Below are 57,671 nucleotides of genomic sequence, written 5' to 3'. Positions count from 1 at the left end.
CGTGTAGGCGTCGCGTAGGTCGTCGCCGGTCAGTGTCGCCAGGTGTGTGCGGATCGTTTGGGCTTCGGGCTCGGCGGAGTTTCGCAGCCAGTCGGCGTAGGCGAGCTCCGCCTTCTGCAGCGCCGCTTGGCTGACGATCTGGACGATGAGGTCGCGCTTGAACACCCGGTAGGCAGTCATCAGGTCGGGAGGTAGGCGGACGTGGACGTCCTCCACGATGAGTGGCGGCAGCTTGATTGACGTGTTCTGGGCGCTCATCACGAGGTGTGCAATGGCCTGCTGGATTTCCTGCTCGGCGCCCGGCTTGGGCTTCCATTTCGGGGGCGCTTTGGAGTCCGGGATGACCGTCGGGGTGAACCAGCGTTGGCGGTACGCGTCGATGTCGGTCCCCAGAGCCCTGCCTTGGTCGAGGAGGTAGGCCTGGCTCCACAGGCCCTCGAGGCCGTTCGGCGCTGGCGTGGCGGTGAGCTCGATCAGCCGGGTGACTGCTGGGCGCACGGCCTTGAGTGCGTTGAATCGGTTTGAGGAGTGGGATCTGAATGCGTGGCTCTCGTCGATGATGATGGTCTGGAACGGCCAGATAAGGGTCTTTTGACCGTTGAGGTCTTGGATCGGCATCTGGTCGACCAGGCCGAACCTGCATTCGGGGCAGCCGGCTCCGGAGCAGGTGCGGCAAGCGCACGACGCCGATGTGACCAGGGAAGCGTTGCGTAGCTCCTGCACCCAGGTGTGAATCTTGGACTTGGCCGGGGTCGGGCGGCCGGGATCTGTGGCCGCCAGGTCGCGGTATTCGGTGACGAGTTCGTCGTAGTTGAGCATCCTTCGGGTTCGTACCAGCTGCAGGATCTGGGCCGCCTCCGCAGACATGACCGGGTCTTCCTTCTTGCTCGCTACCGGTGTGATCATTCTGGTCTGCTGGGACGGCTGGGTGAGCAGATCCGCATTGATGAAGTACATGGTCGGCGGGTCGGAGAACACCTGCTGGAACCGTTGGACGCGGCGCTCGCGCGAGAGCTTCCGGTCGCGTTCGTCGACGATCAGTGACCGGGTGCGGATGTTGAAGCCTCGGTCTTCGATCTCGTCGATCCAGGTGGAGCGGGCAACCGCGATGGGGGCAATCACGAGGATGTGGCCGATGGGTCGAATGCGTTGCAGAGCGCTGAGGACGGAGAGCGTCTTACCGCCGCCGACGTCTACCCAGATACCGGCGAACGGGTGGTCGACGATGAAGTCGACGGTGTGTTGCTGATGCGGCATGAGGACAGGTGCCGAGGGCGGGGTGGTGGCGAGAGTGGTCATCGTGGGCGAGCCGCCCTGGACTGGCCGGCTGCCTCCTTTCGTCGTTGGTCTATAGAGGACCAGCCTTGGTACTGGTCAGCGCAGGAGTGCCCAGGCGCCGGCGAGGCAGGCCAGGGACAGGAGCCAGATGCCGACGATTGCCGGAATCGCCGGTTGCTTCCGCCGGCTGTCCTTCGCGCCGGCCTCAGGCCCAGCGTTGCGCTGTCGTTTCCTTCCGATCCGGTGCATACCTGGTACTCCTGTTAGGCGTGATGAGGCTGCTGTGCTGGATTTGCTTCCTGGCTCAGACGCCGAGGGCATCCTTGACCAGTGCGATCCGCGCCTCGGCTTCGTCGGCTCTGGTGCGCTGACGCTCGAGTTCGGCACGCATGCTCTGGTTCTCGGCTTGCAGCTCAGCGATGGTGGTCGTCGTGCTGCGTGCCTCGCGGACGCGTTGCAGAACGAGGCTCGGGTGATCGTCTTCCTTCTCGTGCGGGCGGCTTGATGTCTTAGGGCTGGTCGTCATGGGGATTTTCGGTTTCCCTTCACACGCACGGCGGTCGTCGAATGCGACCGGTGCCGGGTGCGGTACCAGCCGGAACGTGGGTGCGCCGCTCTGGTCGAACCGGACGTCTATCTCGGCGTCCCCCGGCAGGCCGTCGGCCTGCTCGTCGAGCCACGAAGAGAACGCGCCCGCGTAGTCGTTGAATGCCTGGGCAATCGATATTGGTCTCGGTGTTTCCGATGGTCCGGCGAGCGTGTCTTGTTCGGGCTCTTCGTCCAGGCAGTGCGTAGCCAGCAGCCGGCGTATCTGAGCCTTGGCGTTGCGGGACGCCCTGTTCGGAGCGGTCATGTTGCGCGGTACCGAGGCGGTCTCCGCGGTGTTGTTGCGCAGGATGCAGTGGCCTTTGGCTGAGACTCTGCCGGTGCAGCCCTGCGCGATCGCGTTGAGTATCAGATCCCTGGCGGCTTGGTCGAAGCCCAGGAGGTCTTGGTTCGTGATGCGGCCGAAGGCAGTCGCGTTCTGGCGGTTCGATCGGGTGAGGCCGCGGCTCATCGATCAGCCTTGTGTTGGTGTCTTCGGGCGGTCGCGGACTTCATTCGTTTGTCCGCCCCTCGGTTTCGGGACCCGACTGATCGCCGCGCAGGTCGGCGACGAACGGGGCGGGGAGGCCTCTGTATAGAGGTGACAGGAGCTTCGGACAGAGGAAGCCTCGTGGGAGACGTTCCTTCGGCAGGTACGTCGACGTCACGCATGACGGTGCCCATCTAGGTGTTCATCCAGTTTTTGGTGAACGTCTCGGCGAGCATCTGGGTGTACACGTCGAGGTCGAGTGCCTCGATGATTGCCATGAGGGCGGGTGGTCCCAATGCTGTCAGGTCGTCGTTGCAAATGACCAGGGACCAGGTGGGGTCGATGCCATTGATCTTGCGCGTGGAGACGTCTCGGTCTTCGGGGACGAGGGTCAGACGGGGGTTCTGGGAGTTCATCCAGCGGGTCGCGGCCCAGCCGTGATGGGCGAGGATCGATGTGGCGATCTGGTCCGGTACCGGGCGCTGAGCACCCTGTCGGCGTTTCGCCTGGGTGGCTGGCGGGATCTTCCAGGCGCCGGCGCTGTGCAGGCTGACCGCACCTTCGGTGCCGTGACGCACGACGAACGCCCGGTTGACCATCTGCAAGGGCCTCGGGTCGACGATCCGTAGCTCCGTGTCGCCTGCAGTCGGATCCAGGGGGGTCGCGGCGAACGGATAGGTGATGGAGCCTCGCGACGCAGCAATGACATTCTGGAACAGCAGCGCCGTTCGCAGCGGGTCCTCGGGGTCGATCGCCTCGCCCATGAGCTTGCGCCCGAGGTCCGTGTCGAAGGTCTCCGACAGTGCGGACTCTCCCCTGGTGGCGACCGTCTGCAGGTACTGGGCCAGGGCGAAGTCGATCACGGCGGGGTGGGCCAGTGACTTGTCCGGACGGGGGCCCACATGGCAGGCCAGCGTGCCGCCGGAAGCAGCGAGGACCCGGCTTTCAGCGAGCGTGCTGCCTGCTCGGGGCGCGGTCAGCTCCAGCCGGTTGTTCGAGTCCTTGCTGATGAGGAACATCGGCTCGGGTTCGATGTCGACCCCGATCAGTGCTGCCTGCTCGGCGAGCACCTGGTCGTTGATCTCCCGGTCCAGTACGGAGTAGAGACCGTCGGTGTTCGTGGAGATGATCCGGGCACCGGCGAGCGTCTGCGCCTGGCCGATCCGCCAGCTGAAGAGCTGACCGATGATGCGCATCGAGATGATCCGGTTGTTCATCCGGATCGGGTTCTTGTGGGATGCATCGCCTGCGCCGGAAGCAGCGTTGAGGATGAGCTTCGTCCCGTTGCGCAAGGTGGTCAGGCGTTCCTTCTCAGCCGCGCGGAGGCCGGGCTGCTTGAGTTCGCGAGCGAGTCGTTCTTTGTCGAAGAAGATCGTTGCGTAGCGGTCTTCTCCCAGCTCGGGGTTGTAGAAGGCCCTCATGTTGCGCAGCAGGTTCGGGTAGTAGCTCGTGAAGTCCTCGTGGGTCACGTGGCCGATCGAGGTCCGGGCGTATTTCGGGTGAAGTTTGGTCGACGCGTCCTCCTTCACAACGAACAGCTCCGGTGCCTTCTTCGCCGCCTCCGTCCGGTACTCGGCGGACGTGGCCGCGGACTTTGCCAGCACTGTCTTGCCCTGGATGACGAACACGCCGCCGGGACTCATGCTGTCGGTGATCGCTACGTCCAGGGCTTCGTGGTCCGGGCGTTGTACCGCCAGGAGTACTGCGGGGTCAGGGACCTGCGTCTGGGCTCGCGTCAGTTGCTCTGCCTGGACCGGGTCGTCCTTCTTGGGTTTGCGATACTTGACCTTCGCCGGGTCCGATCCGAGCAGTACGAGACGCTTGTCGACCGACGTGCCGTCTGGCAGGGCGAGCATGTTGTGCTGGCGCTTCGCCTCGGCGACGAAGTCTTTCGCGTCGGGGTAGAAGTGGCGGGCGAGGCCGAGCATCATCGTGCCGGCGCGGTGCTCCGCGAGGTCTCGGTTGAACCCGGCGATATCGGCCTCGGCCCCGTGGATCCCGCCGGTGGAAAAGGTCGCGAAGCACGACGACGGGTTCCCGTCTGCTAGGAAGTAGGGCAGGTTGTTGGGCGACTTCGGGATCTCCTTCAGCGACCGGGCCGGGAGTCCGTACAGCTCGCTGTACTCCTCGGAGTCATTGAAGTTCTGCCCCTCGATCGACCGGTAGTACGCGACGACCTGCAGGAAGTCCGTGTGCGCCTTCGCCTGTGCAGGGTTGGCGGCGCGATCGGGGGTGACATGGTCCTCGAAGAAGCGCACGCACTCGTCGAGCACGTTGATCTGGGCGATTCCGCGCTCGCGAGCGATCTCTGCGGCGGGGTAGACAAACGAGACCTTCTCGATGTCGTTCAGGGGCGTGTACGGGGCGAGGATGCGGCCGACGAACTTCGCCGAGGACGAATCGATGGTCAGCCGGTCGCGGCGTACCGTCTCGTTGCGGTTGAAGACGGTCTCGCGGTATTGGGTCAGCAGGCCGGCCTTGAGGTCGAAGGCACTGGAGTACAGCGGGTGCTCGAACAGCTGGGCGAGGCCCAGACAGTCGGCGACGTTGTAGGCCAGCAGTTCGTAGAGCTCCTCGAGCGTCGTGATGATCGAGTCGTGGCCGAGCTTGCCGGATTCTTTGATCTGGTGCCCGAGCATGCCGAGCAGGCGCTTCAGCCCGACCTTGCGCTGCAGCTCGTTGAGCCGCGCGACGTCGAGGTGACGCCCGGACTGGAGCATCGCGCGGCGGATCTTGCCCTGAGGTGTGTCCCAGCCGAGGTAACCGGGCATGTACTCGATGTTCTTGGGATCGAACAGTTCGTCGTTGTGTGCGCGCAACGCGGCCGCGGTGATCGGCTTGAACTGCGGACGCTGTGCGAGGACGTCGACGAGAAGTTGTTCGGTCTCGGCGACGCGCTGCGGCGTGCTCGCACTGCGGCGTTGCTGCTGCGCGTGCGCCAGGCGGGCGCGGTGGTCGACGACGTCGGAGTACACCTCGGCCAGGTACAGCGCCAACATGGTCGTGTCGTAGTTCATGGAGTTGTAGCCGGCGAGGAACGGGTGGACCGCCGGGTCAAAGCTGGGGTCGGTATCACAGACGGGACGCAAGTCACCGGGATATGACGAGTCCTGCTCCGGATCGCACACCTGCTCTGCGTCGGAAAGCCCCATCAGTTGCGCCAGCCGCAGGTTACCTCGGATGGTGTGGAGGTCGTACAGCGAAACCTCGACCTGTGGCAGCCCGGGGTTGCCGGTGCGGATCACCTCGACCAGCGAGTGGGTCTGGACCGCTGCGGCCAGCGTGGCGTCGTCGACGAGGAAGAAGACCTCGAGTGCATCGCGGGCAGGGCCCGGGCGCGGCGTGTAGGCGACGAGGCTGAACACATTCGACAAGGACTCGATGTCATAGAACGTGAACAGCGATGACTCCGCTGTGACGGGTGGGAGTCGCCGTCGAGGTTGGGTCCTCTCTTGGGTAGCAGGCATCGTGTCTCTCATTTCGTTCTAGGGGTCTGCAGAACCGGGATTTCGTCCGGGCACGGCCTTATGCCGTTGAGCGGGGTCGGTAGTGTCAGGGCTCATCGGGGCTCGATCCCGGAGCCGGGAGGGACGCCGCGCCGGTCGCGGTCAGGGCATGGCGCAGTAGTCCGCGGTAGCTCGCCTGGAGCAGGGGTTTGCCGATCTTCAGCGGGTCGGTGCCCTTGTAGGCAGGGGCGTACCAGCTCTTCAGTTCGTACTCGGCGATCATCGGCTCGGGCTTGTTCAGCATCTGGCCGGGACGGATTTTGCGGTTCTTGTCCGGGCAGTGCCAGTCGGAGTCGCCGTCGATGATGGCGACGAGGCTGGAGACGAATCGTTGCCGGCTGATCAGAGACCCGGACGGGGACGCCCGGAGGAACCAGCTCTTGAACAGGTCGTAGAGGAACGGGAACGGCAACAGGTCCCAGACGAACAGCTCGCGGAGCTCCTCCCAGAAGGATCTGACCGGGTCGTTCACCTCTTTGTACTCGGCGAGTACGGCCTTCGTCGCCACAGGTTCCGAGAGCTGGTAGTAGTTTCCCGGATCTGCGGCCCCGGCACGATTGATCGCGTACCACAGCGCGTACTCGAGGACCTCTGTGCGCTGTAGGTAGTCGTCCTTGATGTACTTGCGTTCTGAGCCGCTGAAGCTCTTCGTGAAGGGTACGAAGAGCTGCCGGCGGTAGAAGCTCTCGGACTTGTCCTTGGCTTTCGGGAATTCGTTGAGGCACTGCACCATGAAGCCGAGGAACTGGAACGCGATCGGCATCCGGTACTTGCGGTTGATCTGGATGACGTCGCCGGTCACGATCGCCTTGAGGTTGGCGGCCTTGTCGATGAGTGTTCCTACGTCGTTCTCGTCGACGATGATCGCGTTGGCCCGTACGAGTGGCTCCAGCGCGAAGTCCTTGCCGAAGTCGGACAGCGGGATCGAGGTGTGGGTGCCGTCACCGACCAGGTTGCGCATGAGCGCACAGAGCGTGCCCTTGCCGTTGTTGCCGCGCTCGCTGTAGAACCACGCGGTCTTGCCCCAGCGAACATGGGGCCGGACGATCGCGCCGATGATCTCCCAGATCAGATCGGATAGTCCTTCCTGGCCAGGCTGGTCGAACATCTCCTCTAGCCAGGCGACGATCTCCCAGTCCCCGTCCTCGGGGTGGGTGATGACCTGCGGCGGCGCATCCTCGACGTAGTCGACGCGGCTCTTGGAGAGAAAGACGATGGCTGGGTCGAAGCGGTGGACCTTCTTGCCCTCGAAGTGGAACGTCCGGCCACCGATCTCGATGTCGCGGTCGGCTGCGCTGTACAAGACGATGCCGTTGTTGACGGCAAGGAGATCCCGGTGCGCGCACCGCTGGGTCCGAGGGCTGTCCTCACGCAGGATCGCGAGGACCTCTTTGAAGTCGTTCAGGGTGAGCTGTGTGTCGTAGCGTCTCGCAGTCGTGCGGAGGTCGTCTTCGCTCACGGTGTAGGTGCCGCGATTGGCTCCGGTGGCGTTGTACATCGCGAGTAGGTCGTACTCGCGGTCGGTGTCCTTCGCGTTGGGCGCAATCCGGATGACATGGTGCAGGCGCAGGAGTATCTGCGCGATCTGCCAGCAGGAGAGGCGTTTGGCCAGTGGCAACCGGCCGTCACCCTTGGGGATCTTGACGTTCTCGGCCTTGATGATCGCATTGCTGGCGGCAAGCAACTCCTGCTCCAGTAGCCGAGGGGTGGGCGCAGCGTCCAGGTCAAGGCGCGACAAGTAGGTGGTCGTGACGTGCGTAACGATGAGGTTCTGCGGTGCCGCGGCTTGCGAGCGGCCGTCGAAGAAGTCGAGCAACTCGGTCAGCAGGGTCGCGGTTCTGGTCACCGGCGGCGAGGATCCGGTGTCGCCGGGCGAGACGGACGAGCCGTTGCCCGTGCCGGGAGTGGTCATGCGTCGCCTCTTCGCATCGTGATGGAGACCCGTCGGCAGGGGGTGGGAAGCCGACACGGTTCGTCTCTGAATGGAACGTGTCCACCGACCCTATGCCATTCGAATGATCATCTGCAATCCATTCAATGATTATCTGAATGGCTATCTGCACCCATGGGTGAGCTGCGTGGGCCGGAGTGTGTAGTCCGTGCAGCGAGGGGTGCTCGACATCGAGCGGGCGCCTAGCAGCACCCGGGGGCGGCGTCAGCCGCCCGAGTTCGTCTCAGTGGGTCCGCTCGTCGGATGCGGCGGACGTGGGAGGCGGCAGGCCCGGGCAGATCCTGGGCGCCCTGGGGCAGCGAAGGCTGTACCACGTCAAGTGGTACAGGCGTTTCCGCAGGTCAGATCGTGTTTCTGCCGGGCTTCTGCCAGGGCTGTACCACTTCCCAAATTTGAAGTGGTACAGACAGAACGCCAGGTCAGGTGGGGTTTTAGTACCCCTGTACCAGAGGTACCAGAGATTTCAGACCTGACATGCGCATGCCTGCGGGTGCGCCTGCGACCAGTCCGGGGTTCTCAGCCGGGCCCCCACTCCCCTGCGACGCCACCGCGACGGCGGGACTCGGTGTCTCGGCCGTCCCACTGCTAGAGGAAGGTGCCAGATCGGTGGTACCTCTGGTACATCGGGCTGAAATCCGTGTCTGACCAGGGCAAACGGGCGTACCACGGGAATGTTCGCAGTGGTACGAGCGACTCGCGCTGTCGAATTCCAGGTCATGCGTTTCCCCAGGTCAGACCGCGGTTCGTGAGGTGTACCAGAGCAAGTGGTACATCTGGCAGCGATCTGCTCTGAACAAAGGTGCCCCGGACGAGACAGGAGGTCTCATCCGGGGCAGAAGAGCCGGCAGTAGCCGACTTCGGGATGGTAGGAGATGGCCGGCAGCAGATCTCATCTTGCCGGGCAACGGGGGTGGACGACTGCCACTGCGGTCGGCCACTCGCAAGGGAAGGGTCATGGATGACTATTCGGGCTCTATTGAGATCACATCTGCGTGATCTATCAATGGTTGTCGAATGATCTTTAATTCCGCTACGATGACGAGCAGACGGCAGGAGACCATCGCCGTCGCCGTCGCTCTTGGCGGATGGAAACGTGAAGAGAAGGACCGGAGGGTATTCCCCGTGGGAAGGGATCCCTTCGGTCCTTCTCCCATGTCCTGCCCGATGCACGATCCTGCGGTCGGTCACCGCCGGGTCAGTACAGCGGCTGTCTCCGGCGTGAACGTCAGCTTCTGAAGATCGTGCTGGTACTCCGGGTACGGGGCGTCGGGTCGTTGGGTGCGCGAACCGGTCCGCTCGATCACATAGACGATGTCGTAGGTGACCGAGTAGTTCTGGTTACTGGGCACATAGTCTTCACGCTTGTCGAGCGTGATGGTGCTGAAGCCTTCGACCTGGTTCAGCTTCCGGTAGAACCGGCCAACCTTGCGCTTGGCGCGGCGCTCGGCCTTGTCGCAGGACAGACCCCAGGCAGTGATGCGGTAGATGTGGGTGTAGCCGATGTCGAAGGTTGGAAAGTACTTCGCGCTGGCAAAGGCCAGACGGGATTTCGCCCTGAGCGTCGGCAGCAGCGCCGGAGCCATCAGCTCGCCGTCCACGTAGACGCAGCTCTCGATGACAGCCATGATGATCAGCTCCTTTCGCTGCACTGACCGGCCAGTAGGCCGGCCGAACTCGGCTTTCCACTATTCCCCGGTGACCGGTTTCACCCCGGTCACCCGGGCCTCGCCGCGCTAGCTCGCGGCCGGACTCGCACGATCAGGCAGGCGAGGCACACAAACCAGGCCGCGCCCATCACCGAGACGCCGACCGGTGTCGCCAGCGCCTGAACGGCGCCCGGTGGAACCAGAGCTGTGGCAAGGTTGTACACCGAGTGGAGAACGACGACCTGCCAGAGCCCACGGGTGCGCTCGGCAACCAGTGCGAGCACGAGCCCTAGTGGTGCCGTCGCGACCGCCTGGATGAGATTGCCGTGCATACAGGCGAAGAGCAGCGACGTGAGCACTGCCGACGTCACGACACCTACCTGCTTGCGCAGCAGGGGATAGGTGAGCCCCCGCAAGAGTGCCTCCTCGCTGAGCGGGGCAACCACGAGAGCCAGCGTGATCACCAGCACCTGAGCCGACGCCTGCTCGGCTTCGCGATGCCGGTCGAAGCCAGGAGACCCCACCAGCCCATAGAGCATGAGCGCGATCGTCTGACCAGCCAGAAATGTCACGGGCATTGCGAGCAGCACCCAGCGCCAGAACCGCGGGGATCGCTGCGTTCCGTCCATTGGCCCAGGTCCGGGATCGAAGGCGAAGAATCTGGGCCGCAGGTAGCGCGCGCAGCCAACCGTGACCGTGACGATCGCTCCGACGGCGATCGTGGCAACGACCGGGTTCCCGATCCACACCAGGACGAGCGCGGCAAGCAGGATGTACCCGCCGGGAACGACGAGCATCACGAGCACGCACCAGCCGATGCGGCGCGACGCCGCGAGAGGCGGCTCGGTCCGCGGTCTTCGGTCAGTCTCGGTGGTCATCACAGCGGCTCCGTGATGACCACCTGTAGACGGGTCTCGCCCATGAACGTGTTGAGCTGGAGTCTCCCGAGGAAGCGCAACGCCTCCAGATCGTGGCTGGTAGCGGTCTGAGCAAGCCGGTCATGGTGCTCCTCGGCCGCGTTCCACCACAGGCAGGCAAGACCGGTGCCGGTGACGAGTCGCAGGTGCTGCTTCTCGGTGCCGATCCGGTCCACCCTGAATCCGTCGAGCGCGACTTCGAAGACCGGCTCGACGAAGCCGTGGCCGAACGGGCGCAGTGTCTCGATGCGGCGCACCAGCTCGATCAGTGGTTCGACGTCGGTCAGTGGGGCGTCGCACTCGGGGCCTGGACCGAGCACGAGGTCACTCGCCGGCCCGATCGAGTCTGCGGCGGCGACCATTGCGACCCGGGTTGCGCTTTCGAGGATTGCCACGAGCTTGTCGAGCGCTGCGGCGGTGCTCAGCTTCACTCCACACGCCTGCTGGTGACCGATGGCCCAGAGGTCCTCATGACCCTCGAGGGCGGCGATGATCTCGAACCAGGCAGGGGCCCTGCCAGACCCGCTCACCGGCTCCGACGGCGTCGCCGGCCGGTTCAGCACGACGACCGGGTGACCGTGCTTCTCCATCATCTGGTTGGCCAGCAGCCCGTACATGCCCGCAGGGGCGGCCGAGAAGTAGACCCATGGCGCCAATGGCTGGTCGCCGTCAGCCAGCTCAGCCAGGTGCTCGACGACCAGTTCCTTGCGGCGCTCGTTGTTCGCGATCACCCGTTGGGCCGCGGCGAGCTTCTGGTTCGTGGTCGGGCTCGTGAACACCGCGAAGCAGTCGGACAACGGTGTGCCGATCCGCCGGGGGCTGTTCATCGCCGGGGCCACATAGAAGCCGTAGAACCCTTCGTCGATGTCGTCGACGCTCCGGACTTTGCCTGCCTGCGCGAAGGCCTTCAAGAGGACCGCGAAACCCTCGAACGCGGCGAGGTACGCCGCATCGTGCTCACCCGGCTCTGCGGCAAGCAGCTGCAGGAGCGTGGCTTTCTGGACATCAATGCCGTCGGGGTTCGGGTCCAAGCCGCCATAAGGGTTCGGAACCGTCCTCGGGGCGGCCGCGCTCAGCAGCCGGGCGATCGAGAGCGAGTCCCGCACCAGTTGCCTGTTCTCGTACAGCACGGGCATGACGTCGGACACGGTACCGAGGCCGGCGAACAGGCGTAGCAGGCGAATGGCCCACCGCTTTGATGGCTGGTGCGCCGCGGTATAGGCCTCCAGAACCTGGTAGAGAACATGCGCGCCGCAGATCCCGCGCAGAGCGTAGGTCTCATCGAGGCGGCACGGGTCGACGGTCACGTCGGCTGCGCTTCCCGGGGCGAGTTCCTGGTGATGGTCGGTCACCAGGACTTTCCACCCCAACGCCTGTGCGGCGCGCACACCGGCATGGGAGTTCACTCCCCCGTCACAGGTGAGCAGCGCGGTCGTCTCCGGGTAGTGCCGATGGATATCGGCGACGTCCTCGATGGTCAGGTCGTGCCCGCGGCGGTAGTCGGGGATGTAGAGGTTCACCTCGAACCCGAGCTCCTTGAGCCCCGCGAATCCGAGAACGCCAGAAGCAATGCCGTCCATGTCGAAATCGGGAGCCACGGTGATCGTGCCTCCCGAACGACGAACGTCCTCGAGCGCGGCCACCATCGTCTCGAGATCCTTCAGCGCGTCGTGCTCCTCGCAGTCGATGGCCTCGAGGTACTCGTCGGTCCAGCCCCTGCGCTGGCGCAGGAGCGCGAACAGGTCGGAGCTGGTTCCGGCACCCTGCCACTGGCGATCGGAGTCGACGAACGTGGGGGTTGTGGTCATCATCATGTCCTTGCTGATCGAATGATCATCTAATGCGATTTTAGCAGCGCGAGCCTCTTCTTGATGCTGTTATCACATCATCTTTGCTTAATCTATAGAGATCGTCATCCAATGGCTTTTCATAGATCAGCTAGTGGTTTATGGTCGACACCATGGCTAAGCGAAGCGTCGTCGAGTCGGACCTCAGTAAGCGTCCGAATGCCGCGACAGTCACCTTCGCGGTCGGTGACGAGTGGTATGAGATCGACCTCACCGCCAAGGAGCGGCGCGAGTTCGAGGCAGATCTGAAGAAGTACGTCCAGGCGGGCCGCCGAGCCGAGCCGAAGAAGCAGCGGCAAGTTCCAGAGATGACTCCCGAGGAGCGCGAGACGATCCGGGCCTGGGGTCGGGAAAACGGCTTCAATGTCCCAGGCATGGGCCGGATCAGCAAAGAGTTGCAGGCCGCCTACGACCAAGCACACGGGATCGACACGGCCAGCCGCAAAGCAGCTCCGAAGCCGCGTCGGAGCGCCGGTCCTGAGGTCCCCGCAATGACTCCCGAGGAGCGCGAGACGATCCGCGCCTGGGGCCGGGAAAACGGCTTCAATGCCCAAGGCAAGGGGCGGATCAGCAAAGAGTTGCAGGCCGCCTACGACGAAGCACACGGGATCGCCAGGGAGAGATAACCCCCGGCACGACCCGATGCGATCGTCGCCTTGAGCCCTGAGTTCGAGTCCGCAGTTGGCTTAGATCTATCGGTCCGGCTCCAGCATCACACCGGACGCAGCGAGGGATGCATCACGTCGAAGGTCTCGATGCCGGCCTGGATGGCTCGGGTCCGGCAGTCAACGGTGCCATGGGAGAAGTGCCCTGCCACCAGTGGCATGAGCTGTTGGTCGTGCGATTGCGGGCATCGCGGCCTGCGGCACAGGTCGAGGAAGGCCGTGCAACGCACGGCGCTGCCTTGCTTGAGCAGGGCCACTACGAGGTCGACCATCTGCTGGTTGCGGATGAAGCCGGCCCTCTTGCCGTAGGTCCTCCAGTCGGCGGGAACGGGCAGAACCTCGAACCCCTCTGCCCGCCACAACATCTCAGCCATGGCGTCCGCGCCGCGACCGTCACGATCTGCCGGACAGTGCCCGGACACCAGCAGCGGGCTGGTCACGCTCGACGGTCCCCAGCCCCGCCAGCCCTCGCGGTAGGCGGCACGCATGCCAATCTCGTCGTCCCAGCTGCGCGCACCGGTAACCAGGTCGACGTGTGAGTACATGGGGCGGCGCGGGTTATTCACGACTCGCGACGCTGCGGCATCGTCCGGCGTGACGTGGGGCATCGTAAATCCTCTCTTGCGATGAATCATCTGCGAGACGAGTCCGGCTCAGTTGCGACTGGCAGGCGGGTACAGAAGGACGTCGACGCCGGCCTCGGCGACCGGCGTCAGCGATTCGACGATGCGGCTAGACACGTCACTCCAGTCAAGTCCTCCCAGGCCGCAACCAAGAGGCGGGATGGCAATTGATCGGGCTTGGGATTCGAGGACTACCTGTCGAAGGGCGACGAGCCCCGCCTCGACCCACTGAAGCTTCGATGGGTCGCGCCAGTGTTCTTTCGTGGGGAAGTTCGCAACCATCACCCTGCGCGGCGAATGTGTTTCCACGATGTGTACGTCGAGGGACCCTATGGATACGAGACCGGACTGGCAGCGATCTCGGTAGGCGGCGAACATGCTCGGGTAGCGCTGCTTGAACTGCAGGGCGAGACCAGCGCCCATGACTCCTCGTGTGTTGACGGCATTGACGAGGATGTCTGCGCCACTGCCGAACAGGTTCGTCCCGGGGGGCTGCAAGATGATCGGCATGATGACTCCAGCATTCAATCGGCGGCGAGCTGACGGCGTGCCTGTCCGGCGGCGCATGCCCTAGTCGGCTGCCGACGCTGAGACCTCATAGGCCATCACGTGCGCAACCGTGTCGATGCATCCATGTCTCTCGACCAAGTGCTCATACACGACGTGCTCCAGGTTGCGGCTGCGCAAGATCGAGTCGCAGTCAGGTACAGGGCATTCGACGGCAATCGTGATCAGAGAGACGTCGGTGGTCACCCGGCACGCTCCCGAAGGCGAGCCTGTCGATAGGGGACGGCTCTCACCTGATGCGTCACGTGCGTGCGTTGGTGTGAGGCATGATTCACGGAACTCTCCTCAGGGGTACAGGAACTGGGCTTGGCCCGACTACTCCTGTTCCGTCCCGTGCCAGCTCCGCTGGCTCCGCAGACGATCGGCCGACAAGTCTCCGACGGACACCTCCGCACGGGGCCCATGCCCGGGACTGTCCGCGGACGTCAATGCACACGGACTTGTCGTCGCCCTGCTGCGAACTCGACTAACCTGCGGGGAAGTCGCGGCAAGGCAAGGGCAGATCACTCGCATCACGCACGAGCTGGAGCAAGCACCTCGGCAAGGTCGCGGTGGATCTGACTGCTCCAGCGGGTGCGGTGGGAGCGGCCTCGACGAATCTCGAGCTCTCGGACGCTTGCAGCGCCTGTGCGGGGGCTGATCTTGATCTCGATGGTCGCAATCAGCGTCTCGTCTTGGTCATAGACTCCCACGAGCGGTGTGTACGTCTGAGACACGTCCGCGGAGTACCCGGCGATGCAGTTGCGCATGGCCGTCGACCACTTTCGTAGCTGGTCCTGTGTCGCAGCGACGACGTAACGAAGCTGTCCTGTCTTGCTGACCGAAGCAAGGCGCTCGACGAGCCGGACGTAGCCCGAGTGCACGACAGCGGTCTCTCGCTTTAGTCTCGAGAGTCTGTCGGACTCGACTTTCTGCAGCTCGATCAGCTCGCGCTGCGCGCCGGCGTTATGCCGTTCCAGCCACCGCTGGCCGTCGGCTGTTTCGAGCCACACAGCCCTAGCTAGCCTCCTGCGCTGGCTGTCCTTCTCATGCAGACGGGCGAGTTCGCTTCGGGAGTGGCTGCATGCCTGGTTGACGGCGTACTCGAACTCTTTCCAGGTGCGCACGGGACCGAGTTCCTCGACCGTGACGCCGGGTATGCCGTCGGGCATCCGCATCTCGCCCAGCAGGGCTTCGTAGTTGCGCAGAGCATCCTTGACACGGTCCCAGTCACCGTCTCTGCCGTGCCGCCAGTCCCCTGCCTGAATGGTCCTTTTGAGGAGCCGGCCGCGGCTCTTCGAGTCGAGGCCCCGGATCAGCTTCCCAAACGGTGAGCCGAGCTCAAACCAGTGTGGCAGCAGCATTCCCTGCGCTTGGTGCTGACGTAAGTGTGCGACCACCCAGTCGACTGGCATCGACGGGTCCCAGAGCAACAGTGCCCATCGCAGCGCCTCAAGCTTGCCCACGGCCACTGCTTTGACCAAGTCGGCACGGACGTTGCCGGCTCCGAAGCAGTTCACGGCAACATCAGCGGCTGTTTTCGCGCCCACCAGGTAGGGCAGTAGATCGCGCTGGTGCTCCGAGCTCGGCTTCCCCCTGCCTCCAGGAAGTCTTTCGTTCCAGTGCTTCATCACGGGTGCGAGAGTGGCAGCCTCTCGGTCGGGTCCGAAGATCTCTCGCACCGCCGAACCGAGGGTGGAACGCGAGATGTCGTAGCGGCTGAGGTTGACGGCCTGTTGCATCGGGTCAGGCTCGTCGCCGAGTGAGGCATCGACGCGCAATGGGGTAACGAGAATTTGGCCCATGTCGTCTTTCTCGATGCGGCAGCGACTGGTCCAGACATCGGAGTGCACGATCGCATTGTCGGCGAGGATACCTATGTAGGTCTCAACGATGTCGTGATGCATCACTGTGCGGAGAGTGCCGTCGGATCGCTCTTCCTCGCCGACCGTAGCGATCTCGCGCGAGCCGATCTTGATCCTGTTCTTGTGCTCGTCCAGAGGGTTTGCACGATGCATCTTCGTGAGTTGCGCACGGTGGCTGATCAGCTGCTTCGTGCTTTCGATGTGCAGCACTGTGTCCATGGCGAGGACACCTCCGATCCTGAGAGGGGGCTGCTCGCGACGTACGAGCGGGTGTGTCGACATGGGTCCGGTGAGGTGCCTGCACCCGGTTATGGGGCTCGTCGCCCGCTGGACGGCGTCAGGCTTCTTGGCTGCGGAGCTAGCAACCAGGTCGGTTGTCGACTCGCACTCGTCCCCGTGCCAGCTCTGCTGGCTCTGAGAGGTCTTGGCTCCCTCAAGGTCGTCGTCTCGACGCCTCACTCGTAGCGCCCGCAGGGCATCGATGTGTGCGTTACGGGCGACGACCGCAGCGACTCATCGGTGCCCTTTGGGCATGCCGAGCGCAGCGAGGTCAGGGAGCGCCAGCGACCGTTGGAACCTGTCGGCTATGCCGACCAACACGTCCTCGGAGCGCAGCGCAGAGGGCCGAGCGAAGCGACGTCTGCGGCACACGTGTTGCCAGGTTCCCTTATGCCCTTTTTCTTCTCCGCCTTCTGTTCCACGTCCGGAGCGTTAGCGGAGGACTGGAACGCTGGTGTATCAGGCGAAATCGTTGGTACGTACCGGTCCGGACTCTGGGTCATTTTGCGCGGAGCGCGTGTACGGTCCGGTGCTGTTTCGCCTGGTCTTGGCCCTCTGATGCTGTTCGCTCTGATTGGCGCGCGTGGCACCGCCGTACGTATGCGTCTTCGCAGTCTCGCGAGGTACGAGTGGCGCACTCTTCTCCACCCGTACGGATGCTGGCATTGATGGATCTTCTAACCACCTATGGCTTCGCCGTACCTTGCTATTGCTGGCTGCCACTGCGGCGCCACAGGGTGGTCCGACGCTCTATCGCTGTGGTGGTTGGCGTTGTGGATCAACCGGTTGTTGCGCCGCGCAGCGGTTTCCTCCTCATCGTGTGGCGGAGTTTGATTGGGCTCTTTTGGGCCGGCTTCCGGGACGATCGTCGGCATCGCTCGTACGACGACTGTCGTTCCGGCACTCGTTGCACCGCGCCCGAGGCGGGCCGCAGGCCCTTCACAGCTACTGCGCAGCAGTCGTGGGCGCATCAAGCAGAGAGCCCCGAGCACAGGGCATGAGAGTGCCGCCCGGGACTCAGCCGGTCTCCGTATGGGCCCAGCCCCGTCCAGATCTCGCCTCAATGGCGTGCATCACTGGGCTGCGGGAGGACCGGGGCGCATCGGGGTCCTCCGCCGGTCCCGTCGACAACGTCTGGCGGCGCGCACCGGGTCGATGCTGGGCGCTTGCTGGACCCGGGCCCGAACCGGGGCGGCCCCAATACCAGGCCTGTCCCCTATTGGAGCGCTGACAAGACCATCAACGGGCCACGGCAGGAACTGGCAGGTGGGCTCGGCTGGGTCTGATCGACGTCCCTGCCGAGCCCCGAGGTGACCCCGAACGAGGATAGGTCTTTAGATGGTCTTTAAAAGGTTTGCAAAAGACCATTGAATACTCATAGGATGAACATCGAATAGAGGACTCAGGGGCGATCTGGCCGAGTCCCGTAGGCGAGGCAGAGGAGAGTGCACGGATGACCAAGACCAGTCAGCCAGAGGCGGCAGATCCGCGGCGGCTTCGCTGGAGCGTTCCCGCAGCCGACGTCTCGGTGAACCAGTGGCTCGACCTCCAAGAGAACATCTCGGGCTCGCTCCGGCTGCTGATCCGCGAATCGATCGAGCGCGATGGTTACATCGACGTCGTCAACAAGCCGGTAGAGCAACTGCTCCGCAGCGGACAAGCCCAGGCGGGCGCTACCGCGGCAACGAAGCCGGCCCACCTTTCGCAGGCGGAGTCCGTCGTTCAGCGAGGCGAGCCACACACCCAGCTGAGCGATGCATCGCCGGCAAAGGCACACGACCATGCGTCTTCGACCGCGGATCGACTTTCCGGGCCGGTCGAGTCCGCCGATGAACCCGCGGCTGCACCGGCAGCCACACCCGCGCAGCACGAAGCACCTGTGGTCCGGGAGCAGGTCTCCATCGACGAAATCATGTCGTCCACCCGCCGGTAGTCCAGTGCCCGCCGCAGTGCCGCAGATCACCAGACCATGCAGAAGAAGGATCCAGAAATGAGCGCAGAGACCATCACCCTCACCGGCGGCATCGACGTCGGCAATGGTTACGTGAAGGGTGTCATCCGGAACACGGAGACCGGCGTCTTCGATGAGATCGATCTCCCATCGGCGGTGGTTTCGACAACTCGCCAGAACCCCAAGGTGCCGCTCGCGGACGCGACCGCCGTCGAAGTGCTCGGTGACGCCGCCGCGAAGGCAGGCGATGATTTCTACAACCGGCTCGACTGCACGATGACCACTCCCTTGATCGCCGCCAGCGACCGCCGCATCTTCGGCCGCTCGTCGCTCCACGCGCGCGGGTCGAAGTTCACCGAGTTCGAGGTTTTGGGCAAGCACAGCAAGGTCGACCAGGAACTCGCCAAGGTGCTCGTGCTCGGCGTCTTCGCAGCCAAGGCACTGCGCGACCACGTTCGCGCGGCGGGCACCCTTCCCGACCGCGAGCTGCGTGTAAGGATTCGCGCCGGTCTGGCTCTGCCCATTTCTGAGTTCGTCGCGCGCCGCCACACCTACGCCGCCGAGTTCATGGGCGCTGCTGGCACTGCCGCACCAGTGGTGCACCTGGTCACGATCAAGAACTTCTCGACGCCGGTCTCGGTTCGTCTCGAGTTCGTCGATGTCCAGGTCATGGCCGAGGGCGCGTCGGCCCAGTTCGCCATCACCGACAAGGGCGAGCCGCTCGCGCAGGCTCTTCTCGACGATCTCCGCGGCCGCCAGGGTCACCTCGCCGAGGACGTCACCGCTGCCCACCTGGTGGCGGTCCGCAACACCATCGGCGTCGATGTCGGCGAAGGCACGGTCAACTTCCCGGTTTTCACCGACGGCAGGTTTAACCCCGAGGCGGCCTTCACGCTCGAGCAGGGCTATGGCACCGCGCTCATGAACGCCATGGAGCGCATGAGCGAGTCGGATTCCTCATTGCAGTTCACGTCGCGAAAGCAGCTCGCGGACTTTCTCCAGGGCGAGCCTTCAATGCTGCAGAAGGGTCGGCACGAGCGGGCTGCCGGGTTCGTGACCGATGAAGCGAGGTACCTGGTCGATGAGATCGTCTCGGCTTTCGGTGACGTTCTCTCTCAAGCCGGCGCGACGACCGAGGTCGTCTACGTCTACGGCGGCGGCGCTGGACCGGTCCGCGAGTTGCTGCACCCGGCACTCCTGCAGGTGGCCGGCGACATTCCGGTGCTGTATCTCGACTCGAGCTACTCACGGCACCTCAATCGCGAGGGCATGTACATTGCCGCGCGCCACGTGGAGATCGGCAGCATGACGCAGAGCGAGACCACTGCTGAGGTGGCGGTCTGATGGTCCCGCCGGATCTCCTGCTGCGCGCCGATGATGGCGTTGGTGTTGGCGAGCCTGCATCGTGAGTGGCTACCGGGAGATCGTGAAGCTGCTCGAGGCGAACGCCGGCGCGAAGCGCATGTCGGAAGTGTTCGACGACTTCGTCGAGATGTCCGCTCTTGCTGTCCGGAACGCGGTGGATTCCTGGGGGTACGACGAGCGCGAGGAGCAGTACCTGCGCGTTGCAGGTCGCTACGACCGTGAGGAACTGAACCGCTTCGCGCACGCCCTGGCGCTCGTCGTGAACGCGATGGAGGAAGCACCCTGCGACGTACTCGGCCGTCTCTACATGGAGCTGGAGCTCGGAAACGGTCGCCTCGGCCAGTTCTATACCCCCTACGACGTCGCCAGGCTCATGGCCGGGATGCAGATCGATGCGATTGCCGAGCGGGTCCGATCCCAGGGTTTCGCGAGGCTGTACGAGCCGGCGTGTGGAGCAGCCGCGTTCATCGTCGCCGTCACTCAGGAGATGCGCACCGCCGGATTGAACCCTCAGACCCAGCTGCACGTGACGGCAGAGGACATCGCGCCCCAAGCCATCCACATGGCCTACATCCACCTGTCGCTGCTCCATGTTCCCGCGGTCGTACACCGCAGGAACACACTCACCATGGAAACGTTCGACAGCTGGCGAACACCAGCCCACATCCTCGGCGGGTGGGGCTGGAGGTTCCGCCATGCCGATGCGGTGGAGAGAGCGCAGAAGCTGCTCGACTCGCCGTCGGCCTCCGGCGGACCCTCATTCACCACAACGGACCACAGGAAGGCTCCAGGCTGCACCGACCTGGATTCGGGCTATGGTGGACGGTTGCACCCGTCACGGCCGGATGCCCGGACCGGCGGCACCCTGATGCCTCTGGGGACGGCTCGATAGACAGACGGCCTCAGCGAAAAAGAAGCCCTCCCGGATCAGAGAGATCCAGGAGGGCTTCTTCGGGTGAAACTAGGTCGTTGAGCTGTGACGTGCGCGGATGACCATCAGCAGCTCGCCGAGCATATTCATACCGGGAGTCTGCTCGTGCCTCGGGCAGAAGCACGAGCCCCAGTACTGGTCGTGCCAATGATTTGCCTCTCCACAAGCACGCGGCCCTCGGTACGCACGAGTTGGTAGCGAAGGGCAGGGACCGCGAATTTGGCGGTCAGCACTCGCCGCATGGCCCAGACCCGCACGCCGGCATCCCAACCGGGCCGAAGGGTCACCCGGCGCCCGCGCCGCTTGCTCTCCCCCGGCGTCGGCGCCTCGAGCACGTGATGCTGCTGGTCTTCGTCGACGGTCTTCAATGCGTTGAACGCGTGCTCCGCCGAGGCAACCTCGGCGTCCAGGAGCGGCATGAGGAACGGTGTCTGGTCAAAGTTCGACAGGAAAGCGAGCTCTACGGTGAACATGGGTGTCTGGTCGAACTGGCCCACGGCTATCACTCCAAGTTTTATCCACTTGTCTGGCCGGGCGCCCCCGAATCAGCTGTGCTGATGTCTGAGGAGCACCGCTGAGCGCACAAGGGCAGATCTCGCTGGAGCGAGGCTTGCCGCAGGCTGGCGCGATCGGTGCAGGCAGCTCACACCACAATGCCCAGCTCTCCGGCCAGCTCTTCCAACTCTGCCGTGAGCCGGCACAGGTCGGCTGCAGCCGCAGACCAAGCGAACTCAGATGTTGCCTCGAGCCCCATAGCACTCAAGCCCCGTGCAACCTCGCGCACGCACGGCAGGTACTTACGAAGTAGCCGCAGCATCCGCTCGTCCTGCCCGTATCCCAGCTGGTATGGGATCGATCCAGCATTGTCTTTGAGATCGCTGGCCTTGATCAGGACCGCCGGAGTCCGCAACCAGGCGAGTTCCGTCATGTGGATCTGGTAGCTCTCCAGGTCGACCACAGCAGCGGGGTTCGTGACCTGATCCACGTGCTGTGCCGTCCCATCGCCGAAGAGCCGGGCCAGGCATCCGGGCGCTGTCTCGTGTTGACGACCAAATATGCGGAGCAGTTCTTCGGAGCAGTCTTCTACGACGTCATGCAGCAGAGCCGCGGCCAAGACCTCTGGATCACGAACGCCCCATCGCATCAGCCGTAGCGCGACGCGAAGCGGGTGCTCGATGTACGGCACCCACGGCAGACGACCACGAACGAACCTGGTTTGCCTGCGGTGCAGGAAGGATGCCATCGCAGCGGCGGAGGTGATGAGCTCGCTCGACTCGGGCATGAGTCGGTGAACCTCACGGCCGAGCTCGAAGACGAGCATCGACGGATCCATCTGTTTGAGTGGGACCTGCGGAAAGTCGGTGGGCAGTGCGCTCATGGTTGTGCTCGCAATTCGTTGTGGGAACGAGCTACTTGATGGTCGCTACTCCCCCGGCGCTGCGATGCAGCGCACTCCTTCACTTCTGAACGACAGCAAAGGCATGTCCAAGAGCCCTGCCCTAGCCTCATACTCGTCGCGACTGCCTTGGCCTGCCGTGCATTGGTAGTCCGGGCCACAAGAGGATGGCAGCCTGTTTCGGCTGAGAGAGGGCAGCTCCCTTCCGCGTCGCCACCGCCACCATCATCAACAAGACCGTCGATCAAGCAGGCCAGAATCACTCAAGAGCCGGCCAGTCGAGGGCTCATCCGACCGATCTGACGGAGTCTCGTCCAGGCGTGGGACAGGTGCGTCCTGACTTGACTCGACTGGAGGCGTGGAGCGCTCGTCGACAGTTCGGTCCCCGCGATCGGTGGGTCCCTGCGGCCGAGGGTCGCCGAGGTTGGCCGGGCGATCAACAGCATCGTGGACGGGCCGCTCGACCGGAACGTCAGAGCTCGGCGTCTGATCCGAAGAGTCGTTCGGCTCGATGGGTACTGGCGTCGGTGGCCGGTCCATAGACCCCCCGCTTTTCTACGTTGGGCGGACATATCGATACGGCCGTCCAGGCACTGTCATGCAGGGCAACTAACCAGTTACCTTCGCGGGGTGCCAATCGGGCAGCAGCTCGTTGTCTCGCGGATAGACCTCTTGATCTTCTCGCAAGAGGTCATCAGTGGCCTGTTCCCCGAAGGGCCGGCCTTCGTAGTCGAAGTCGGCTTCGATTCGACTGTCCGGGTCGACGACGAAGCTGGCGTTGTACCAGGTGCCTTTGCCTGGTTGATACATCTCTGCTCGGAGACGGTCGCAGGCGATACGTCCGGCAGGCTCGATCGTGTTTGAGAGGTCGGTGGAGCCGTCTTCCATGTCGATCTCAAGGTCTGTGCCGATCATGCCTGCCGCGCCGGTCGCAGAGAGTCGGAGGAGTCGCCAACCGGGGGGAGCGGCGTGGAGCATGGCTGCACCAATCTCGGTGAGTTGCTCACTGCTCTGCTCAAGCACTGGAGTCATCCTTTCGCTGCGCTGGCTCGTGAGTCTGCAGCTACTCAGGTGGACTATCCGCGTGATCGACCCAGCCTGCCTCAATGTCTTCCTTGGTCATCCCTGAACGGAGCTCTACGTGTCCGTTGTAGCCCTCGTCGACAGCCCAAATGCGCCCACTCGGCTCCTCAGGAAGAATGGACCGAGCCCACAGCATGACCTCGATTGCCTGTTCATCTGTGCCATCGGTGTAGATGCCGTCGCGGGCGCGGAAGTGAAAGATCTGGAACGCCGGTTCGCCCGGCCGATCGACCCGTGCCGCGACGTCGACAGGCGATTCGTCAGGCGCTTCTGGCACGAGGGAAGTTACCTGTGCCCCGAAGCCGTCGACGACCGCCGTCTCGAAATGCTCCTTGGCCAGATCGAACCCGTCCGCGTCGGGCGACAGGATGATGATGTTAGGCATTAGTGCTCTTCCTCCGACCAGACCTGGATATCCAGGTCGATGTCCTCGCCGAGGATCTTTCGTGCTCGCTCCCCCAGGAAGCGCGCTGCGGCATCCGTGCTCGTCACGAGTCTGATCCTCTCAATGGGATTGGCATTGTGTTGCACGACACTTGCATAGCGGTACATCTCGTGATCGAACGGGCGCAGCATCATCTCGAGCATGCGGGGCGGCACGTTGCCTTCGTACAGACTGCGATCGGGTCTGCTTACATATTTCACTTCCACCACGACCACGGTGTCGGGGTCGATCTCCAGGCCGTCTGCCCAGATCATGCTGCCGGGCTCCGCCGTCTGTAGTTCTACCTCGACATCTCCAACGCGCGCCCTTTGGTATTGCGCCCAGGGCTTATCCGACGTGACCGGTTTCGTGTGTTCCGGATCAGCCAGCCGTTCTTCGACCCAGCTGCGACGCTTTTCGGGGTCCGTCCACTGGCGCTCCTCCAAGCCAGTCTGAACGCCGTCTGAGGCATCGGCGTTGGACACCAGCAGCGAGGCCTCGGATTCCTTTTCGCCTTCTGTGGGAGCTTTTCCATCGGCGAGCGCCGTGGGCGGCTCGGCATCTGGTGGCGCGGCATCGCCGGCCCCCTGCACCGTCGACTCGGCGTCGACTGCAGCATCGAGCCGATGTCTCTGCTCTTTATCGGCACCAGATGTTGCAACCGAGCCTGCTTCATCGACGATGCGCGGCTCGACCAACTCATTGTCGGAGCCTGGTTCGGTGCTCTTCAGGTCGTCTGTGGCATCGGAGTCCGGGATCATGTCTTCCGGCGTAGCTGCGATCTCGTCTGCTTGATTCGTAGCGTCGGCTACGGCAGGGGCCTCTGGACCGGTGCCCGTTGTCTCCTCGCTGCCGCCCGCGGAGTCGCCTCCGGATCGACGCTCGGGAGAAGCGGATCTGTCGTGGTTTTCGGTCTCGGAACTCGCCGGGTCGCCGGTCCGCGTCGCTGGCTCGGACATATCCGCGAACTCCGGCTCGCCCCCGGCTTGTTGTCTCTCAGGACCTGCCGTCTGCTCCCTGGGCTCGCGCCTACGGAAGTCGTCGTCTTTGGCGTCAGCATCGTTGCCCGAGCCCCAGCCGAGGCGTGTAAAGACCGGGGTCTGCAGCATCTTTTCGCGCATGTTCGTAGGCACCCGGTCAGAGGCATCATGAACGGCCGCTGTCGCGTCACCGGACGTCTGGGCGTGCTCGGTCCTTGCCTCGTCGCGCTGGCCTCGCTGATGCACGACATCTGCGGGCCCTGTCGAAGGGCGATCCGGTAACTCTTCCTGAACTTCGTCCAGCCGTGAGTCCGGCGAGTCCTTGTCCGGTCCGGTCGGGGCTGCGGCTCGCTGGTCGACGGTTCGCTCGGCCGCATCGGGGACACCGTGCTGGACGCGGGATTCAGGATCTGGCCTGTTGTCGACGGGGTCCGGGACTGTCCGCTCTACGGGAGCGTCAGGGGTGGAGGCTTGGTCGGAAGGGACGTCCGGTTCGTTGGGTTCGGGTCTGCGTGGTCGGTCCATGGCGCTACTCGCTCGCGATTTCCAGCGTCTGGAAGATGTAGCGATGCCAGTGTCCGGGCACAGTCAGTCCGTGCGTCGCCTCGAGCAGTTGCGAGGGCCAATCGGTGGCGGTGGACAGACTGGCGGCTGCACGAAGGAGAGTGCCGTTACCGAGCAGCAGTGCCGGTGGCACGCTGACGGAGCCGACCTTCATGAAGCTCCAAATCTGCTCCTCGATCGTCGACCCCCACAGCTTCAGTCCTCGCTTGCCCCAGTCTTCGGTCAAGGGATGCGGCGCGTCGAGTGGCCCCGCATAGGTTCGCAAGGCATCGGCAACATCGGCGAACCGGAACGCTCCTGCCTGCCACTCGATCTCTGTCGCCGCACAACTGAGCTCCTGCTCCCCCACGACACGGCGTACGACCTCGGTTAGGTGATCGGTCAGCCTGGCCGGTGCGACGTGGCTTTCGATCGCCGCCAGTCGTCCGGCCACAGCCGAGCCGACTGACTCGCCGATCGCGCGCTCGACCACCTCTGGCGAGACGTCGTCGAACACCCACGGGGATACAGGTGTCGGTCTAGGCGCTGCGGCCAAGTGAGCTACTGTCAGCAGCTCGACCCACAATACGAATCTCGGGTTGCGCTCAAGAAGCTGGGCGACATCGGCGATCTCGCGAACTGTGGAAAGTCGATCGCTGTTGAGCGCTCCACGCGAGCTGGTCCGGCGATCGGCAGCCTTGACTGTTGGTGGGGTAGCGGCTCGTTGCTCGCGTGGTTCGCCGTGTGGGATGCGAACCCGCACGGGCCGGTCCATCCCGTCGGTGAAGACGGCGGCCTGGCCAGGTGGGAGTGAGACGACGGCTCGGGACTGTGGCTCGTCGAGGTTCATGGTGGCGCCGACGGTTTCACGGTCGTCGGCGGCGGGTAGCCGGTGCAGGATCTTGAGGGCGGAGTTCTTGACGACGTCAGAGATGACCTTGCTGGGGATCTGCTCCGCGACGATGATGCCTTCGCCGTATGCGCGGATCTCGGCCAGCAGGCCGGCGAACATCTCGACCGCGTGACTGGTCGTTCCGTCGGTGCTTGCCTTGAGCAAGCGATGGGCCTCTTCTACGACGGTCACGTGGCGCAAGGTGGACGACGGGCCGCGGTGAACTCGGAGGTGCTCGACCAGGCGGATCAGGACGACGCCCATGCAGAAAGCCTTGTCCTGGTCGTCGCCGACGTCCTCGAGCTCGAGCACGACGTTGCGGCTGAGCAAGTCAGCAACGTCGAGCGGGTATCCCCCGCCGAGGAAGCGGCCTGGCGTCCCTAGAAGCAGCGAGTTCAGGCGGACGTCGACGAAGCCGCGGACGTCTGCGGCGAGCTCAGCGCCGTACCCGATGTCGTCGACAACCGCGCGCGCTGTCGTCTGGAGGTCCGCGAGCGACGGAAACTCGCTCCCTCCGCGGCTCAACGCAAGATCCCAGCCGTACGACGTGTAGCAGCGGTTCAGCGCCTGGCTGAGCACCTGTGGAAACGGCTCGTGGGCCTCAAACGCGGCCAGGAAGAGCGCACGGACCAGGTCGACGTGCGTCTGCAGCGGGAACCCCGCTTCCGGTTCGAGCGGATTCAGGCTCAGCGGTACGGCGTCAGGGTCGCCGAGGCGGATGACCGCGACGTCCGAGTCCGAACCCAGTCGGCCAGCCATCGCGGCATACTCGGCTTTCGCGGGCTCGATGACCAGCCAGGGCACAGAGTCCTCGGTGAGACCTTCGAGCAGATGCCGGATTGTCTGAGACTTGCCGGAGCCGGTGGCGCCAGCAACGAACGCATGCCGGTTCAGGGTGTTGTGAGAAACCGTCATGGTGCCGACTGCACGCCCCGCCGAGTCGACGACGTCGCCAAGCGGAATCCCGTCCGCTGGCGTCTCCGGTGTGAGGTCGAAGCGCACCTGTTCGACGACGCGGACGCCGGCAATCTCTCGCACCGGGGGTCGTGCGATCGCGGCGAGCAGCTCACCTGTCGCCTCGAAGCCAGGCGATTCAGCGCTAGTTGTCACCTGTGTTGTCACGGCGTATGGCGTCGCGTGCAGGTCGGCAAGACCTGCCAAGGTCTGGGCAGCCAGTCGGGCGGAGACTTCATCGGTGCCACCGGCGCGGATCTGCACCGACCACAGGCCACCCTGCGCGGCGGAGAAGTCGCGGTAGCGAGCGCGGTTGCGCTCTAGCTCGAGTGCGTCACGGCCCGAGACCTTCTCGCGGTCCAGGCCCATGGTCATCTGCAGATGGAGGTCGTCAAGCAGATCGGCGCGGTCCTGGCCTCCGAGGGGAACGGCTGTGATCAGGAAGGCGAAGACCGGCAATGCCTCGGCCAGGTCCTCTAGCATCCCCGCCGATTCGACCTCGGCTTCGGACAGGGCAGTGAGTACGTCGTGGCGCCCGTCCAGTGCAACCCAGTGCGGGAACTCCACCGGATCTGCAGCGATCGCCCGCGCACCCACCGGATAGGACACCGCACCATCCACAGGCTCGATCCCCACCCGGACCTCGATCGGCCCACCGGCCACCGTGCGAGTCCAGCAGCAGCTGAACGGCCGCCCCGCCGAAGCCTGCAGCATCAGCGCAGGTAGCAGCCCCCGTCGCAGCGCGGTGAGCCGCTGCGCCGTGCCTGCATCTGGCCCGCCGGCCAGCGGCACCTCGGTTATGCGCCATTGCGGAATCACGACGCGCCCAGCCGAGGATCGCAGTCGCCGAGCCGCGGACTCGCCGGATCAAGCGGATCCACCATCACGAACGCGGTCGGCGACAAACCTTGCAACACCGTCGGCTCCATCGAGTACTCGTACGTGCGCTGGTACCCGACCGACGTGCTCTCGGTAGATCCGGTCGACTCCGAACTCGAGGTGGCCTCCGACCATGATGTTCCGCCGGTGGTCGACGACGAGTACTGCTCGCCAGACGTCTTGGACCCGGATCGGTGCCGTCGGCTGAACAGCAGGCCAAAGGTCGCCTGCCGGCTGTCCGATGTCTGCACGCCGACCGAGTCGCTCGTCGAAGCGCTGTTGCCGCGGGTAGTGCTGTCGGACGTCGACGTCGATGTGTTAGTGCCGTGCGAATACGTGAACTGGCTCGCCACCAACCGGTGCTGGCGGCCGATGAAGGTTGCAGCCTGCTCGGCCTCCTTGGCGTTCCCCAGACGCATGAACAGCACCGCGTCCCCGCCGCCGAGGAGTTCCACCGCGCTGTCGCGCAAATGAGCGAACAGCAGCACGAGCCGGAGCCCGTTTCGCCGGCAGATGCCGTCGAACCGCTCGAGCTCTGGCCTGGCCACAGCATCCGCGCCGGCGATCACGACGATGCGCTCCCCTGGCCCCGACAGCTGCCCGCGCTGAATCCGAACCATCGTGATCTGGAACATCAGGTGCCGCAGCAACGATGCAGACAGCTCTGACTCACGGGGTGACAGCTCGAACACCCGCAACGAAACCTCGTCGCCGTCCCACCCGTCCATCGGCACATCACCGGTGACCGTAGACAACCGCTGTACGCCGGCGGCCAGCCGGAAGAGCCGTGTCTCGGCGGTACGTCGAGCGGATTCGCTGAGCAGATCGGCCAGCTTCATGTACTCCGCACGTGTCAGCTCACCGCGCTGGTCCGGCGTCAGCTGTCGCAGCAGCACCTGGAATGCCACGTGAAGCCTCGCAAAGGTGACCGGGCCATCGGTCAAGCATTCGACGATCTGTTGGACCAGGCTCGCGTCGACGCCCCGTGACTCGTTCTGTTCCGGCTCGGCTCCACGCAGCCCTTCGGCAATCACCACGCCGATCTCATCCGGGCTCAGACCGGTCAGCGGATTCAGAGCCTTCGCTTCGTCCGGTACAAGGGCAGACCGGATCGGTGCCCCGTATTCGGTGGCCATGCGGCGCAGCGGCTCGACCACGGCATCCTGCGTGAGGTCGAGCACCACGAGCCGCCCGCCGGCACTCATCAGCGAACTGCCCATCGCCAGCAGCGCAGCGCGCCAGCCGGCAGCAGTTCCGCCGTACAGGTCGACGCGCTCCTTGGTCACCGGCCCCACCGGCACCCACGGGCGCACAGCACCGACCTGCAGCGCCTTCGACTTCTCCCGTTGGCTCAGCTCTCGCTGCCAAGTCTGAACGTCGCGCTCGAAGCCGGCCATCGTGGTGACGCAGTCAGCCAGCCACCGCTGGTGCTCCTTGACCGCAGCTCGCCGCAGCATCTCCGGCCGCCCCCATAGCAACCAGCCGAGGCCAACGGCTACCGCGGCAGGCACCAGCGCCAGCCAGGGATTCACGACAACACCGACCACACCCGTAGCAACAATCGCCCCGGCGATCCCCCAGGTCAGCACCGGGCTTACCCGCGCTGCGGCAGCACGCTTGGTTTCCAGCGTCGCGAGCGCCGACGGCGGCGGTACAGCGGGCACCGGCGGGTCTTGCTGCTCAACAACAACAACTTCTTGCCCGCGATACTCCCAACCCCACTGCTCGGCCTCGCGGGTCGCCACCGTCGGCTCAGCCATGCGCCACCGCACTGAGCCGATCGAGAGTGACTCCTCGGGCCAGGTCCGCGAGGACCGCTGTGGCCTCATCGATGGTCGCCGAGGCGCGGCTGACCGTCGCCTCGTGTTCTGAGTCGTCAGCCGCCGTGAACCGTCGGCGGCAACCGGCGCAGTGCGTGGCGGACATCCCGGACCAGGAGCCGCAGTAGGAACAGCGGCGCGCCTCGAGAAGGCGTTCGGCTATAGACATCCGGCGGCGCTCCAGCAACGCACGACTCCAGCGCGCCTGTGCCTGCGGCAGATACTCGTCGAGTTGCTGATCCGTGAGGCTCTTCCCGCCGTTCGTCACTACCGCCGCCGTGAGTCTGGCTGTTGCGTCACGGTGAGCCGAAACGGCTTTGCCGATGGCGCCGACGGTCACAAGGAGCGGGAACCAGCCGAGCGTCTGCAGTCTGAGCGCCGCCTGACCGCGATTCCAGCGCAGCGACAGACTCGACGAGTCGTCGGGGTCCGGAGTCCACCCAGCTGGACGCAAGGCCGCTTCAAACAGTGTTCGTTGCGGTTCGTCCAGCGCTGCGCATGGAAGGAGCAAATGGGTGTGCAGCCGACGCACCACAGCGTCAGGCTTGGCAGCCACGGCATCCTCCCCAGTCGCGTGCGACCTTCCCACTGGGCCGCGCCAGGGCAACTGTAGTAACTGAACGTGCGCAGCGCACCACAAACCAACCAATTCATATTCACAAGCACACAAGCGCCGATCCGTGTGGAGAGGTGCGCGGGTGGGACGACAGTAGGCGCTGGTCTGAACTCCCTGTGCTTGGCGACCTGACCGCGCACACGATCCGGATCCCCTCACATGGCTGACGCCCACCAGTCGGGCGCGCTCGTATCGACGCTCGCGCCGGACATGGTCGGGCCCTGGTTGTCTCTGGCCTCGCCGATGAGGGAGCATGGTTACGGTCCGGGAGCAGCCACCTCCGTCATGGGTTGGTGGGTTCACTGCGACTGGATCACGAATGCCCCGGCTGACGCGGGCGTCGAACACTGATACTCCCGTTTGGCGCCTTCCAGCCGGGGCATTCAGCCTCTCTACGCGTGCAGCTCAGACAGTGTCGTCACCGGAGGATCAGGGCCTAAAGCAACTGTCCCGCAGCAGGCAGACAGTCTGGGTGAGTGCCTGTCCTCCCGGCTCCAGGGTCGGCAGAGTGGATCGTTCGTGGGCGATGGGGTGGCTCTCAGATGTCTCGCCAAGTCGACTTAGGCCGATCAGAGACGATCCCTGGCCAGCCGAAGCTAACCAGGGATCAGGTGCGAGACCGTTAGTGATCGCTCATCGCATTGCCTTCCCAACCTGCCGCCCGAGCCGCCAGAGCCGGCGGATCCAGCCCACCGATCCAGGGCCCGAGAGTTGTTTCCCCTCGTGGAGCCCGCATTCGGGGCACCCCAGGTCCGCAACCACCACCTCGAACCAGGCTTCTGGATCGGAACTCTCGGCGATCAGGCTGGGCACGCCAGCGCTGTGGCTGTCGTTCCAGTGGAGGTCGCCGCCGAGCGGGTGTGTGCAGTTTCCCGCTGAGCCCTGCCAAGGGAACAGCTGGTTCTGCCAGGTTCCGTCCCTGAACTTCACGATGCGAGCGCCACAGTCGACGCACTCGAACCAGGACATTTCACGTCGCAGGTACTTGGTGTCCCACGACTTCGCGCAGTGTGCGCAAGAGACATCAGCCATTTCGATACTCCCTTCGATCGCCGCCTGGGTCATGGCCAGGCGACTACTGCCTGAGTGACAGTGGGCCAGAAGCCGGCACAGGGCCGGCACCTCACCCGCAGTCCTCAAACGGCGAGATGTCACAACGACGGGCTCTTGCCCTGCGCAGAAAAAGAAGACCCACGCCGACGGAGCGCCAGGCTCGATCGGCGAGGGTCGCCCGGAGTACTCGATTTGTCGGTCCAGGTCAGCGGGAATCTGCCTGGCTGCTGATGCTCACGGTCATCGCCGCTGGGGGGTCCCGTCCGGCCTGGACTCTGACCGGGGCTTCCGATGGCCACGGTGCGAATCAGGATTTGGTCCCGGCCAAGCCATCATCGTGCGGAGGCAGCGCTTCAGGGCCGGTGGTGACATGCGGGTGTGCAAGGTGGTCGGCCATGCCGTCGCGGTCGATGATCAGTACCCGCCAGGGCGCCGGGATGACGTTCGGCTGCGGACTGCGGCGGTGTAGTTCGGCACTGGCCAGTGCCACTGCGTCGCTGGTGGCCTGGGCGGCGCTGCCGTATCCGGTCTGCAGGGTGACCGTGGCAGTGATGCCGCCTTCGTCGCCGATCAGCGTCACTTGGTCGTTCGGATCGGCGGCCGCCCGGTTCAGGATCGTCGCAACCGTGGCCCTGGCGATTGTGTATTGCAGTTCGGCGTACTTGTGGACGAGATTGGTCAAGCGGTGCTCCTCTACTCGGCAGGCTCGGTGCGCTGCGCGCGTTGGGCGTCGACCGCGGCTCGGTCCTGCCTGGTGGCGTCATCGACGCTGACCAGCCAGGTCAGCGGTACCGAGGTCAGCATCTGGGCCGGATGAACCGGGTCACGCAGGATCGCGAGTTTCTGGCGGGTGTTGGGGGTGGTTGCGACGCCAACCCAGCGCGCCGTGATGCGATTGACGCGGTGCCGCAGTCGGGCTTCGCGGTCGAGCCAGCCCGGACGGCGCAGTGCAACGGAGACGAGGTCATCGTGGCGCGTTGCGGCTGTGGCCTGAGCTTGCGCGATGCTGACGCGGTGGCCTGCTCTCACACTGGCGATTGAGCTAGCCATCGCTGGTTTCCTTGCCCGCCGGTACGCCGTAGACCGAGGCTGCCGCGGCTGGATCATCGCGAGTCAGTTGGTCGCCGGCCAGGTAGGTCAGCTTCTGTTCGCGTGGGCTCCAGCAGTTCTCGGTGAGCAGGTAACGGTGACCGGAGACGATCAGGTAGCCGGCGGTTTCCAGCGAGGGGTGCACTGGGATCCATAAGCCAGTCACGAACAAGGGCGTGGTCCACCCGATGCCCCAGACGTAATCGCCTGGATTCAGGTCCTTCACCACAACGGGCTGACTCATCTATCCATCGCCTCGTTCCCGGACCTGTCGATGACCGTCGGTTCCATCAGGCTGCACTGTCAGACTCTCCGGCGATCCCGCCGCTGCCCAAGTGCACAAGGTGGCGAGGTTGACCGCGGCGATGTCAGTCGAAACCATCACCGCGCCGGTGAAGTGATCGCAGACCACGTGAGAAAAGATCACATGCTGTTCGAGTGGTTGCTTCAGGGTCCGCTGGACCCCACGGGGCCAGTGGCCGTGGGCGGTGAACGCGCGTCCCTCGACTCTGGCGTCGAGGTAGCTCTCAGCGGCGTGCTGCCAGTCGGTGCTTCCCAGGTTCTCGTCGGTGAACTGTGTGAATTCGGCGCGATCCGTAATGAGCTGCATCGAGTGCTGTCTCCAATGGACTAATGCCACAGATCGCGGCTGCCGATCGGTGGTCAGGTGTTGGGCAAGGGTGGGTTCGCTGGCTCACCGGTGCGAGTGCTCGCGGCGGGTCAGTTGTAGAGCGGGGCTCCAGGGTCCTTAGGTATCCGCGGGTTCAGCGAAGATGGTTTCGACGCGTCGATAGAAAGCCGGCAGGGGTTGTGCTCAGGCGATCCGGTCAGTACCTGCAAGCTCGTCCCAGCTGGCCGTGTGCGCGGTGAGGTCCAGGTCGTGATCCGCGGGGACCGGCTGGTTGACTTCACCCCATTCGTGCCAATGCGCGAGCCTGGCCTCTACTTGGGCATGGTCGATCCTTGAATCACCGTGGTGGTGGAGCAGGCGATCCGGCACCTCCGCGTCCTCGACGGCATGGGCGGTCAGTAGCAGACCGGCGAACTCCGGCTCGCCCAACGCGCACAGCAGGTCGGCTAGCGTTGTTGCCTCAGAACACAGCATCCGCGGCGCGAGGTCGTCGACCATCGCGTGCGTGGCCCAGGCAGCACGGAAGGCCTGCGCAGCACGCAAGACTCGGCCGCGACGCAGGAAGTGCCACGTCTTCGTTAGCAGTGGTTCGGGCATGCGGTGGCACCTTCCGATTCGGTTTCGATGATGGGCCCCTCATAGGGGCGGCGATGGATCCGGGATTGGTTCAGAGGTGGCTGTTTAGCCCTGCTCAGAGGCGGACCGTCTTCGGAGCCAAATCAGACCCATCGATATGTGTCGACGCCGGAGTTGCCGGGGACGGGAACGTCCTCACTGCCGGAGGGGCCCGGAGGTGGTTCCCGTCCGCAGATGGTTGCTATGCGCACCGGATGCGATCAGCTGAAGGGGAGTTCGGAGCCGATCGACGAGTGCTGCGCACCGACGAGGACCTCGGCCTGGGCCGGCGCAGCTGCACGGACCGCCTGGTTGGTCTGCTCGGCCGCGACAACGCGTTCGGCAAGGCGGGCCTGAGCCACCTGGAGTGAATCGAGGAAGGTGACCTTCTCGACAACGACCTTCAGGTCATAGATGTTCTCGCCGTCGCGCAGGTAGGAATCCAGACGCAAGGTCGTACTCAAGGCGACCTTGTCTCCCTGATGGATCTTGGAGAAGGGCGTCTCCTCGAAGGCTGTCTCCTTGCGCACGAACGCCTCGACCGGGATCGCATCCGACAGAGCCTCGCCCTGGGCGTTCTTGTAGTCGCGGTCCGCGAAGACCGTGAAGACGACCTTCTGCGAGCCGTCGCTGTTGCTGAACCGCTTCGGGTCACGGGCCAGACGGCCGACGAGGGTTCCGTGGTTGACCGGGTTCGACATGTTGTCTCCTTGGTGAATTGGTTGGATGGCAATGCAGGCACGGCTATGGACTTGTTGATTCCATTGCCGAGGGGGCTTGCTGCAGGTGGCTGACTTGGGTCGTGGCGTGCCTCGAAGGGCCGAGCCGTTCAGGGGACTCGTCACGATTCAGTGGTCATCTCGACGCCCGGATCGGCCTCGCCGATCGAGTGCAGTAGTCCTTTTCTGAGTCGCGGATCAACCACGCCGATCTGGCGTGGTGTCCTTGCTGTGCTTGGGTTCCTGGTCTCTGTCAGGGTCGGTCGAACACCTGATGCAGGAAGAGGGGCTGTGATGACGGGCGCGCCAGAGCCACCTGAAGCAACATCAGACCGGCCATCACAACGTCCTGCGGGTCAGCTCTTCAAGCGACTGCGAATGTCCTGCTCGAGTTCTGCGAGCTCGCTGACGTTGGCACCTGGGGCGGCAGGTTGCTTGAGGGCCGCAAGGAACGAAATCAGGTTCTGGGTCCTCAGCTCCGCGTGGATCTTGTCCTGGATGCGCCGCTGCTCGTCGGCGAGCTTCGCGAGTTGTTTCTGTGCTACTGCGATGTCGATTTCGATCTCGCTCGGATCGTGTGCGCGCATGGGGCAGTCCTCCTGTAGACGCCATAGGCCCTTCCCGTCGAGGTGTCATGCACCAGACGACGGGAGGGGCGGTTGAGTGGCGACAAGCAGACCGCCGAGGCCGAGATCAGCCAGACCAGGTGTGCTGTCCAGATGAAGCCCGGATCAACTCCGTTGATCCCTGCTCGTGCCCTGCAGCTCTGCTGAAATCACGCTGGGTCTCTACCTCTCGGATGCCTTGCGGGATCTCCTGGTCATGAACAGTTTCGTCGTCCTACCGGGACAGCCTGGTCAGTCGTCCTGCTTCGGGAGGATTCGCAGGCGCACGGCCCGCGACGAGAACGGTCCGACGCTGTGTTCGCCGACGATCTCGGCCAGGCCCGCATCGACGAGGCTCTGAGCAACACCCTCGCCTTCGGACCAGTCTTTGACGAACACCTCGTCGTCGGCGCCTCGCGAGATGCCGTAGGCATCGAGCGAGATGCTCAGGTACTCCTCGGGCTCACCGTCGCCGGTGTCCAGTACGAGTAGGCCGGTGGCCGGGTCGTGGAGCACAGTGCCGACGAATCCGACCAGGCCTCCGGAGAAGCGGATCGGTACCTCGTTGCCGATGGTGGTCATGGTTGGCTCGGGCATGGTCATTGGGGTCTCCTTGGCGCCCTTGAATGGGCCACTCGGGGGGATGCAGACGGCGTACGCCTGTAATCGCGTGGCATCTTCGGTGGCGGCAATGGGCCGCGTGATCGTCTCGGAGCGAGACAGCCGTGGATCAGCTATCGCGAGCCTTTCCATGGCCTCCTGCGGGAGGCGGCCGAATGCCTAGTCCACGAGCCTGGGGTTGGGCATCCTGTAGCGGGACGCGGACCGAAGCGGCGGCCAACGCCTAGCGATCTGTGTCGCTCGGAGGCGCCGTTCCGCTGCGAGTGGCGGAGGCGGTCGGAGTCGTGGTCGGCTCGACGGTGGTAGTTGCAGTTGCTGTCGGGGACGGCGTCGGTGTGCCGGTCGGCTCCGGAGTACTCTCGCGGTCAGCTACGCAGCCGTACCGGGCGCCGTACCCTTCGGGCCATACCCCGACTGTGTAATAGCCGGGATAGTTTGGATAGGCGCGGTAGTCCCGCCCGTAGTAGTTCACGATGACCGGCTGAGGTGCGACCGGCATGTTCTTCCGATACGGCTGCGACCAGTTTCGCCCACCGGTGTTGTAGCCGCCCCAGGTGGTGGGCTTGGTCGACGTGCGCCAGTACGGGTTCGTTGTCGTCTTCTTGCTGCTGCCCAGGTTCGAGCCAGAGGTCCTCATCGGCCGGTCTTGCACCTTCGACGAGGTGCGCTGGGATCCCGGCCTCGGCGGGCTCGGCTTCGACGGGCTACCTGCGGTGGCGGCACAGGCCTGCTGATCGTCACTGCAGGCCACCAGTGCACCGGCGCCGATCAGTACGACGGCGAGGATTCGTGCGATGTTACGGAAGATCACGGCTCTCCTGTCTTCGCGGCCACCACGCAGGGCAGCACGGGGATGGTGTTGCAAGTGCGCCTCAAGCACGTCATCGAGAAGTCGTTGTCAGCGAGCTGGCTTGTCTCGCCACCGAACCGATAGCCGCAACTCATTGCGCGGCGCCGGCCGCAGCGAGAATGACGATCTCGTCGGGCTCGTAGGCGCAGCTTTCGTCGTCGCCGACGCGCGTGCGCACACTCAGTTCGGAAGCGAACGGGTTGGGCTCCCGCACAACGACTTCGACCACCTCGGCGATCGCGAGCTGAGGCAGCCCGTCGTCGTTGCAGATCGGCACGACCACCTGGTCTCCGGTGCAGCCGGTGGCGCCGAGCTTGTCGGTGAAAGTAGCGGTACTCATGACGGTGTCCCACTTCCATTGGATCGCGCCGCCGCGCTTCCGTGCGTGGTCATCGCTGGGGACTGTTTCGAACTGGCCAGGATGCCGGCGAGGTCGATCCTGCGGCCGCGCGCGATCTCGGCGGCGGACACGACGATGCGATAGCCGCCGGCCGGATAGCTCGGGTGGTCGGACGAGACCACAGCACAGCTCCACGCACCGCTGTTGCGCTTGCGCGGCAGCGGCTCCTTGCCAACGCGACCAGGACGCGAATCCGGCCGGTAGTCGAGGGGTACAACGACGACACGGTGCGGTTCCGCGGTGCGCGGCGGCTTCCAGGGCAGCTCGACCAGCATGTCCTGGGGCCAGTCTGCAAGAGTGATCGGCAGCGTGGACAGGTAGTGGTTGGTCGAGCCCTCGGGGGACTGGGCGAGTCGTGCCTGCTCCTGTCCCTCGGTCTCGAGGTAGCCGATGCGTTCGAGGAATGACATGGTGATCGGTGCTCCCGCTTCGGGATGTGGGTCGGCGAGTACGCGACTCAGGCCGGATCAGGCCTGCGCGTACTCCACTGCGTAGACGGGCACGTTGGCGCACAGGGCGTCGAAGGTTGTCGGGAACTGTGACCAGTCGGTGTTCTCGTCGATAGCGATGTCCACCCGGTCGCGGTAGGCGATGACGTAGGCCGCTGCCTGGCGGTCGACGTACGCAGCGCTCTCGCCTTTGAACGGGATCTGGTGCCAGGTTCCGCTGTCGGAGTTGACCGGAAGGTTCAGGGTGATCAGTCCGGCGTCGATTCGGTTCATGGTGTTTGTGGGCATGGCAGGTGGTCCTCAATGTCGTGTCGATGGATGAGACCTGCAGTGGTCATTGGAGGCCCTGCGCACGCTTAGTGCTGTGGGTTCCGGCGCCCGGACTCAACCGGGCGCCCTGCAACCAACCAGGTTTCCTCTTCGCTGAGATCCCGGATCGACTCTGTCGATCGCACGGACCCCAGCCCACCCACAGACCCAATGAACCATTAGATAGACATTACATGAGTATCTAAATAGCTTAGTATGATGTATTCATAAAGGACGTGGATGCCCATCGGGGAGGTTCGGCATGTCGGCAGTCGTCAACCAGGATCGCCGGGAGCGCGCGGTCGTGCGCCTCCATCCGGACGTCAAGCAGCGGGCGGAGTACTGGGCCCAGCGCCGCGGCTACACGTCGGTCAACGAGTACATGGCCGAGGCGGTCGACGAGAAGATCCGGCGAGAGAACCTGGACTACGACCTGCCGACCCTTGAGATCGCCCGGCTCAATCAGCTGGTCGACGAGGTCAAGGCTTTGTCGACGAACAGCGCGAACCTCGAGCGGGTTGTCACACAGGGCTTCGACTCCCTCATCGGCCTCACTCGAGGCGACAACTATCTGCTCGATGCCGAGGACGGGGAGTTGTGATCATGGGTGGCAGCAGTTTTCAGGACCTGCTCGAGGACGCGAAGGCCAACGACTCCATGGAGGTCGACACGTCCTTCCTCGACGAGTTCCGGCGGACCAGCACCGGAACCCCTCCGCCGGTAGAGGAAGCCGCATACGACGAGCCGGCCTTCGACGTTGCCGAACCACCGATTGAAGATGCCGCTCTTGCCGCGCAGGCAGCCGGCCTCCCGGCGTCCGAGCCAGTCCCCGACATGCCCATCCCCGAGAGAGTGGCGCACGATGTGCTCGAGGTACTGGGCGCAGGCAGCCCGACGAACCACGGCGGTAGCCCGCGCCGCAGCCCTTCAGGCAGCGGCGGTACATCGGCGCCCCTACCGAACTCGCAGCAACCACCAGCGACGTCTCCCGGATCGAATGACACAGATACGAGTGGTCCACGGCCGGCGATCGGAGGACCTCAGGAGCTCGATGCGGTGCTGGACGCAGAGGACGAGCGGAACCTCGACCGCCTGGCCGTGTCCACGGTGTCAGCACAGCGCAAGACCGACCAGCAGGACGCGATCCAGGCGGCAACCGGGACAAGGGGCGGCGGCAGCAGTGCTGCTGAATCCCTGCCGGAGTCAGGTTTCCGGATCATCGGCCTGGCGAGCCAGCCCATGGTGCGGAATCTGCCTCGCCTGCTCGTGGATGCGCTGCGCTTGCAGTTGCGCTCCGCGGCCGTACGCGAGCGAGGTGTCAGTGACAAGGTGGCCGAGGCGTTCAGCCGGCGGCTGAGCCAAGGCGCTCTGGTGACGGCCTTCCTGCTGGCCCAGCTGGACGTGCGCATGGAGACGGACCCGGCAACGCAAGCGGCCGTCGCGCTCTTCCGCTCACAGGACCCGCTGCTCGGTTCGATAGCCGGGCGCCTCGATGCCCTCGAGCAACTGGAGCACGAGCGCACCACCCAACTGGAGCGTCTACACGCGATGACTACAGCCATCCAGCGGACCAGCGCCGTCATCGAGCAATCGGTGGCGTACTCGATCGCCGACCGCACGGTGAACTTCCTGCGCGGTTCGCACAACATCCATGACGCGCCGATCACACATCAGGACGCCATCTACATCCGCGACAGAGCCCGGGATGAGACGCGCAAGCGCAGCAAGTTCGAGGACGACCGGGACGGAAGGCCGATCCGGTAAGCACGAAGCCCTGACCGACCTCCAGCACGCGATCAGCATCCGGCCTCAGGAGGGCCCAATCGCAGTAGTCGCGACCGGCCCCCACCCTCACCTCATCACTCCATCCATTCAAATAGTCATTGAATAGACTATTGAATGACTATCAGGATAGGCTGTTTGGTGTCCGCGATGGAGACATCTGAGGTGGAGTCGATATGACTGTGGGGATCCTGACCGAGAAGCCGTCGGCCGCGCGCCACTTCGCGGCGGCGTTGGGAGGCAAGAGCGGCAGTTACAACGGAGAGCGGTTCGTCATCGCCCACGCGCGTGGGCACCTCTATGAGTTCGTCGACCCGCACCAGATGGTGTCCGATCCTGCCCTGGCAGGCAGGTATCACCAATGGGACCTGGCGAACCTTCCCTGGGACCCGCGCGACCTCACCTGGGACCTGGAGGTCATCAAGGGCGCCGCCAAGGTGGCGCAGGAGGTGAAGCAGACGCTGGCCGGCTGCGACGAGATCGTGATCGCGACCGATGTGGACCCAACGGGTGAGGGCGGCATGATTGCCGTGAATGCGTTCCTTGAACTGGGACTGCGGCCGAAGTCGTGGTCGCGCATGTATTTCACCGACGAGGCACCGGTGTCGCTGCAGAAGGCGTTCTCGTCGCGTAAGACGATCGCTTCGCTGCAGCACTTCGACGAGTACGCCAAGGCGATCTACCGCTCCAAGTTCGACTTCCTGTCGATGCAGTGGACCCGTTGCGCAACCAGCATCGCGCGCTCCCGCGGCCGGGACACGGTGCTGCGGCAGGGCCGGCTGAAGTCCGCGATGGTCAAGCTCGTCGGGGACCAGGTGAAGGCGTACAGCGACTACGTCAAGCAGCCGTTCTTCCAGAACCGCTTCCGCGACGAAAACGACGTCATGTACACGAACCCGAACGAGCCGCGATTCGGGCAGAAGGCTCAGGTATCGCAGCGGTACTCGGCATCGGCGGTCGTGCTCGACGCCACGGTGACGAAGCAGACCGCGCCGCCGCGGCTGCTCGACCTCGCGGCGCTGTCGTCGATGCTGGTGGGCAAGGGTGTGAAGGCCAAGCTCGTCCTCGAGACGTACCAGAAGATGTACGAGGCACAGGTCGTCAGCTACCCGCGCACCGAGGACAAAACGATCACGCCCGAGCAGTTCAACGAGCTCGCGCCACTCGCCGGCAGCATCGCCGCGGTCGCCGGTGTCGACATTGCTCTTTTGACGCACCGCAAGCCACGCCGAACACACGTCAAACCTCAAGGCGCGCACGGTGCGAACCGGCCGGGACCGAAGGTGCCTGCGTCGCTGGACGACGTCGCGCAACGGTTCGGCCAGACCGGCCGCCTCATCTACGAGACCCTGGCCAAGAACTACCTGGCCATGCTGGCCGAGGACTACGTCTACGAGCAGCAGAAGGGCCACGTACAACGCTACCCGGAGTTCGTCGGCATCGCGAACGTGCCCAAAAACGCCGGCTGGAAGGCTGTGTTCGACCCGGACTCCGGCGACGATCCTGCAGACGACTCCGCTACGGGAGACCCGCCTGCGACCGAGAACGGCAAGGGGCTCGGCCGCAACGCCGAGCCGTTCGTCTTCGAAGGCGCGAACAAGCGCCCCGAGCACCCAAGCATGAAGTGGCTCATGAAACAGCTCGAGAAGCGCGACGTCGGCACAGGCGCAACGCGGACCTCGACCTACAGCGAGCTGACCTCGACGAGCGCGAAGTACCCACTGCTCGTGGAGCGCGGCCGCAAGCTCACCCTCGCCGACGCGGGCCAGCTGAGCTGGCTGCTGCTGCCCGGCACGCGGATCGGCAACCTGGATCTCACAGAGAAGATCTATGCCGACATGCGCGACATCGCCGCCGGAACCGCGACCGCCGAGGAACGCCTCGCCGTCGTCGCGGATTGGGTGCGCGACGACATCACGCAGATGGAGAAGAACGCCGCGGCAATCGAGATAAAACCCGGGCCGCAAGGCACCGCGGTCATGCACAAGGAGCGCGCGACTGGTATCTGGGCGAAGACCGGCCACTCAGTGACATTTGCCCGCACATGGGGTGGCCACCGGTTCAGCGACCAGGAAGTACAGCAGTTGCTGGCCACCGAAACGATCGAGTTCCAGGCCAGGAGCCAGCAGGGCAAGACCTACGACGTCTTCGGTGAGCTGGCCGAACAGACCTTCAAAGGCAAGAAGTTCATCGGCTTCAACAAGCTCGGGCTCGGTCGTCGCGACGCCAACGGCGCTGCCCAGGCGCCCAAGGAATGGTGCTCGCACGTCTTCACACCCGCCGAGCTCAGACAGCTCGCCGCCGGTGGATCGGTGGAGGCCGGCGACTTCGTCAGCAAGCAGGGCAACTCCTTCCAGTGCAAGGTGTGGTTCAAGGAAAACAAGCCCGGCGAAGGCAAGAAGATCGTTCCCGACTTCGACACCTCGCTCCCGCCGATGAGTTGGTGCCAGCACGTCTTCACTGACGACGAGCGCACCGCGCTGGCCAGCGGAACGAGCATCCACGTGAAGGGACTGACCTCGGCCAGAGGCAAGAAGTTCGACGCGGACCTCACCTGGAAGGACGAGGACGGCGGGAAAAGGATCGTGCCGGCCTTCGCATGAACCCCGCGGCAGCAACAGAAAGGACTTCCTTGATGACCACCGTTCATCCTCCGAGAGCTGTGGCCCCTGCGCGACTGGCATCGGGCCCCGTCCTGGGCGGGCTCGTCGGGCTGATCGGCGACGCGCACGGCGACGCCGGCTTTCTGCGGGGAGCCGCGGCGATTCTGGCTCAGCGTGGGTGCACTTCGCTGGTACAGCTCGGCAACTTCGGGCTGATCTGGAGCGGCACCCGCGCCGAGTCACGCGCCCTCGACGAGCTCAACAGCACGCTGGCCAAGGTGGGACTCCGGCTCTACGTGGTACTCGGCAGCCTTGAGAACTACGACCTGATCGACGCTCTCCCACGCGACGCCGACGGTACTGTCCCGATCTTCTCCCATATCGAACTGTTGCCCCGCTCCGGCGTGGCCCTCGCAGGCCACGGCGGCCTCGCCGATCCCGTCCACGCGATCGGCTGGCTGTCAGGAGCAGCCAGCCTCGACCGCAGCCTGCGTGTGCCGGGCAGAACCTGGTGGCCCGCGGAACTCACCACTGATGCCCAGGCGCAGGGCCTGCTGTCGTCGCCGATCAGCCCAGACGTCGTTCTCGCGCACGAGGCCCTCGCCACCCCCGGTCTGCTCGCCCGCCTGGGCGACGGTGCGGGCTGGGACCCGAGCGACCTGACGTACGCGCGGACAGCGCAGCGCGAACACACCGAACGAGTGCTCTCGGTGCTCGACCCGGGCAAAGAAACCCTCACCGTCAGCGGCCGCTACCAGCTTCGCCACTCCGAGCGCGCAACACTTCGGCGCGGAACGGCAGACGGTGCGACTCAGCCGGTCCCTGTCCGCCAGGAGATCCTCGACCGCGAGCGGACACCCGGATGCTTCGCGGTTCTCGATCTGCGAGGCCCCGTCCCCCTCCTCGATGCACCGTGACCGCCGAGCACTTCCCTGGCCCGATGACCCGGCAGTAAGGACAGCGACTATGGCCCGCCACTCCTACAAGATCCCAGCGCCGCTGAACAGGTCCTTCCTCGACCACGAGATCTCGTTCAGCGTCGGCGGCTGGCAGGTCCCGCCATCGCCCATGAAGCAGATCCTGTTCCTCGGCGGCGGCGTCCTCGTCACCCTGTGGGCGGCAACGACGACGTTCATCAAGTCGGCCGGCCCGGCGCTCATCGTGCTGTTCGTCGTCTGGTCGCTAATCACCGTGTTCTACCTCGGCGGACTGACCAGGACCCGAGAACTGCGCTTCATGACAGTGCCGGCACTGCTGGCCTACCTGCCGAGGAAGGCCCGGCTGGTGCTCACGCGACGCAGCGCCGATCCAAGCGGCTTCTACTCGATCGTCGGTGTTGACGACGTGACCGAGAACGGCGCGATCAGCTTCTCCGACGGCAGCCGCGGCCAGCTGTACCTCGTAGTCGGTTCGGCGAGCTACCTGCTGTTCGACGAGGACCAGATCTCGATCCTGGATCGCGTCGATTCGTTCTGGCGGAAAGTGCCGACCAGTTGCGAGCACGTCTTCATCACCACGAAGGAGCCGCAGCGGATCTACCACCAGGTGGCCAGCCTGGAACGCCGCAACCAGGCTCTCCAGGTACGGGATCCGGATCTCCTGGAGCTGCAGAACGAGCAGTACGACATCCTCACCGGCCATGTGGGTGGCAAGTTCACCTCTATCCATCAATACGTCCTGCTCAAGGGCAAGAGCGCCGACGCGCTGCGCCAGGGACACCTGGTCCTGCAAGCCGAGGTCGAGGGTTCCTCTCTCATGATCAAGGAGGTCACGATGCTCGGCCGCGACGAGTCTCATCAGATGCTCCGGATCCTCTACCAGGGTACGACCGAAAGCCTTCTGGGCTGACCCGGCAGCACTGCGACCCCTGCACCTACGCGGGAGAAGACGAGACGATGGCACTGCTCACCAAACTTCGAACCTCACTCGGCACCCCGACCAAGGATGAAGCGCGTCCCAAGCTCACCGACGAATTCTCGTCCGACGCGCCGGCAACTGCCGTATCCACGGCGACCGGGCAGGATCCGGCCGGCGACATGGCCGATCGAACAGTCTCGGAGGCTAAGCTCGGTTGGTGGCGACGCCGCCAGGAGGCGAAGCGCCTCGAGGGAAAGTTCGAGTCCTACCCACACCTGCTCGCGCTGAAGCCCAAGGAGAAGTACCTCTTCCGGTCGGACTACTTCCAGGTCGACGCCTCGGTCGGCTGCGTCCTGGCGTTCTTCCACGACATGGCCGCCCACGACAGCTTCGGCCCGTTCTGGGGCATCGGGCGCATCCCCGATGGCCTCGACGAACGGGTGACCGCGGTCGTACTCGAACAGGTCGCGCGGATGACCGACAAGTGGATCGACCAGTACACGAAGCAGTCCGAAAAGCTCGACAACCTGGAGGCGGGCGAGCTGGTGGACGGCGGTACGACGTCCTCGAAGCTCAAGGCGAGGAAGGTCGCCGGCGACCTCGAGGCCACGATCAGCGAGATCCAGAACGGGGCGGCGTACCTGTCGGTGCAGAACCGGCTGCTGCTCAAAGCCCCAGACCTGGCCATCCTGGAAGACAGCATCGGCCGGATCTCGCGGCTCTACATCGATCGTTTCGGGACGCTCAAGGCCGCGGCGTACGCCGGCGAGCAGCGCCAGGAGCTGTCCGGGCTGCTGAAGAAGAACGACAAGAAGCGCGGCCGCGGATTCCACTTCACCTCCACGGAGTTCGCCGGTTCATACTCGCTCGTCACGAACGGCCTCAACGACCGCAGCGGCGAATACGTCGGCTACATGGTCGGCGACGTGAACAACTCGGCGGTGCTCTTCGATTCCAACGACTACGACCACCACGTCGTCATCGCCGACGGTGCGACCTCGGACTACCTGGACCGCGCACAGATCTCCGACCTGTGGTGCTCGAAGCTGTCCCAGTCGTGCCTGCTGAACAACGGCCGCGTGGTCCACCTGGTGCTCGACGGTGCGGAACTGGACAGGCTGGGGCCACGCTTCGACGCCCTGACGTCTCGCGTCGATCTGAACACAGGCGACGTGAACATGTTCGAGATGTTCGGTGAAGAGGCTGACGAACTGCCGGTCTTCGCGGCGCAGATGCAGAAGCTCGCGCTGATGTTCGAGCAGCTCTACGAATCTGCCGACGGCGGTGTCGGGTCGATCATCCGCAACGAACTGGAGAAGACCGCGACACAGTTCTACGTCGACCAGCGCATGTGGGTGCGAAATGCCAAGGCCCAGCGGCATCGCCTGCGCGTCGTGGGCATCCCACACGAGCAGGTGCCGCGCCTGCAGATGTTCGTCTCCTACCTGGACACCGAGCACAAGGCCCTGCTGAACTCCGACAAGAACGACCCCGACCAGCTGCGCGCATACAACGTGCTCAAGAGCGTTGCGAAGAACCTGCTCGACAACAACGGCGACCTGTTCAACAACCACACAGCCGCCGCGGTCGACGGTATCCGCGACGCCAAGCGCGTCATCTACGACTTCTCGAAGCTCCTGCGCCGCGGCCGCGGTGTCGCGATGGCGCAGCTCGTCAACATCGTCGGATTCGCAGTCGGCAAACTCGAGCGCGGTGACACGGTCGTGATCCACGGCGCGGAGAACATCGACGACCGCGTCACGGCGTACATCGAGATGCAGTTCGAGCAGCTCTACCAGCGCGGCGGCCGGGTCGTGTTCAGCTACAACGACATCGACAAGATGCTCGCCGGCGTGAAGTTCAACAAATTCGACGCCGCCGACTACACGATCTTCGGATCGATGCGTGACAAGACCGTGGCCGACTACCAGCAACTGCTGCACCAGCGGATCCCACCCGACCTGGCCCAGCTCATCACCCGCAAGGGCGAGAACCTGAGCTACCTGCGTCGCGGGGTCTCCAACGTCGTGTTCCACCTCGACCTGGCGCTGGGCATCAATCCGAACCGCGAGAAGCAGCGCCGCACGATGCAGCGCGCCGCACGACAAGCCGCGGACGCTGCCAGGTTCGACGCCGTCATGGCCGACAAACCGGTCCCGGGCGCCAACGTCACCCAAGCAGGTGGCGGCAACGAGTCCGGAAACGACACGCCACCCCTGAAGGACGGTGCAGCGCCAGCGCGGCTGCGGAAGAAGGCGCTCGGTGCCGGATCGCGGCCGAGAGCCCATCCTGGCGATCCGGGGTTCCAGAAACCGCAGACCGTGATGAAGAGACGACTAGACCGGAGAGTGCCATGAGCCGACAGAGCAGTCCGGCGGCAGCTGTCATACGGCTGCGTGGACGAGTCCTCGCCGTCGCCGACGCGCAGCCGTCCTGGATGCGGACCATCGCAGGCGGGCTGCTCGCGGCTCTGCTCGCGTCGCTCATCGTGCTCGCGGTAGCGCCGCTGGCGCACGCCGACGACCCGAGCAACAAGGATCAGAAGGACTACAGCCTCTACCACCTCGCCTCGAACGCAAGCGTGTACTTCAGTGAGAAGAGCGCCCCTGAGAACGGCGGGAAAGGAGTAGGCGACTCCTGGAAGACCGTTGTCGCCAACCCCGCACAGGCCGGTTCGATGCTCGGTTACGCCGACGACGACGGCTTCGTGAAATGGCTGTTCTCAACGATCTCGGGCTCGTCACAGACGATCAAGTACGACGCGCTCGATAGCGCACAAGCCTCCGGCATGAAGGACTATGCCCACTTCGGAGCAGCCGCCCACGACCTCGGTTTCGACGCCATGACGTCGTCCGCGGGTTTCGACCCGATGATCCACGCCGTCGGCGGCTCTCTGATCTGGCTGGTCTACGCATTGGCCATGGGAGTCTCCTTGCTGTTCTGGATCTTCATCCAGATCCTGAAGCTCCTGAACCCCTTCCTATGGTTCCATGACGGCATCGCGGCAGTTTCCCCGACGTACAAGACCTGGGCCGACGGCATGGTCACCACGTCGTCAGGTGTCACCACGACACCCGACGCACTCTCTGGCCTGTCGAGCTTCGTGTCCCAGTGGTACGGCACGCTCGTATCGCTGTCGTGGGGAGTGCTGGTGCCACTCTTCATCGGCTTCCTGCTGCTCGGGCTCGTCTTCTTCAAGAAGATGGAGCGCGGTAGCGCCATCAAGAAGGTTGCCGTACGCATCGTCTTCATCGGCGTCGGGCTTCCTCTCATCGGCGGGATGTACACCTCGATCCTCAACCAGTTCGACGACTCGCTGCTCTCACAGAGCTCGGGCCCGACCAAGGTCGTGCTCTCTACCTACGTCGACTTCGACGCATGGATGAACACGAACCGCCTCCAGGTGCCGGCGAACGCCTCGATCACCTGGGACGCAAGCACAGGCCATGCCCAGCCTGTCTCGGTGTTCTCGGCCCGGAACTCGGCACTCGCGATCAACGCGGAGACCGGGCAGTTCCCCGGCATCAGTGCCGGCGAGAAGATCAGCGACGCGGGTAGCGCCTGGGCCAACAGCACCCCGCGGCTGAAGGACAGCGGCACCGACAAGAACACCGTGTTCGCCACTCTGGGCATGCTCGGCCGCTACCTCCAGGGTCAGACGGTGAACGCGTCGGACTTCGAATCGAACATCCAGGGGTCGGTGACCGCGATCGACCCGAAGGATGTGGATTGGGACTTGAAGAAGGACTGGTTCCTCGGCAAGAGCTACAAGGACTCCCAAGACTTCGGCGACGGCAACAAGCCGGTGCCTCCGAACGAACACCCGCTCCTCGCGACGAGCGGATCCGGCCTGACAGCCAAAACCGATGGCGCGAACACCGAGTTCACCTCGACCAGTGGCAACACCAAGTGCGGCTTCACGGTCGTCGAGCCGAACACCGACGGCAAACCGGCCGACTGCAATCTGTCCCCGCTCAGCGCTTACAACTACCTGAACACCGAGTTCAACACGGACTCGATGACGATCTTCTCGTCGAACAAGGTGACCTCGGGCTTCACGCGCTCGTTCCACTCCTCGGTGGCTCAGATCGGCAGCGGGCCGGCGTCGTTCATGTACTGGGCCAACACCTTCACCCTGCTGAGTTCGATCACCCTCATCGGAATCTTCTACGGGGTCGGAATGCTCACCGGTGCGCTGCGCCGCACTTTCGGCACCGTCGCGGCAGTTCCTTTCGCCACCTTGGGTGTGATGGCCGGCATCGCCAAGGTCGTTATCTACTCGATTGCCATGATCCTCGAAGTGCTGGTCACGCTGTTCCTCTATCAGTTCGTCTCGGAGCTCCTGGTGTCGCTTCCGCAGATCATCGAGGGCCCGATCGCCAAGCTGGTCAGCAGCAACCCGACCGGCACAGGCCGCGGTTTCGCGAACGTCTTCAGCAACCCGGTGCTCGGCTCGATCGCCGTGGTCGTGATGACGGTCGTGTCGATCATCCTCATCATCGGGGTGACCTTCACCCTGCTGCGGGTCCGCAAGACGGTCCTCAAGGCACTCGACGAGGCCGTGACCAAACTGGTCGACAAGTTCCTGGACACGACCACCCCGCCCAAGCAGACCAACGGCGGCCTGATGCCCGCGATCGCCAACGGGCTCGGCGCGGGGGCGGGCATGGCCGCGGCCTCCGGCATGATGGGCAAGCTGGGCGGCAAGCCACCCAAGACGGGCCCTAGCAGACCCACAAGCACCGGCCAGCCCGGTATCGCGACGACGAACGCCGGCGGGACCAACGGTGGCCTATCGCTAGCAGGCAAGCGGCAGGGCGAGCTTACTGGCGGTGGTCCAGGCGAACTCGAGGGCCGCTCGCCCGGACCGATGCTCCCGCCCGGAGACGGCGGACCCGCAGGCGGCCCTGTTGGCCCCACAGGCCCAGGCGGCCGCGGCGGACCTGCTTCCGGACGCGAGCTACCAGCTGGCTCAGATGTGGGCGGTTCCGGAGGGACCGGAATCGCCGGTGGAACTGATACGCGCAACGGCACCGCCGGTGGAGGCAATGGCAGGACCGGCCACAGCCACTCATCCGTGGCTGATATAGGTTCACCGATCGCGACCAGCGACAACAAGCCAGGCACGCGGCCCAATCGCTCACAGAACGACCGCGACCTCGCCGAAACCGTCACTCACCAAGGTGGTCTGACAGATCTGGGCGTCGGCCCACAGCACCGGAATCATCGCAGGTCCCATGGCCAGACCGGCCCGTCGACAGGTCAGAAACCCAGCGTGCCAAACCGCGGAAGTGACGACAGCTCGGCGGGCACCGCCCACGGCCGGCTGAACGGCGCTGGCAGACCCCCGAGCATGCCTCCACAGGGCTCTGGTCCGAGCAACAGCAAAGCGGCGACGATGCCCGGCAGGGGCGAGTCGCCGCGCATCCCCCGTCCCACACGCTCATCACGTGTCGAGCGCTCAGCCAGCTCACCTATGAGCACATCCCCGCAGCAGATCAGGAAGCCCGGCTCAGCTCCCCGTATCCGGGAAGCCGCACCAACACCGCAGCCGGCTCAGCAAGACAAGCCGACGCGGCCAGCGCGGCCCGCCCCGGAGGTACCGAAGCGGCGGGGCAGGAGGCAAGACTCGTCGAGTGAGTAACTGAAGAACCCCTTGGAGCAATGCTCCAAGGGGTTCTACTTGTTCGGGGCTGCTGCCTTCAGATCGCTATCAGCCACACATTGGCTGGTACGACTGCAGGGCCTTTTCCTTGTCTATCTTGGTGTACTGCTTCCCGTCGATGTCGACGGTGTCGCCGCTCTTGCTCGTAGTCACTTTGCCGGTGCCCTTGCCGTTCGACCAGATGACCTGGTCGCCTTCTTTGCTGAGCTCACCGGACGACGTCGGCTCGCTGTCGATGACCGCTTCGCCTTTACGGGCCTTGTCGCAGCCAAACTCGTAGTACGAGACCGCACTCGCTTTGATCACGAGCTGACCATCCTTGTCGTAGTACTCGCCGCTCAGACCGTCGGAGCTACTGCAGCCCGCGAGCACGAGTGCAACAGCCGATAGAACCGCCATGCACGGAACTATCAAGACCTGCCTGCGGAGTCGGACGCTCCTCGCGATCATGCTGTCGGCCTCCTCGTGCCTTTCGGCGCGTGCCCCCGTGGCTCGCTGCTCTGCGGCGCCATTGTTTCACAAGCACACTTTCGTCAGCCACCAGCGCGTCAGCAGAGGGTCGGAACGAGGTGACTGTTGCCCGTGCGCGGGCCAGCGGCGACGGATGGCACGATGTGGCCCATGCCCACGAGCCTCGTCCATCATCTGTACGTCCGCGCCGGCGACCTACTCCCCTACTGCGGTGTAACACCGGCTCGAGATCAGGTCACTGGTGATTTTCACACCGGGCGCAGCCGCGACGACCTGCTGTTATGTGTCGACGAGGGTTTGCCGGTGTGTACGACTTGCCTGTCACCCCAGGCACTCGGAGGCTTTACCCCGTTGATCATGGACGACCAGCTGTAGCCAGCCCGCTGTCCGTGCTCGGGGACTCTCGCTCGCCTCATTCCGGATCTGCTCAGCGAGCCATGCCCAGGCGCCGCGCCGGACGGGTGCGTGGTGTGGGGGCTCCCCCCTCGGCCAGCGCATGGGCCGCCTTGCGCTCACCCGAGCTCTGAATTGCTGGATGCTACCGACTTGGCGCCCTGGCCCGGGTCCTCTCCACCGTCCGCGCTCGCAAGGTTAGAGGCGACGCTCTTCAGTCCTGGGCATCCCGCACAGCCGCAGCCGGTCGCTGATGCGCAAAGTCTGATCCTCGCGCCGCAGTGTCCCGAGAAGGAAGAGTATGCGCGCTTGCGAACCGGAACCAGCCCGCGTCTATCAGCAGCTGATATCACGACGCGACGCTAGAGTGTGCTGTCGGGCGTAGAAAGGGGTGTCATGGCGCTCACCACGTCGTTGGCAGGTCGAGTCCGCAACACCAGCCTGCCAAAGAGCCATGCCCTCCTGCCGCTGCTCGAGGCCGTTGTCAACGGCATCCAGGCCATCGACGCTCGCTTTGGTTCCGACATCGAGCGGGGACGTCTGATTGTCCGTATCCAGCGAAGCTGGCAGGACGAACTAGACCTAGGTCCCATGGGCCCAGGCAGGGCTCCACTGAGGCCAATCACCGGATTCAGCGTGGAAGATAACGGAGTGGGCTTCACCCTGGCCAACATGACGTCGTTCGAGACCCTGGACAGCGACTTTAAGGCCGCGATTGGTTGCCGCGGTGTCGGGCGTCTGCTCTGGCTGAAGGCTTTCGACAGAGTCACGGTCCGCAGCTGCTACGAGGATGAGGCTGGCGAACTGCGTCAGCGTCAGTTCCGGTTCTCGGTCGAACGAGAGGTCGAACGAGACGAGGAGCCGGACAGCTTCGGCGAACCAGGCACGGTCGTCAGTCTCGATGGTTTCAAGCCGCCGTTCCAACAGAGTGCAGCCAAGACCGTCGACGGTATCGCCCGGGAAATGTTCGAGCACTGCATCTGGTACTTCCTCCGCCCCGGTGGCGCACCTGATGTGACGGTCACGGACGATCACGAGACGATCTCCCTCAGGGAGCTCATGAACGACTTCGTGTTCTCCGCGATGCCCACTACCAGCGTCGAGGTCAAAGGTCAGACTTTTGACATGGTGAACCTCTGCCTCAAATCGTCGACACGCAATCCCGTGCCCAAGCTGTACTGGTGTGCCGCGAGTCGGATAGTCACGGAGGAAAATCTCACCAGCAAGGTCCCCGGACTCTATGGAAAACTCCGGGACGAGACGTCCACAGAGTTCACCTACATCTGCTACCTGTCGTCGGACTTTCTCGACGATCATGTTCGCTCCGATCGGACCGCCTTCGACATCAGCGAACGTACCCCGGGCACTGCCCTGATCGAGGACCTCTCGCTGGACGAAATCCGGGCAGCAGTTCTGGAGGAGATAGAGAAGATCCTCGCTGGTCCGCTCATTGCGGCCCGTGACGAGGGCAAGGCCCGGGTCAACGACTTCGTGAGCAAGCGCGCACCCAGGTACCGGCCTGTTCTAGCCCGGATGGAACCGCTCGGAGTGACTGTCGATCCTTCCATCAAGGACCAGGACCTTGAGCTCTTGCTGCATCGCCATCTGCAGAGGCTTGAGGCGGAGGCCATCGTCGAAGGCCAAGCGGTCTTCGCTGAGGCTGGATCGGTACACCCGGAGGGCTACGCCGAGCGGCTGTCGCGCTATCTCGACATGGTGAAGGACATCAACCAGTCCGATCTCGCCGCCTACGTGTCGCGTCGGCGTGCAATTCTGGATGTGCTGGCCAAAATGATCCGCTCCGATGCTCAAGGCAACTACAGCAGGGAAGATGCCATACATGAGCTGATCATCCCGATGCGGACCGATTCCAACGAGCTCGGTACCGACGCCTCGAACCTGTGGATCATCGATGAGCGCCTCGCGTTCCACGACTATCTCGCCTCCGACAAGACGCTCAAGAGCATGCCGATTACGGGGTCCGACTCGACCAAGGAACCTGACGTGCTCGCGACGCGGATCGTAGACACGCCGATCCTGGCAGCGGAGGGGGAGACGTTGCCGCTGGCATCCATTGTCGTGGTTGAGATCAAGCGCCCGATGCGCAACGACGCGACCGAGGGTAAGGACCCAATTCAGCAGTGCCTGGACTACGTCAAGCGCGTGCGCGCCGGCGGCGTGAAAACCGCCTCGGGACGGCCAATCCCGGAGACGCACGAGCCGCCTGCTTTCTGCTACATCGTCGCTGATCTCACATCCACGATGGTGGACAGGTGTAAGTTCGCGAGCTTGCGCCCGACCCACGACGGCCTCGGCTACTTCGGGTTCAACGAGCCTTACAAGGCCTTCATCGAGGTAATGAGCTTCGACCGGTTGGTCAACGCGGCCACCGAGCGCAACCGGGCGTTCTTCGACAAACTGGGCCTGCCATCGAGCTGAGTCCTTGCACGGAACATTGGCACACCACCAAGTCGTTGTGGGGCACCTGAGCCGGCTTGGCACCAAATCTGCGCCAGGAAAGTCTCGACTGACACAGCCGCATCGTGCACCGGCAACCCTGCCGGCAACGGGAACGCAAGAATCACGAACCACGGCGCCGCCCCCAGGACCGCGCAGCCCAGCTTGTTCATGGGCCTAGTCGGCTGCCCGGTCTGCGTCGTCAAATCGACCGGGCGGCCGGCTACTACCCAGCGGCCGGTGGATCAGACCGGCGGCTCGGAGGCGTCACCCTGCCGAGACTGTGCCAGCCGGATGGTGATCGCGTTGTAGTTGCGCCCGAACTCGCTGATCAAGTCTTGGACCGTCGCGCCCTCGGCATGCCTGGTCATGAGGCGGACCTCTTCTTCCGGCGTCCAGCGCTTGTGGGAGTTGGGGTGCTCTCGGCGCAAATCATCCATTGTGTATGCCTGCGGCGGTTTCGGCGCAGCCTGACCGCTGGGCTGACGGACGAGGTGGCTCGGGAACAGCAGCCGGCCCAGCTGGTAGAGCTGCCAGGTCACTGAGTCGAGAGTGCGCCCGGTGATCTCGGCGATCTCATCTGGTGCGTTCCCGTGGTCGAACAGGCTAGCGACCTCAGCCTTGTCGGCGGCACTCCAGTTTCCGCGTACAGTTCCCGGACGAGGGTAGGGATTGGCTGCCATCTCAGTGAGGCGGTCGATCATGGTCTCGCAGTCGCCCAGGGCTCGGTGGGGCCCGTTCAGCCGGTGCGGCCGGTACCCGGTGCCAGTAACGCTCGGCTCGCCGACCCAGGCGGCGTGCTGCGCCATGGCGTCCTCCCAGCGGGCAGCAACCCATTCGGTCTCAGCAGCGTTGGTGTAGTAGTGAGGCAGCAGGAGATCTGCCTCAAGGGTCATGAGCCCGCGATCGAATGCGCTGTTCCAACAGATGATCCGCGCGCCGGTCAGAAGATCGACCAGGTCGTCGTACAACTCAGCGAACGTGGGTACGCCGTCGGCCTGCAACATTGAAACGGTGATGCCATGCTTGGCAGCGGCCTCGTCCGCAATCACCACATCGCCTGGATTCACCAAGGTATCCAGGAGCAGCTCACCGTCCGGCCGCAGCAGCGCAATCTCGATCAAGCGACCGTCGAAGTCCGTGGCCTCGATGTCAAGCAGGACCGTGCACGGATCCGTCAGCACCTCTTTTGCCCACAAGCCCGCGGCACGCCGGTCGCCGGGGCAATCGCCGGAGCGCCCGCGATAGGCCGGAGTCGCGATCGCCGGGCGTGCCATGCGCCTGCTGTCGAACAGCTCGACCAGCAGGTAGCCGGCCGGAACGGGCGGTGGAGACTCCTGGCGCCGATCTTCGGTCAGTTGATCCCACGGCACCAGATGAGCCGGAACAGCGTCTGCGAAGTAGTGCGGAACATCGGACACAAGCGATCCTTCCCGGGACGAATATTCGCCTTTCGTATATCGGTCGTCACCGACAGTTCGATGGCAAGGTCCTTGTCGCTCGCGCTGTGCGGCAGATTTGCACGGCACCAGACGGGTATCTGCCCGCTGAGAGCGGGCCTGACGGCCGCCTGGCGTTCGTGGACAGCGCGGCGTGACCAGGGGTAACCAAGAAAGCCGGCCCACGCCCTGCCTTGCCCCGGTCGACGCCAGCCACGCCCCTCGAGGACAGCACAGGTCTCACGCGTGACACCAGCCATCTCGAGCAACTACAGCGTCAGTGTGATATCACCGTTCGAGGTCCTGATTCCTAACATCTGATCAAGGCTTGCTCGTTGGCTTCGATCGACGGTTGCTGGCGTCGCCAGCACGAGAACCGACCTCATTAGTCCCGAAAGAAGCGCTCAGATCGTGATACTTCTCCGCCCACCCCAGTGGACATTGGCAACCCTCGATACACGGGGCGGATCCCTCGCGATGCTGATTCTTGAGCCCGGCACCGTCGACTCCTACACCACGATCCGAAAGCAGCTGACGATGAACGGCACGATCGGAAGGGTCGGCCCGCAGGAGTGGCAACGCCGTGAGTGGCCCGACTCCGGTCGGCTTCACCTCGTTTACACCGAACGCGAGCTGACGTCGTTCACCGCCGCAGGCTCTGCCCTTCAATTGACGAACAAGCTCGCAGCGAACCACGATTGGGTCGACGCCGCGGCCACTGGCAGTGCGCTCTTCGTCGTGGTCCCGCCCGAGAGCTCGACGATCCGCAACCAAGCAGGCAACCGCGATCCCATCGGGTTTCTCCTTGCCGACCTGGCCCAGTCGCATCGACTCACCGCCGGCCTCACGACGGCCACACGTCAGCTTGACGTGCTCTAAGGACGGCCCGCGACCTCCAGTCGGCTCTCGCCGCTCCCACCACTGAACGACCAAACGTCGCTTCCGAGAACTAGCCTTCGTCGAACATCAGGCCAGCGCGACGGCGACCTCGGTACGGCGGCCCCCACCGCGAACTGTCACCGATGCCATGAGACATCACGCCCCAACATGAGCCACTCGCGAACCGAGGTCGAACATATGTTCTACTATGGGGCCATGGGGACCAGAGGTCGCGTTTATACGCCTCCGGCGCCGCCGCCAGACGAACGGCGGCGGCACTGCTGGGTTCGTGCGCGGGTTGGCGAGTCCGAGCGGTGGTGCCCCGGACTGATTCACGAGTGGCGCGCGGCCAATGGCGGAGGGTGGACAGCCCGAGTCGTCTACGTCCCTGACCCGAGGCGCGCCGAGTCGGTGGAGGCCTGGTTTGCGCAGGCGCACCTACGACCCGTGGAGTCGCAGCCACCGAATCGGGCAAACCGGGCAACCGCCAGATATAAGGACGCCGGCGGAACAACGCACTAGGTGACCTAGCGAGCCGCGTTGTGCCAGCAAACCAGATTCTGCGGCTGCGGCTGCTGACCAACCGGCGCCGTCAGATGTCTTTAGTCGTGGCGGCAAGCCCCAAATCGCTTAGCAGTTGCTGAAGGTCGCTTGCTACCGATGCGTCAACGACTAGCTGAAACGTCCCCAGCAGATAGCTAATTTGCCGTTCATCTAGAGCCATGTAAAGGGTCTTGAACAAGGCTGCATAGGCGTCAGCGCTATCGGGGTTCGCGAGGAGGTTACTGGTGAAGGAGAAGGCGAGTTGCTTCTCTTTCACCGGCGGTGCCGCACGGTCTGGGTCACCAGTCGGGCTTTCGTCAGGTCCGGTCGGCGCAATCCCCTCGTCGCCCCCTGCTGTTTCTGAACCAGCTTCGCCGCTCGATTCGTTGCCTCCGACTGTGCTAGGACAGACGCCGCTATGCATGGGATGTCCGCAGCTAGGGCAAGTCACTGACTGCGGCTTCGCGAGCCGTAAGCCTGTGCTGGTGAGATTGACTTGCCCGGGAGCCGTAACGACTACCTCGGTACCGCTTCCATCGACGATCGTCACCAGCCCTTCGGTGACGGCGTCGTAGATCGCCTGCTGCAGGTCCCGGTCGCCGGCGTACAGCAGGGGAAGTCGCGGCGCGCTATAAAAGGCGGCTCGTATGTCGGACAGCGTTTTACCGTAGTCCTGTTCGCGCAGGTTGTGCATCAGGGCCCTTGGCCCGAACTGACCGGTGTCGAACACCTTGTCGGAGTCCGCGAGGCCTTTCCAAACGATGGTGCCGTCCAGTGCAGTGAGATTGTCGTCGTCAAACGTGATCTGGGCGAGGTATCGCTCGCCGTCCGGGTCGGGCTGGGCCAGGTAGGCCACGTGCTGGTACGCCCGTTTGAGTGCCTTCTCAAGCTGGTTCTTGGCTGCGGCGAGCTCCTTGGTGCCGGTAGCCTTCAGCTCGTCATCGTTCTGAACCTCGGGGGCCGCCAGCGCCTTTTGGCGGGCAAGATACTCGACAGCGAGGCCACGCGTGAGGCTGCGTCGTTGGGTATTAACGACCGCATAGACGGCACTGCTGGCCCACTGAACAGGAAGCTTCTGCGTGCCTTCACCCAAACCCATCGCGACGGTGAGTGCGGCCACTGTGGCCTCTTCCATGCCGTTTCGGAGGCTGTACTGCGCGGGGTCGAGCACAATGAGTCGGCTGGTGTGTGCGGTGTCAATGCCTGAGGTGGCAAGGACGTCGATGGCATTTCTGCTGGAATCGGCCTCGATGAACTTTAGTTCGCGGAAGGGCCCACTGCTGGACAGGCGCTGGGCGAACTCGGCGAGGATCTGGTCACGCTCGTTGTCGGTGATGGTGCGCCGAATATTGTTGACTAGCATCCGGTGGGTCAGCCGGGTCGACAGAAAGTAGCGAGCCGGCTTGTTGTTCCCCTGGCCGGGGATGATCTCGATTGCGCTCATACCCTGGTCGGGATTGACGAGCTCCTCGACGACACTGTCGGCGTCGGTGAGACTGTAATTCATGTCCGGGACGCTGGTAGCTGCCTTTACTTCGGGTGCGCTTGCGCCGCGGCCACGGCCGGGACGCAATGTGCCGACGATGCTGGCAAGGAGGATGAAGGTAGCGGCGCGTTCGGCCGCCCTCGGGTTGCTGTCGCTCCAGGCGAGCGGCTGGCGTTCAAGGTCTTGGCGGCGGGCAGTCCCTGCCGAGTTGTCATGGTTGACAACTTCGATCTCGGCCAGACTGCGGTAGTTGGCGATCGTGCGCTCGTCTTCGACCAGCCCACTGCCTAGGAGAGCCTCGCGTACTGCACTGTCGGACAGTGGCAGGTCACCGGGCCCGATAAGCGCCGGGACCCATTGGCCAGCCTTGCCGCGCTGTTGCTGGGCGTACACCGTGGCCGCGAAGATGCGGATGGTGGACCGGACCCTTTGGAAGCCGGTGACTTTGCTCCATTCGTCCTTTGCGACGCTCATGAGCATTGGGTGGAAGGGGTAGCAGGCCGCGACCTCGTCGTTCCACCGTCGGCGCCAGTCGGCGCCGGTCGCTTCCCATACGTTCTTGATCCATGCCTTGTCGTCAAGGACCGGGCGATACAGTGCGGCCGTTGCGGCGAGGACCTCTGCCGCCGGGTCTGCGTCGAACAGACGCCGCCGCAGGATATCGGCAAAGTCGCCAACCTCGGTGACGGTGGCTGGCTTGCCGTTGCGGTCAAGCTGGCTATT

At 64.3% G+C, this 57,671-nt stretch carries 48 protein-coding genes (2 of these 48 cut by a window edge); 13 read left to right on the top strand and 35 right to left on the bottom strand.

Translation table 11 applies throughout. The features are described from left to right. The 8 genes from ACFCV3_RS32320 to ACFCV3_RS32285 form a co-directional block, all read right to left on the bottom strand. Positions 1-1,299: the 5' portion of a helicase-related protein gene (locus ACFCV3_RS32320; RefSeq protein ID WP_376036418.1), read on the bottom strand. The gene continues 699 nt to the left of window position 1, outside the view; the window shows 1,299 of its 1,998 coding nt (coding positions 1-1,299); it begins with the start codon at positions 1,297-1,299; the stop codon falls past the left edge of the window. Positions 1,300-1,374: 75 nt separating this feature from the next. Then, positions 1,375-1,527 carry a hypothetical protein gene (locus ACFCV3_RS32315; protein ID WP_376036417.1) on the bottom strand — a complete coding sequence of 51 codons (153 nt, stop codon included), beginning with the start codon at positions 1,525-1,527 and terminating at the stop codon, positions 1,375-1,377. Positions 1,528-1,582: 55 nt separating this feature from the next. After that, positions 1,583-2,335 (bottom strand): hypothetical protein, encoded by a 753-nt coding sequence (locus ACFCV3_RS32310; protein WP_376036414.1) that lies wholly within the window; start codon positions 2,333-2,335, stop codon positions 1,583-1,585. Positions 2,336-2,547: 212 nt separating this feature from the next. Next, positions 2,548-5,820, bottom strand: coding sequence for a hypothetical protein (locus tag ACFCV3_RS32305; protein ID WP_376036412.1), 3,273 nt, complete (start codon positions 5,818-5,820; stop codon positions 2,548-2,550). An 85-nt stretch (positions 5,821-5,905) separates the two neighbouring features. After that, on the bottom strand, positions 5,906-7,771 hold the full coding sequence (locus ACFCV3_RS32300; RefSeq protein ID WP_376036410.1) for a phage/plasmid primase, P4 family: 1,866 nt from the start codon (positions 7,769-7,771) through the stop codon (positions 5,906-5,908). Positions 7,772-8,994: 1,223 nt separating this feature from the next. Then, on the bottom strand, positions 8,995-9,435 hold the full coding sequence (locus ACFCV3_RS32295; RefSeq protein WP_376036408.1) for a hypothetical protein: 441 nt from the start codon (positions 9,433-9,435) through the stop codon (positions 8,995-8,997). Between the two features lie 89 nt (positions 9,436-9,524). Continuing rightward, positions 9,525-10,334 (bottom strand): lysostaphin resistance A-like protein, encoded by an 810-nt coding sequence (locus tag ACFCV3_RS32290; protein ID WP_376036406.1) that lies wholly within the window; start codon positions 10,332-10,334, stop codon positions 9,525-9,527. Then, positions 10,334-12,181 carry a DHH family phosphoesterase gene (locus ACFCV3_RS32285; RefSeq protein WP_376036403.1) on the bottom strand — a complete coding sequence of 616 codons (1,848 nt, stop codon included), beginning with the start codon at positions 12,179-12,181 and terminating at the stop codon, positions 10,334-10,336. Before ACFCV3_RS32285 ends, ACFCV3_RS32290 begins: the two co-directional genes overlap by 1 nt. Positions 12,182-12,333: 152 nt before the next feature. On the opposite strand from ACFCV3_RS32285, the gene ACFCV3_RS32280 reads away from it, so the two are divergent. Next, positions 12,334-12,846, top strand: coding sequence for a histone-like nucleoid-structuring protein Lsr2 (locus ACFCV3_RS32280; protein WP_376036400.1), 513 nt, complete (start codon positions 12,334-12,336; stop codon positions 12,844-12,846). A gap of 86 nt (positions 12,847-12,932) precedes the next feature. Here the strand turns inward: ACFCV3_RS32280 and ACFCV3_RS32275 are convergent, their stop codons facing one another. From ACFCV3_RS32275 to ACFCV3_RS32265, 3 genes are all read right to left on the bottom strand, one after another. Beyond that, on the bottom strand, positions 12,933-13,493 hold the full coding sequence (locus tag ACFCV3_RS32275; RefSeq protein WP_376036397.1) for a hypothetical protein: 561 nt from the start codon (positions 13,491-13,493) through the stop codon (positions 12,933-12,935). 45 nt (positions 13,494-13,538) lie between these two features. Then, positions 13,539-14,018 (bottom strand): macro domain-containing protein, encoded by a 480-nt coding sequence (locus tag ACFCV3_RS32270; RefSeq protein ID WP_376036394.1) that lies wholly within the window; start codon positions 14,016-14,018, stop codon positions 13,539-13,541. A 569-nt stretch (positions 14,019-14,587) separates the two neighbouring features. Beyond that, a complete protein-coding gene (locus ACFCV3_RS32265) occupies positions 14,588-16,138 on the bottom strand; it encodes a hypothetical protein (RefSeq protein ID WP_376036391.1) in 1,551 nt (516 codons plus the stop codon). A 1,513-nt stretch (positions 16,139-17,651) separates the two neighbouring features. On the opposite strand from ACFCV3_RS32265, the gene ACFCV3_RS32260 reads away from it, so the two are divergent. The 3 genes from ACFCV3_RS32260 to ACFCV3_RS32250 all read left to right on the top strand — a co-directional run bounded on the left by ACFCV3_RS32260 (position 17,652) and on the right by ACFCV3_RS32250 (position 20,406). Continuing rightward, entirely contained in the window at positions 17,652-18,131 is a 480-nt protein-coding gene (locus ACFCV3_RS32260; RefSeq protein ID WP_376036388.1) for a hypothetical protein, read from the top strand. Between the two features lie 57 nt (positions 18,132-18,188). Beyond that, positions 18,189-19,493, top strand: coding sequence for a hypothetical protein (locus ACFCV3_RS32255; protein WP_376036386.1), 1,305 nt, complete (start codon positions 18,189-18,191; stop codon positions 19,491-19,493). 82 nt (positions 19,494-19,575) lie between these two features. Continuing rightward, positions 19,576-20,406, top strand: coding sequence for an N-6 DNA methylase (locus ACFCV3_RS32250; RefSeq protein ID WP_376036385.1), 831 nt, complete (start codon positions 19,576-19,578; stop codon positions 20,404-20,406). 125 nt (positions 20,407-20,531) lie between these two features. Here the strand turns inward: ACFCV3_RS32250 and ACFCV3_RS32245 are convergent, their stop codons facing one another. From ACFCV3_RS32245 to ACFCV3_RS32145, 21 genes are all read right to left on the bottom strand, one after another. After that, a complete protein-coding gene (locus ACFCV3_RS32245) occupies positions 20,532-20,942 on the bottom strand; it encodes an NADAR domain-containing protein (protein ID WP_376036383.1) in 411 nt (136 codons plus the stop codon). A 146-nt stretch (positions 20,943-21,088) separates the two neighbouring features. After that, a complete protein-coding gene (locus ACFCV3_RS32240; RefSeq protein ID WP_376036381.1) occupies positions 21,089-21,823 on the bottom strand; it encodes an HD domain-containing protein in 735 nt (244 codons plus the stop codon). 627 nt (positions 21,824-22,450) lie between these two features. Next, positions 22,451-22,864: a hypothetical protein gene (locus tag ACFCV3_RS32235; protein ID WP_376036378.1), complete on the bottom strand. Its 414-nt coding sequence runs from the start codon at positions 22,862-22,864 to the stop codon at positions 22,451-22,453. A 40-nt stretch (positions 22,865-22,904) separates the two neighbouring features. Continuing rightward, complete coding sequence (locus ACFCV3_RS32230) at positions 22,905-23,309, bottom strand: hypothetical protein (RefSeq protein ID WP_376036377.1); 405 nt, start codon at positions 23,307-23,309, stop codon at positions 22,905-22,907. Beyond that, the gene (locus tag ACFCV3_RS32225; RefSeq protein WP_376036376.1) at positions 23,309-24,469 is read right to left on the bottom strand and encodes a restriction endonuclease fold toxin-2 domain-containing protein; all 1,161 of its coding nucleotides are present in this window, start codon (positions 24,467-24,469) and stop codon (positions 23,309-23,311) included. Before ACFCV3_RS32225 ends, ACFCV3_RS32230 begins: the two co-directional genes overlap by 1 nt. A gap of 388 nt (positions 24,470-24,857) precedes the next feature. Then, on the bottom strand, positions 24,858-27,431 hold the full coding sequence (locus ACFCV3_RS32220) for an ATP-binding protein (protein WP_376036373.1): 2,574 nt from the start codon (positions 27,429-27,431) through the stop codon (positions 24,858-24,860). A 101-nt stretch (positions 27,432-27,532) separates the two neighbouring features. After that, the gene (locus tag ACFCV3_RS32215; RefSeq protein WP_376036370.1) at positions 27,533-29,356 is read right to left on the bottom strand and encodes a hypothetical protein; all 1,824 of its coding nucleotides are present in this window, start codon (positions 29,354-29,356) and stop codon (positions 27,533-27,535) included. After that, on the bottom strand, positions 29,349-29,870 hold the full coding sequence (locus tag ACFCV3_RS32210; protein WP_376036368.1) for a hypothetical protein: 522 nt from the start codon (positions 29,868-29,870) through the stop codon (positions 29,349-29,351). Before ACFCV3_RS32210 ends, ACFCV3_RS32215 begins: the two co-directional genes overlap by 8 nt. Positions 29,871-30,665: 795 nt before the next feature. Then, positions 30,666-31,097 carry a hypothetical protein gene (locus ACFCV3_RS32205; RefSeq protein ID WP_376036366.1) on the bottom strand — a complete coding sequence of 144 codons (432 nt, stop codon included), beginning with the start codon at positions 31,095-31,097 and terminating at the stop codon, positions 30,666-30,668. Positions 31,098-31,392: 295 nt separating this feature from the next. After that, positions 31,393-31,767, bottom strand: a complete 375-nt coding sequence (locus ACFCV3_RS32200) for a hypothetical protein (protein ID WP_376036364.1) — start codon at positions 31,765-31,767, stop codon at positions 31,393-31,395. 11 nt (positions 31,768-31,778) lie between these two features. Further along, positions 31,779-32,135, bottom strand: a complete 357-nt coding sequence (locus ACFCV3_RS32195; RefSeq protein ID WP_376036361.1) for a hypothetical protein — start codon at positions 32,133-32,135, stop codon at positions 31,779-31,781. Then, positions 32,128-32,418 carry a hypothetical protein gene (locus ACFCV3_RS32190; RefSeq protein WP_376036358.1) on the bottom strand — a complete coding sequence of 97 codons (291 nt, stop codon included), beginning with the start codon at positions 32,416-32,418 and terminating at the stop codon, positions 32,128-32,130. The genes ACFCV3_RS32195 and ACFCV3_RS32190 overlap by 8 nt, the downstream gene beginning before the upstream one ends. Next, positions 32,419-32,814, bottom strand: coding sequence for a hypothetical protein (locus ACFCV3_RS32185; protein ID WP_376036355.1), 396 nt, complete (start codon positions 32,812-32,814; stop codon positions 32,419-32,421). A 174-nt stretch (positions 32,815-32,988) separates the two neighbouring features. Next, positions 32,989-33,402, bottom strand: a complete 414-nt coding sequence (locus ACFCV3_RS32180) for a hypothetical protein (protein ID WP_376036353.1) — start codon at positions 33,400-33,402, stop codon at positions 32,989-32,991. Positions 33,403-33,641: 239 nt separating this feature from the next. After that, positions 33,642-34,121, bottom strand: a complete 480-nt coding sequence (locus ACFCV3_RS32175) for a single-stranded DNA-binding protein (RefSeq protein ID WP_376036350.1) — start codon at positions 34,119-34,121, stop codon at positions 33,642-33,644. A gap of 374 nt (positions 34,122-34,495) precedes the next feature. Beyond that, entirely contained in the window at positions 34,496-34,726 is a 231-nt protein-coding gene (locus tag ACFCV3_RS32170) for a hypothetical protein (protein WP_376036347.1), read from the bottom strand. A 270-nt stretch (positions 34,727-34,996) separates the two neighbouring features. Further along, on the bottom strand, positions 34,997-35,347 hold the full coding sequence (locus tag ACFCV3_RS32165; protein ID WP_376036345.1) for a hypothetical protein: 351 nt from the start codon (positions 35,345-35,347) through the stop codon (positions 34,997-34,999). Between the two features lie 241 nt (positions 35,348-35,588). Further along, positions 35,589-36,176, bottom strand: coding sequence for a hypothetical protein (locus tag ACFCV3_RS32160; RefSeq protein WP_376036343.1), 588 nt, complete (start codon positions 36,174-36,176; stop codon positions 35,589-35,591). Positions 36,177-36,306: 130 nt separating this feature from the next. Next, complete coding sequence (locus ACFCV3_RS32155) at positions 36,307-36,555, bottom strand: hypothetical protein (RefSeq protein ID WP_376036340.1); 249 nt, start codon at positions 36,553-36,555, stop codon at positions 36,307-36,309. Next, entirely contained in the window at positions 36,552-37,025 is a 474-nt protein-coding gene (locus ACFCV3_RS32150) for a hypothetical protein (RefSeq protein WP_376036337.1), read from the bottom strand. The genes ACFCV3_RS32155 and ACFCV3_RS32150 overlap by 4 nt, the downstream gene beginning before the upstream one ends. Before the next feature lie 57 nt (positions 37,026-37,082). Continuing rightward, a complete protein-coding gene (locus ACFCV3_RS32145; protein ID WP_376036335.1) occupies positions 37,083-37,352 on the bottom strand; it encodes a hypothetical protein in 270 nt (89 codons plus the stop codon). 283 nt (positions 37,353-37,635) lie between these two features. Here ACFCV3_RS32145 and ACFCV3_RS32140 point away from each other — a divergent pair, with 283 nt between their 5' ends. The 7 genes from ACFCV3_RS32140 (at position 37,636) to ACFCV3_RS32110 (ending at position 49,259) form a co-directional block, all read left to right on the top strand. Then, positions 37,636-37,974, top strand: coding sequence for a hypothetical protein (locus ACFCV3_RS32140; protein WP_020385236.1), 339 nt, complete (start codon positions 37,636-37,638; stop codon positions 37,972-37,974). A gap of 2 nt (positions 37,975-37,976) precedes the next feature. After that, positions 37,977-39,137 carry a hypothetical protein gene (locus ACFCV3_RS32135; RefSeq protein WP_376036332.1) on the top strand — a complete coding sequence of 387 codons (1,161 nt, stop codon included), beginning with the start codon at positions 37,977-37,979 and terminating at the stop codon, positions 39,135-39,137. Positions 39,138-39,331: 194 nt separating this feature from the next. Beyond that, positions 39,332-41,758 (top strand): DNA topoisomerase, encoded by a 2,427-nt coding sequence (locus ACFCV3_RS32130; RefSeq protein WP_376036330.1) that lies wholly within the window; start codon positions 39,332-39,334, stop codon positions 41,756-41,758. Between the two features lie 32 nt (positions 41,759-41,790). Continuing rightward, positions 41,791-42,675 (top strand): hypothetical protein, encoded by an 885-nt coding sequence (locus tag ACFCV3_RS32125; RefSeq protein WP_376036328.1) that lies wholly within the window; start codon positions 41,791-41,793, stop codon positions 42,673-42,675. Positions 42,676-42,724: 49 nt separating this feature from the next. Next, complete coding sequence (locus ACFCV3_RS32120) at positions 42,725-43,606, top strand: hypothetical protein (protein ID WP_376036325.1); 882 nt, start codon at positions 42,725-42,727, stop codon at positions 43,604-43,606. 47 nt (positions 43,607-43,653) lie between these two features. After that, positions 43,654-45,972, top strand: coding sequence for a hypothetical protein (locus ACFCV3_RS32115; RefSeq protein WP_376036322.1), 2,319 nt, complete (start codon positions 43,654-43,656; stop codon positions 45,970-45,972). Beyond that, on the top strand, positions 45,969-49,259 hold the full coding sequence (locus tag ACFCV3_RS32110; protein WP_376036320.1) for a hypothetical protein: 3,291 nt from the start codon (positions 45,969-45,971) through the stop codon (positions 49,257-49,259). Before ACFCV3_RS32115 ends, ACFCV3_RS32110 begins: the two co-directional genes overlap by 4 nt. 69 nt (positions 49,260-49,328) lie before the next feature. Here the strand turns inward: ACFCV3_RS32110 and ACFCV3_RS32105 are convergent, their stop codons facing one another. Further along, complete coding sequence (locus ACFCV3_RS32105; RefSeq protein WP_376036318.1) at positions 49,329-49,679, bottom strand: hypothetical protein; 351 nt, start codon at positions 49,677-49,679, stop codon at positions 49,329-49,331. An 861-nt stretch (positions 49,680-50,540) separates the two neighbouring features. Between ACFCV3_RS32105 and ACFCV3_RS32100 the strand changes: the two genes are divergently transcribed. Continuing rightward, positions 50,541-52,583 carry an ATP-binding protein gene (locus ACFCV3_RS32100; RefSeq protein ID WP_376036315.1) on the top strand — a complete coding sequence of 681 codons (2,043 nt, stop codon included), beginning with the start codon at positions 50,541-50,543 and terminating at the stop codon, positions 52,581-52,583. Between the two features lie 263 nt (positions 52,584-52,846). On the opposite strand, the gene ACFCV3_RS32095 is transcribed toward ACFCV3_RS32100, so the two are convergent. Continuing rightward, positions 52,847-54,022: a 3'-5' exonuclease gene (locus ACFCV3_RS32095; protein WP_376036312.1), complete on the bottom strand. Its 1,176-nt coding sequence runs from the start codon at positions 54,020-54,022 to the stop codon at positions 52,847-52,849. 495 nt (positions 54,023-54,517) lie between these two features. Here ACFCV3_RS32095 and ACFCV3_RS32090 point away from each other — a divergent pair, with 495 nt between their 5' ends. Continuing rightward, a complete protein-coding gene (locus ACFCV3_RS32090) occupies positions 54,518-54,919 on the top strand; it encodes a hypothetical protein (RefSeq protein ID WP_376036310.1) in 402 nt (133 codons plus the stop codon). A 592-nt stretch (positions 54,920-55,511) separates the two neighbouring features. Here ACFCV3_RS32090 and ACFCV3_RS32085 read toward each other — a convergent pair. After that, positions 55,512-57,671: the 3' portion of a DUF499 domain-containing protein gene (locus tag ACFCV3_RS32085; protein WP_376036308.1), read on the bottom strand. It continues 834 nt past the right edge of the window; the window shows 2,160 of its 2,994 coding nt (coding positions 835-2,994); the start codon falls outside the window, past its right edge; it ends in the stop codon at positions 55,512-55,514.

The sequence above is a fragment of the Kribbella sp. NPDC056345 genome, from assembly GCF_042262745.1.
Lineage (GTDB): Bacteria > Actinomycetota > Actinomycetes > Propionibacteriales > Kribbellaceae > Kribbella.
Note: the sequence above shows the minus strand (reverse complement) of the source record. Positions and strands in the feature narration are given on the sequence as shown.

What these genes read in the sequence shown, in the direction of transcription:
- ACFCV3_RS32165 (WP_376036345.1), bottom strand. Translation starts at nt 35,347, where the DNA reads ATGACCATGCCCGAGCCAACCATGACCACCATCGGCAACGAGGTACCG.
- ACFCV3_RS32105 (WP_376036318.1), bottom strand. Translation starts at nt 49,679, where the DNA reads ATGGCGGTTCTATCGGCTGTTGCACTCGTGCTCGCGGGCTGCAGTAGC.
- ACFCV3_RS32290 (WP_376036406.1), bottom strand. Translation starts at nt 10,334, where the DNA reads ATGACCACCGAGACTGACCGAAGACCGCGGACCGAGCCGCCTCTCGCG.
- ACFCV3_RS32270 (WP_376036394.1), bottom strand. Translation starts at nt 14,018, where the DNA reads ATGCCGATCATCTTGCAGCCCCCCGGGACGAACCTGTTCGGCAGTGGC.
- ACFCV3_RS32240 (WP_376036381.1), bottom strand. Translation starts at nt 21,823, where the DNA reads ATGAGCGCACTGCCCACCGACTTTCCGCAGGTCCCACTCAAACAGATG.
- ACFCV3_RS32155 (WP_376036340.1), bottom strand. Translation starts at nt 36,555, where the DNA reads ATGAGTACCGCTACTTTCACCGACAAGCTCGGCGCCACCGGCTGCACC.
- ACFCV3_RS32175 (WP_376036350.1), bottom strand. Translation starts at nt 34,121, where the DNA reads ATGTCGAACCCGGTCAACCACGGAACCCTCGTCGGCCGTCTGGCCCGT.
- ACFCV3_RS32305 (WP_376036412.1), bottom strand. Translation starts at nt 5,820, where the DNA reads ATGCCTGCTACCCAAGAGAGGACCCAACCTCGACGGCGACTCCCACCC.
- ACFCV3_RS32205 (WP_376036366.1), bottom strand. Translation starts at nt 31,097, where the DNA reads ATGACCCAGGCGGCGATCGAAGGGAGTATCGAAATGGCTGATGTCTCT.
- ACFCV3_RS32120 (WP_376036325.1), top strand. Translation starts at nt 42,725, where the DNA reads ATGGCCCGCCACTCCTACAAGATCCCAGCGCCGCTGAACAGGTCCTTC.
- ACFCV3_RS32195 (WP_376036361.1), bottom strand. Translation starts at nt 32,135, where the DNA reads ATGGCTAGCTCAATCGCCAGTGTGAGAGCAGGCCACCGCGTCAGCATC.
- ACFCV3_RS32125 (WP_376036328.1), top strand. Translation starts at nt 41,791, where the DNA reads ATGACCACCGTTCATCCTCCGAGAGCTGTGGCCCCTGCGCGACTGGCA.
- ACFCV3_RS32300 (WP_376036410.1), bottom strand. Translation starts at nt 7,771, where the DNA reads ATGACCACTCCCGGCACGGGCAACGGCTCGTCCGTCTCGCCCGGCGAC.
- ACFCV3_RS32140 (WP_020385236.1), top strand. Translation starts at nt 37,636, where the DNA reads ATGTCGGCAGTCGTCAACCAGGATCGCCGGGAGCGCGCGGTCGTGCGC.
- ACFCV3_RS32150 (WP_376036337.1), bottom strand. Translation starts at nt 37,025, where the DNA reads ATGTCATTCCTCGAACGCATCGGCTACCTCGAGACCGAGGGACAGGAG.
- ACFCV3_RS32215 (WP_376036370.1), bottom strand. Translation starts at nt 29,356, where the DNA reads ATGGCTGAGCCGACGGTGGCGACCCGCGAGGCCGAGCAGTGGGGTTGG.
- ACFCV3_RS32295 (WP_376036408.1), bottom strand. Translation starts at nt 9,435, where the DNA reads ATGGCTGTCATCGAGAGCTGCGTCTACGTGGACGGCGAGCTGATGGCT.
- ACFCV3_RS32225 (WP_376036376.1), bottom strand. Translation starts at nt 24,469, where the DNA reads ATGCGCGAAAAGATGCTGCAGACCCCGGTCTTTACACGCCTCGGCTGG.
- ACFCV3_RS32100 (WP_376036315.1), top strand. Translation starts at nt 50,541, where the DNA reads ATGGCGCTCACCACGTCGTTGGCAGGTCGAGTCCGCAACACCAGCCTG.
- ACFCV3_RS32145 (WP_376036335.1), bottom strand. Translation starts at nt 37,352, where the DNA reads ATGCCCACAAACACCATGAACCGAATCGACGCCGGACTGATCACCCTG.
- ACFCV3_RS32285 (WP_376036403.1), bottom strand. Translation starts at nt 12,181, where the DNA reads ATGACCACAACCCCCACGTTCGTCGACTCCGATCGCCAGTGGCAGGGT.
- ACFCV3_RS32115 (WP_376036322.1), top strand. Translation starts at nt 43,654, where the DNA reads ATGGCACTGCTCACCAAACTTCGAACCTCACTCGGCACCCCGACCAAG.
- ACFCV3_RS32265 (WP_376036391.1), bottom strand. Translation starts at nt 16,138, where the DNA reads ATGGACACAGTGCTGCACATCGAAAGCACGAAGCAGCTGATCAGCCAC.
- ACFCV3_RS32110 (WP_376036320.1), top strand. Translation starts at nt 45,969, where the DNA reads ATGAGCCGACAGAGCAGTCCGGCGGCAGCTGTCATACGGCTGCGTGGA.
- ACFCV3_RS32280 (WP_376036400.1), top strand. Translation starts at nt 12,334, where the DNA reads ATGGCTAAGCGAAGCGTCGTCGAGTCGGACCTCAGTAAGCGTCCGAAT.
- ACFCV3_RS32275 (WP_376036397.1), bottom strand. Translation starts at nt 13,493, where the DNA reads ATGCCCCACGTCACGCCGGACGATGCCGCAGCGTCGCGAGTCGTGAAT.
- ACFCV3_RS32260 (WP_376036388.1), top strand. Translation starts at nt 17,652, where the DNA reads ATGACCAAGACCAGTCAGCCAGAGGCGGCAGATCCGCGGCGGCTTCGC.
- ACFCV3_RS32255 (WP_376036386.1), top strand. Translation starts at nt 18,189, where the DNA reads ATGAGCGCAGAGACCATCACCCTCACCGGCGGCATCGACGTCGGCAAT.
- ACFCV3_RS32315 (WP_376036417.1), bottom strand. Translation starts at nt 1,527, where the DNA reads ATGCACCGGATCGGAAGGAAACGACAGCGCAACGCTGGGCCTGAGGCC.
- ACFCV3_RS32220 (WP_376036373.1), bottom strand. Translation starts at nt 27,431, where the DNA reads ATGCTGCAGGCTTCGGCGGGGCGGCCGTTCAGCTGCTGCTGGACTCGC.
- ACFCV3_RS32090 (WP_376036310.1), top strand. Translation starts at nt 54,518, where the DNA reads ATGCTGATTCTTGAGCCCGGCACCGTCGACTCCTACACCACGATCCGA.
- ACFCV3_RS32130 (WP_376036330.1), top strand. Translation starts at nt 39,332, where the DNA reads ATGACTGTGGGGATCCTGACCGAGAAGCCGTCGGCCGCGCGCCACTTC.
- ACFCV3_RS32230 (WP_376036377.1), bottom strand. Translation starts at nt 23,309, where the DNA reads ATGCCTAACATCATCATCCTGTCGCCCGACGCGGACGGGTTCGATCTG.
- ACFCV3_RS32310 (WP_376036414.1), bottom strand. Translation starts at nt 2,335, where the DNA reads ATGAGCCGCGGCCTCACCCGATCGAACCGCCAGAACGCGACTGCCTTC.
- ACFCV3_RS32180 (WP_376036353.1), bottom strand. Translation starts at nt 33,402, where the DNA reads ATGCCCGAACCACTGCTAACGAAGACGTGGCACTTCCTGCGTCGCGGC.
- ACFCV3_RS32190 (WP_376036358.1), bottom strand. Translation starts at nt 32,418, where the DNA reads ATGAGTCAGCCCGTTGTGGTGAAGGACCTGAATCCAGGCGATTACGTC.
- ACFCV3_RS32135 (WP_376036332.1), top strand. Translation starts at nt 37,977, where the DNA reads ATGGGTGGCAGCAGTTTTCAGGACCTGCTCGAGGACGCGAAGGCCAAC.
- ACFCV3_RS32170 (WP_376036347.1), bottom strand. Translation starts at nt 34,726, where the DNA reads ATGCGCGCACACGATCCGAGCGAGATCGAAATCGACATCGCAGTAGCA.